This window comes from Microvirga arabica (assembly GCF_016811235.1).
Taxonomy (GTDB): Bacteria; Pseudomonadota; Alphaproteobacteria; order Rhizobiales; family Beijerinckiaceae; genus Microvirga; species Microvirga arabica.
In genome coordinates this window covers 106,941-163,408 of the sequence record NZ_JAFBID010000002.1, presented here as the reverse complement: position 1 = coordinate 163,408, position 56,468 = coordinate 106,941, and the positions used below count along the sequence as shown (strand labels likewise).

Sequence of the window (56,468 nt, the reverse complement as noted above, 5' to 3'; positions counted from 1 at the left end):
GATGAGCATCACCCCCCGAGTGCGCCACGCGTCGAGATACTGTCTTGTGACCAGCGCGTTTCTGTTCGGGCTGTCACCGGCTGCGCTCAAAGCCGGAGACGGTGACGAAGGGCTCGTACCGCCCGCTCAATATGTCAGCCTCCCCTCCAACGACGAGATGAACGATCCCAAGACGACAGGAAGCCTGCCGAGTGCGCGAACTCTCTCCGGTTTCGCGTCGCTGGTCTCACAGGGGGCGATCACGCTGCGAGCGAGTGCTCCGACCAATTGCGTTCCGGGCAATCTGCGCGAGGTCGTCGCTTCTGTGGCGGCGAAATTCGGTCCGGTCAGCGTTGAATCCACCCATCGCAACCGCTCCCGCAACTGGCGCGCAGGCGGCGCGCGCCAATCTCTCCACCTCTCGTGCCGGGCCATCGACTTCAGGGTCCGCACCCGCGTGCGCGGCGTGATGGCCTATCTGCGGTCTCACCCGCAGGTTGGGGGCCTGAAGATGTACCGGAACGGCATCATCCACATCGACAATGGGGAGCGCCGCTCCTGGTGAGACTGCGTCATCTCGCATTCGCCGTGAACCACAGGGCTGCGATCTGCCATTCGCAGCCCTGCGACGTTTCGTTGACGCTGGTTTCAAAGCGAAAACTGTAAGACACTCACGGGATGTTCGAGACTTTCACCCACCGTCGAATCGAAACATCCGAGGCCGTCATCAACCTGCGTGTCGGCGGCAGCGGTCCGCCCGTGCTCCTGCTGCATGGACATCCGCAGACGCATGTCATGTGGCACAAGGTGGCGCCGAAGCTTGCCGAGAGCTACACGATCGTGTGCGCCGACCTGCGCGGCTATGGCGACAGCTCCAAGCCTCCGACAGACGAGCAGCATGAGCCCTATTCCAAACGAGCCATGGCGCGCGACCAGGTGGAGGTCATGCGGGCCCTGGGCTTCGAGCGCTTTGCCGTCGTCGGTCACGACCGCGGCGGACGCTGTGCATACCGCATGGCGCTCGACCATCCGGACCGGATCGTGGCGCTGTCGGTTCTCGACATCATCCCGACCGCGGAGCATTTCCAGCGCACGGACATGGCGTTCGCCATGGGCTACTGGCACTGGTTCTTTCTTGCGCAGCCTCATCCGTTGCCGGAGCGACTGATCGCGTCGGATCCCGATGCCATCTATCTTCGCCGCGGGCGCTCGATGTTCGATGAAGAAGCACTTGTCGAATACCGCCGCTGCTTTACCGATCCGGACACGATCCACGCCATGTGCGAGGATTATCGCGCCGGCGCGACCATCGATATGCACCTCGACGAAGAAGACCGGAAGGCGGGCCGGCGGATCCTATGCCCGGTCCAGGCGCTCTGGGGCCGCAGGAACGGCCTCGATCAATGGTACGATGTGCCGGCCGTCTGGCGTGACTGGGCCGATCACGTGGAGGGCCACGCCATCGATTGCGGCCACTATCTCGCCGAGGAAGCGCCGGAAGAAACCCTCGCGGCGCTGCAGCCCTTCCTAGCCAAAGCTTTCGGGCGCTAAAAGAGGCGGCGCCTCACCAGTTTCAGGAAGCTGCGAACGGCGCGATCCTGACGCCATTCGCCTCCAGCTTCGCACGCACGGTCCGTGCCATGGCCACGGCGCTCGGCTCGTCACCGTGCACGCAGATCGTATCGATCTCGACCGGGATCCGCTTGCCGGATACCGTCGTGATCGCCCTGTCCTGCACGGCGCGCAGAATGCGCTCAGCCGCAAATTGCGCATCGTGCAGCACGGAGCCGGGCTTCTTGCGGCTGGTGAGCGTGCCGTTGTCCTCATATGTGCGGTCGGCGAAAATTTCACGGACGACCGGAATGCCGACGCTGTGAGACGCCTTCTCCATCAGAAGGCCCGGCATGCACATGTTGATGAGGCTCGCATCGACGCCCTTGATGGCGCGGGCGATCGCGAGAGCGAGATCCTCGTCCTCGTTGGCCATGTTGTTGAGTGCGCCGTGCACCTTCACATAGGTGACCTTGTGGCCGGCGAGCGACGCCACGGCCTGCATGGCGCCGATCTGATAGGCGATCATGCGCTCGATCTCGGGGGGGGAGTCCCCGCGGATCATGCGGCGGCCGAAGCCGTGCAAGTCGTTGAAGCCGGGATGCGCTCCGATGGCCACGCCCTTGCGCTTCGCGATCTCCGCCGTGCGGAACATGATGGACGGATCGCCCGCGTGGAATCCGCAGGCGATGTTGGCAGAAGACACGATGTCGAGCATCGCCTCGTCGTCTCCCATCGGCCAGGGACCGAAGCCTTCGCCCATGTCGCAGTTGAGATCGATGATCATGTTCGTCACACCAAAACAGGTTTCGCCGCTTGCTCGCCCACGTGGAAGATGCGCTTGTAACGCTCGACTTCTGCTTTCGGCCCCATGGCCTTCGTGGGATTGTCGGAGAGTTTCACCGTCGGGCGGCCATCGGCCGAGATGACCTTGCAGACGATGGAGATCGGATCGAGCTTTCCATCGGGTGCCAGCCCGCGGAAATCATTCGTGAGCAGCGTACCCCAGCCGTAGCCGATGCGCATGCGGCCGCGGAAATGCCGGTGGATGCGCTCGATCACGTCCACGTCCAGGCCGTCGGAGAAGATCGCGAGCTTCTCGCGCGGGTTCTGCCCGCGCTGGCGCCACCATTCGATGGCCTCCTCGCCACCCTCGATGGGATCCTTGGAATCGACGCGGATGCCGGTCCAGGCCGGCACCCACTCAGGCGCGTTCTGCAGGAAGTTCGTGGTGCCGTAGGTATCGGGCAGAATGACGAGCAGGTTGCCCTCGTAATCCTCCTGCCAGTCGGACAGCACGTTATAGGGAGCCTGGGCCAGTTCTTCATCGGATTCGGCCAGGGCCGCATAGACCATGGGAAGCTCATGGGCGTTGGTGCCCACGGCCTCCACTTCCTGGCGCAGGGCGATCAGGCAATTGGACGTTCCGAGGAAGGACGATCCAAGCCCTTCCATCATGGCCTGCACGCACCAATCCTGCCAGAGAAACCCATGGCGGCGACGGGTGCCGAAATCGGCGATGGAAAGATCCGGCAGGCTTTTGAGCCGCTCGATCTTCTCCCAGACCCGGGTCATGGCGCGGGCGTAGAGCACCTGAAGCTCGAACTTGCCCATTCCCCTGAGGACCCCTCGGGAGCGCAGCTCGTTGAGGATCGCCAGCGCCGGGATCTCCCACATGGTGGTCTCGATCCAGGGGCCGTGGAAGGTCAGGACGTATTGACCGTCCTCCTTCTCCAGCAGGTATTCCGGAAAGCGGAAGGTCTCGAGCCAGTCCATGAACTCCGGCGAGAACATCTGCCGCTTGCCATAGAAGGTGTTGCCCCGCAGCCAGGTGGACTCGCCCCGGGTCAGGCGCAGGCTGCGCACATGATCAAGCTGCTCGCGCAGCTCGCCGGCATCAATGATGTCGGCCAGGCGGATGCGGGTGGTCCGGTTGTGGATGCCGAACGTCACCTGCACGTCCCGATGGCGTCGAAAGATCGTCTGCGCCATCAGCAACTTGTAGAAATCCGTATCCAGAACCGACCGGACGATCGGGTCGATCTTCCAGGTATGGTTGTAGACGCGGGTCGCGATGTCCACCATCGCCGGCTCCTTGCTACTCACGGGGAGCAGGACAATAGCGAAGGGCCGCCCTTGATGAAAGAGCGGCCCGGAGAAACAAGCTTGATGGGCGATCAGGTCAGGTTGACTTTCGCCTGATCGCCGGGCTTCGGCGACTCGCCCGTCACCACGGCCTTCGCGTAGCCGTAGAGATGCACCAGGGTCGAGGATGGGCTGTCCCAGTACTCGCCCTTTGCCGGATGCACGCGGATCAGGGCGATCTGCGGATCATCCGTCCCTTTCGGGAACCAGGCGCGCAGGGGCTCAGACCATTTCTCCTCGATCTTCGCCTTGTCACGCACGATCTCGGCCTTGCCGGACACCGACACATAGGTCTGGCTGCTCGGATCGCTGTAGGCGAGGTTGACCTCGTTGTCGCGCGAGATCTCCGTCATCTTGGGAGACTGGATCTGAGTGAAGAACCAGAGGTCACCATGCTCGTCCGCTTCCTGGCTGTGCATAGGCCGGCTGTGCAGGGTGCCGTCGGTATCGACGGTGGTCATCATGGCGATCTTCACGTCCTTGATCAGTTCATAAAGCTTCGCAGCATTCGGATCGTTATGGCCGTGCTGGTGCATTCTCGTCTCCTCGATTGATGTCGTACGCCCGGGATGTGATCAGCGAAGGCAGCCACTCGGCCGGCCGGGCCGGCTCCCGAGGGATCGGGTGAACAACGGACAAGGTGGGCTTTGGTTCGGAATACCGCATCTTCCCGGCGGGAATGGCTTAACGAACCGCCCGGCAGCCTATAGATGTCACCGAAGACTACGCCTTGAATGGCCCAGGAGATTACAAAGTGGCGATCACCCGTGAGCATGTGCTGCAGGCCCTGTCGACCGTGCCGGTCGACGCGAGCGGAACCGACCTCGTGGCATCGGGACGCCTGTCCGATGTGGTCGTGGACGATGCGGGCCGGGTCATGTTCTCGATCACCATCGAGCCGTCCGAGGCCGCCGGCATGGAACGCGTGCGCCAGGCTGCAGTAACGGCCGTGCAGGGCCTGCCGGCGGTCAAAGGGGTTTTTGCCAGCCTGACCGCCGACCGTCCGGCAGGCTCGGGAGCTGCGTCGTCAGGCCCGGGGGCACCCGGGCGCCCCCGCTCGGCAGCCCAGCCGAAGAACCAGCGCATCCCGGGCGTGCAGCACGTGATCGCCGTGGCGTCGGGCAAAGGCGGCGTGGGCAAGTCCACCACCGCCTGCAACCTCGCCCTCGGACTGAAAGCCCTTGGCTTGAAGGTCGGCCTGCTCGATGCCGACATCTATGGCCCGTCCATGCCGAAGCTGCTCGACATCCACGGCAAGCCGCGCCTGCTGGAGAACCGGATTCTAGAGCCCATGGAGGCGTATGGGATCAAGGTCATGTCTATCGGATTCCTGGTGGAGGAAGAAGCCGCCATGATCTGGCGCGGCCCGATGGTGATGTCGGCCATCACCCAGATGCTGCGGGAGGTCGCCTGGGGCGATCTCGACGTGCTCGTGGTCGACATGCCACCCGGCACAGGCGATGCCCAGCTCACCATGGCTCAGGCGACGCCTTTGGCCGGCGCGGTGATCGTCTCGACCCCGCAGGACCTCGCTCTCATCGACGCGCGGCGCGGGGTGTCCATGTTCAAGCGGGTGGAGATCCCGATCCTCGGCATCGTCGAGAACATGGCGACCTTCGTCTGCCCCCATTGCGGGCAGAGCTCGCACATCTTCGGCCACGGCGGAGCCAGGGATGAAGCATCGCGCCTTGGCGTGCCCTTCCTCGGCGAAGTTCCGCTCAACATGACGATCCGCGAGTTGTCGGATGCAGGCCGGCCCGTCGTCGTCGCAGAGCCGGAGGGACCCCATGCCCGCATCTACAAGGACATGGCGCAGCAGGTTTGGATTGTGCTCTCGGGCGGGGCTGCCGCTCGCCCTGCGCCGCGCATCGTCATCGAGTGAGCGCACCCGGCATGAGCCAGCCTCCTCCAACCCTCGGTGTCGTTCTGGCGGGCGGGCTTTCGCGGCGCATGGGCGGCAATGACAAGGCTCTTCTGCCGCTTGCGGGGCGGTCTTTGGTGGAGCACGCGACGGAGCGCCTTGCGCCTCAATGCGAGAGCGTCATCCTCAATGCCAATGGCGATCCTTGCCGGTTCAGCAGGATGACGCTTCCGATCGTTCCCGATTCCATTCCAGATTATCTAGGCCCGCTTGCCGGAATCCTGGCCGCCCTCGAGTGGAGCGCCACTCATCGGCCGGACATCGACTGGGTTGTGAGCGCACCGGCCGACACGCCGTTCATCCCGCACGATCTGGTGCTGCGGTTGCACGAGGCATTCAATGAGACCCGTAAGCTCATCGCCTGCGCCACATCGGGCTCACAGGCACATTTCGCCGTGGGGCTCTGGCCCGTCTCACTGCGGCACGATTTGCGTCAAGCCCTCGTGAATCAGGGTACACGCAGCATAAGGGACTGGATCAGCCGCCATGACCATGCCGAGGCCTCCTGGCCGATCGCGCCTGTCGATCCCTTCTTCAACATCAATACGTCCGAGGATCTGAGGCATGCAGAGATTCTCGCCCAGCAGGAGAGGGTTGAATGACGGAGCTTGATCTGTCCGGCCTGAAATGCCCCTTGCCGGTTTTGCGAACCCGCAAAGTTCTCCGTACCCTGCAGCCCGGCGACCTGCTGAGGGTTGTCTGCACTGATCCCCTGGCCGGAATCGATGTTCCAAACCTGATCCGCGAAACCGGTGACATCCTGGAGGATCAGCGGCAGGAGAACGCCACCATCAGCTTCCTGATCCGCAAAGCGGCCCTGCCGGCATGAAAAAGGCCCGGCTGTACCGGGCCTTCTTGTCGACTTCCTGAGGATCAGGTGTCCTTGCGGAGTGAATCCTTGATGCCGCCGACGGTGTTCTGGATCTTACCCTCAGCCTTATCCATCTTGCCCTCGGATTCCATCTTCGAATCGCCCAGGGCCTTGCCGAGGCCCTCCTTCATCCGACCCTTGATGTTCTTCATGCTGCCTTCGCTACGATCGCGATCCATGGTTTCTCTCCTATCGAGCTATCTGACAGGAAAACGCCTGAGAAAGACATCGGTTGCGATAAACAGCGAAAGCTGTTTGCAACCAAACTCTGTACTCGTTCAAATCTAATAAGTTGTTTTCAGCGTTCAAAGCCAAACAGATTCAGGAAACTAATTCTATTTCATCTTATGGACGTCACGCATTCGACCACAAGTGATTTCGAAATCCCTATATCGCGACTTCTAGTCTGCCCAATTGCCTTCACCGGGCTTATCTCGGCCTTTCCTCCAACAAGGGATAGACAACGGCTTTTGCTGCACTACTTCGGACCAAGCTGAGCAATATATGTTATATAGTTATAGTTTGGTTCGTGTCCGCCGCCTGTCCACCCAGGCCCTCATCCAAGGCTTCTCGCCACTCCACCTCTCGCACGGCGTCTCGCGGGGCGGCACTTCCGTTAGACCCTATGGCATTGCTGGCGCACCAGCTCAGGACGCCATTGTCGACGATCAATGCTCTCGCTCAAGGCCTGATCCACAGAGCCGACCGGCTGAGCACCCATGACATTCAGGTCAAGGCAGAGAAGATCTGGCGGGCAAGCCTGCGGCTCGATGAACTGATCGAAACGATTCTGTCCTACAGCCGTGCCAGTGCCGGCAGTATCATGCTCAACCCGAGCGAGTTCCATCCGTCGGAACTCATCAAGAGGGTTTGTCGTGAGCAGGGAGGCCAGGAGCCCGGCCGCCCCTTTCATATCGACATCAAGGACTTGCCGGAGATGATCGTCGGCGATCCGGTGCTGCTGGAGCAGGCACTCGTCATCGTCGTGTCGAATGCCATGAAGTATTCCCGCCCCGATCAACCGGTCGATGTGACGGCGCGCGGTGAAGACGGCATGATCAGGATCATCGTCAAGGATCGCGGCATCGGCATCCCGGAGCGCGATCTGCCTTTCATTCTGCAGCCTTTCTTCCGCGGTCGAAACGCCAAGAAGCTGCCCGGCACAGGCCTGGGCCTGAGCCTCGCCTGGTACATCCTCAAGCTCCACGGCGGCAACCTTGAGGTGGAAAGCCGTGAGCGGCGCGGCACCAAGGTGAGCCTCATCGTGCCGGAGACGAACACGACCGGATTCAGCTACTCCATCTTAATAAATTCTGGCCGATCACGAATGGATGAGAATACAGCGGAAATCATTCACGTTGGTCAGTGTTGGTCCTGTAACAACGAGTCTGTCGAGTTGCGCAAACGCCGTGTAGGCATCGTTCGCCTCTAGGTGAGCAGCAAGGTCAATGCCCTGCGCACGGGCGCTTTCAAGCAAGCTGCCATCACACCAGGCGCCGGCATTCTCCTCCGATCCATCAATGCCGTCCGTGTCGCACGCAATGGCGGAGATCCGGCTCTCCCCTTTCAGGGAAAGAGCCAGCGACAGCAGGAACTCGGCGTTGCGTCCGCCACGCCCCTGGCCGCGCACCGTCACGGTGGTCTCGCCGCCAGACAGCAGCACACAAGGGGCGCGGGCAGGCTCTCCATGCATGAGCGCCGAGTGAGCGATGCCGGCCATGACGCGCCCGACCTCGCGCGCCTCTCCTTCGAGAGCATCGCCGAGGACGAGAGCATTCAGCCCCAACTCGCGCGCCTTGGCGGCGGCCGCATCAAGAGCCATCTTGGGTGTTGCCAGCATGTGGACAGCACCACCCGCTCCAGGCTTCGTGACGGCGCTCGCCCGGATCGCCTGCACGACATGGCCCGGCACATCGATCCCGTATCGACGCAGGATCGCGAGGGCGATTTCCGGATCAATCCGCTCCGGGATCGTCGGGCCGGATCCGATGCTCGCAGGATCATCCCCTGGCACATCAGAGATCAGGTAGGTGACGAGCCGCGCCCGGCCTGCGGCCGCCGCGAGCCTGCCTCCCTTGATGGCCGAGAGCGACTTGCGCACGAGGTTCATCTCGCCGATGGGCGCACCGGATTTCAGCAGGGCGCGGTTCAGGGCCTGCTTGTCGGCGAGCGTCACGCCCTCTGCCGGCAGGGACAGGAGTGCCGAGGCTCCACCCGACATGAGGCAGACGACGAGATCGTTAGGGCCCGCCTCCCGTGCGAGAGCGAGGATACGTCCGGCAGCCTGCAAGCCGGCCTCGTCGGGAACAGGATGGGCCGCCTCCACGATCTCGACCGACCGCGTCGGCACCGCATGGCCGTACCGCGTGACCACGAGCCCATCGCAGGTTCCGCCAACGCGGGACCAAGCCTCCTCGAAGGCTGCCGCCATGCGGGCCGAGGCCTTGCCGGCACCAAGCACGATGGTGCGCCCCTTCGGCTTCTCGGGCAGGTGTCCATCGAACTTCCCATCGGGAAGCGCCGCCTGCAGGGCTGCCTCGAACAGGGCATGGAGGATGTCACGATCGTTTATCATGAAGTCACTTTACGTGAGAAATCGCACTCGTGAAGCCGTCGAGAACATCAATCAAAGGTCTTGGAGATCGCCCGGTGCTCGTGCTTAAAGACCCGCCGTTAGCCGTCTCATCATTCCGGATGGCAGCTGCTTGGAACAAGGATGCCCCTGCCGATGCCACTCCCCCGCCCCTCTGTCCTGGAGTTAGGGATATGAAGCCTCTTTCACAGCTTCCGCCGGCAGCGGCGCGATCCATTCGTGTGGTGCTGACCGACATCGACGACACGGTGACGACAGAGGGCCTGCTGACGGCAAGAGCCTATGGGGCCCTCGAAGCGCTGCATCGTGCCGGCTTCATCGTCATCCCGGTGACCGGTCGGCCCGCGGGCTGGTGCGATCACATCGCCCGCATGTGGCCGGTGGATGCGGTGGTCGGCGAGAACGGCGCCTTCTATTTCCGCTACGACCGTGAACGCAAAAAGATGGAGGAGCGGTTCTGGGCAAACCGCGAGGAGCTGAGGCAGAACCGGATCAGGCTCGATGCCATCGAGAAGGAGGTGCTGGCCACGGTGCCGGGCTGTGCGCTCGCCAGCGACCAGGCTTACCGCTTGGCGGATCTCGCCATCGATTTCTGCGAGGACGTGCCGGCCCTGCCCGAGGCAGAAGTGGATCGGATCGTGTCCATCTTCGAGCGGGCCGGTGCGCAGGCAAAGGTCAGCTCGATCCATGTGAACGGTTGGTTCGGCGATTACAACAAGCTCAGCATGGCCAAGACCCTGCTCGCCGACGTGTTCGGAATCGATTGGGAGCAGGCGAAGACCACAGTGGTGTATGCGGGCGACTCGCCCAACGACGAGCCTATGTTCGAGGCTTTCCCCTTGAGCGTGGGCGTCGCCAACATTCAGGCCTTCGCGCACCGGCTGAGGCATAAGCCTGCCTATATCACCGACGGACACTCGGGAGACGGCTTCGCGGAACTGGCGAGCCAGCTGCTCAAGGCGAAAAGCGCTTAAGCCCGCAAAAGAAAAAGCCCGGCCGAGCCGGGCTTTTGTGTTTGTTACAGGCCTGCGAGGTTGATGTACTTGATCTCGAGGAAGCCCTCGATGCCATATTTGGAGCCCTCGCGGCCGAGCCCCGACTGCTTGACCCCGCCGAACGGCGCCATCTCGTTCGCGAGCGCCGGCGTGTTCACCCCCACCATGCCGCTCTCCAGCGCCTCCGCCACCCGCCACACGCGCGCCATGTCCCGCGCATAGAAGTACGACGCCAGCCCGAACTCGGTGGCGTTCGCCATCCCGATCACCTCCGCCTCGTCCTTGAACGTGATGATCGGCGCCAGCGGCGCAAACGTCTCTTCCTTGGTCACCTTCATGGCCTGCGTGATGCCGGTCATCACGGTGGGCTCGAAGAACGTGCTGCCCAGATCCGAGCGCTTACCCCCCACCAGCACCTGACCGCCCTTGGCCAGGGCATCCTGAACGTGCTCCTCCATCTTGGCGACGGCGCGTTCGTCGATCAGCGGCCCCATGGCCACGCCCGCCTCCGTGCCGCGCCCGAGCTTGAGCGCCTTGGCCTTGTCGGCAAGCTTGGCGGAGAAAGCCTCGGCAACGCTCTCCTGCACGTAGATCCGGTTCGCGCACACGCAGGTCTGGCCCGCATTGCGGAACTTGGACGCCAGCGCCCCCTCCACGGCGGCATCGAGGTCCGCATCGTCGAACACGATGAAGGGCGCATTGCCCCCAAGCTCCAGCGACAGGCGCTTGATGCTGTCGCCCGCTTCGCGCATCAGCCAGCGGCCCACATTGGTCGAGCCCGTGAACGTGATCTTGGCCACCTTGGGGTTGTGGCAGAACTCCTCGCCGACAGGCTTGGCGTCCGTGGTGGTGATCACCGAGAAGGCGCCCTTCGGCACGCCCGCCCGCTCAGCCAGCACGGCCAAGGCGAGGGCCGAGAGCGGGGTCTGGGCTGCGGGCTTGAGCACCATGGTGCAGCCGGCGGCGAGTGCCGGGCCCACTTTGCGGGTGATCATGCCATTGGGAAAGTTCCACGGGGTGATGGCCGCGCACACGCCTACCGGCTGCTTGAGCACCAGGATGCGCTGGCTGGGGCTGGCTCCGGGAATGATGTCGCCGTCGATGCGCTTGGCTTCTTCCGCAAACCACTCGATATAGGCGGCATTCGAGATCACCTCGCCCTTGGCCTCAGGCAACGGCTTGCCCTGCTCGGTGGTGAGGATCAGCGCCAGGTCGTCGGCGTTGTCGACGATGAGGTCGTACCAGCGGCGGAGGATCTGGCTACGCTCCTTGGCGGTACGCTTCGCCCAGTCCTTCTGCACCGTGTGGGCCGTGTCGATGGCACGCCGGGTGGCTTCGACGTCGAGGTCAGGCAGTTCCAGGATGACGGCGCCGTCGAAGGGATCGGTGACGGCAAAGGTGCGGCCCTTCGAGGCGCCCACCCATTCCCCCGCCACATAAGCCCGGTCCACCAGCAGAGAAGCGTCCTTCAGATCCAGAACACGACGATCAACAGGTTTGGCATGAGCGGTCATGGAAGGACTCCATCGAGGGAAAACGGGGACGAAAAGCTGATGGTGATATAAGGGGTACCTCCAACCTTGTGAACCGCCGGAGATGCAGGACTGGATTGCCTCGTTAACAGTCACGTTTCCGAGACCGCGATGCCCGAAGCCTGAAAATTAAGATAAAAAATCAAAGACCTCTGCGACTTAAGGATGACCGCCCTTCTCATTGATCGGGGGCGAAGTGTCTGTACCTTTCTGACCATCGACCGCACACCTCACGCTGCGGCTCCGGCAAGGGGCAGGATCAATCTGCCTTGAGAATATAGGGAAGGAAATCGATGCGTATCCTCAACAAGCTTCTGTTCGCCCTCAGCTGCACCGCCCTGGCCTCATCCGCCTATGCACAGCAGGCATCGGATGGCGTGGTCAAGATCGGCATCCTGAACGACCAGTCCGGTGTCTATGCCGATTTCGGCGGCAAGTCCTCCGTCGAGGCCGCCCGCATGGCGGTCCAGGATTACGGTGGCAAGGTGCTCGGCGTTCCGGTCGAGATCGTGACCGCCGACCACCAGAACAAGCCTGACGTTGCCGCCAGCATCGCCCGCCAGTGGTATGATACCGAAAAGGTCGATGCCATCATGGAGCTGACGACCTCCTCGGTGGCGCTTGCCGTGCAGGGCCTGTCCAAGGACAAGAAGAAGATCACCATGACGACCGGTGCGGCCACGACCGACCTCACCGGCAAGCAGTGCTCTCCTTATGGCTTCCACTGGGCCTATGACACCCATGCGCTCGCGGTCGGCACCGGCGGCGCGCTGGTGGAGAACGGCGGCAACAAGTGGTTTTTCCTCACCGCCGACTATGCCTTCGGCTACTCCCTCGAGGACCAGACCTCGAAGTTCGTGAAGTCGAAGGGCGGTCAGGTGGTCGGCGCCGTCCGCCATCCGCTGGCAGCCACCGACTATTCGTCCTTCCTGCTTCAGGCGCAGAGCTCCGGCGCGAATGTCGTCGGCATGGCCAATGCGGGCCTCGATACTGCCAATGCCATCAAGCAGGCGGCTGAATTCGGCATCACCCAAGGCGGCACGCGTCTCGCGGCGCTTCTCTTCACGCTGGCCGAGGTGAAGGGCTTAGGGCTCAAGGCGGCGCAGGGCCTGACCCTCACGGAGGGCTGGTACTGGGATCAGAGCGACGAGAATCGTGCCTTCGCGAAGAAGTTCATGGACAAGACCGGCCGCATGCCGAACATGATCCATATGGGCACCTACTCGGCCGTGACGCAGTATCTCAAGGCGATCGAGAAGGCCGGGACCGACGCGACCGAGCCGGTGGCCAAGCTCCTGCACGAGATGCCCGTCCAGGACGTGTTCGCCAAGAACGGCAAGGTGCTGCCCAACGGCCGCATGGTCTACGACATGTACCTCTTCCAGGTGAAGAAGCCGGAAGAAAGCAAGAGCGAATGGGACATGTACAAGCAGCTCGCCAAGATCCCCGGCGACAGCGCCTATATGAAGGCTGCCGACAGCGGCTGCCAGCTCACGCAGTAAGCGTCTTGAACGAGGCAGGGCAGCATGCAACGCTGCCCTGCCTCCATTGCTGTCCGGCGATAGGGGGTTGCACCGCGCACGGTGCCTGAACCAATCATCGCCCCATCCAGAGAGTTTCGGCCGAACCCTATGGTCAGTACGCAACCCATCCTCAGTGCCACCGGGCTCACCATGGAGTTTCGTGGCTTCGTGGCCGTGAAGGACGTGACCCTGTCCGTCAATGAAGGCACGATCCATGCCCTGATCGGCCCCAACGGCGCCGGCAAGACAACGGTTTTCAACCTTCTCACCAAGTTTCTCACGCCCACCCGGGGGCAGATCACGTTCAAAGGCGCGGACATCACCCGGCTGAAGGCCCCCGAGGTCGCCCGTCTGGGACTGGTGCGCTCCTTCCAGATCTCGGCTGTATTTCCCCACCTGACCGTGCTCGACAATGTGCGCGTGGCCTTGCAGCGCCCATCGGGCTTGGCAACGCAATTCTGGCGCTCATCCAATGCCCTCTCTGCCCTTGATGAGCGCGCCATGGAACTCATCGATGCGGTCAATCTCTCGTCCTACAGGGACCTGACGGCCGCCGAGTTGTCCTACGGCCGCAAGCGGGCGCTCGAGATCGCAACCACGCTGGCCCTCGACCCGGCCATGCTGCTGCTCGACGAACCGATGGCCGGCATGGGCCATGAGGATATCGGGCGCATTTCCGACCTGATCCGGCGCATCGCCAAGAACCGCACCGTGCTCATGGTCGAGCACAACCTGAACGTCGTCGCCGACCTGTGCGACCGCGTCACCGTTCTGGCCCGCGGCGAGATCCTCTCCGACGGGTCCTACGACAAAGTCAGCCAGGATCCGCGGGTGCGCGAAGCCTATATGGGAACCGAGCATGAGTAGCGCTCCTCTCCTCGAAGTCCGCGGGCTCAATGCCTGGTACGGCGAAAGCCACGTCCTGCACGGGGTCGATCTCGATATCCGCGAGGGCGAGACCGTCACGCTGCTGGGCCGCAACGGTGCCGGCAAGACCACAACCCTGCGCGCGATCATGGGCATCCTACGCCGCCGCGAGGGTGTCATTCGGCTCCGCGGCAAGGACCTCCTAGGCCTGCCGCTGCACAAGGTCGCCCAGTCGGGAATCGGCTACGTGCCGGAGGAGCGCGGCATTTTCGCGAGCCTCAACGTTTCCGAGAACCTGACGCTCCCACCGACGGTGTCGGAGGGCGGCATGAGCGTGGAGGAAATCTACACGCTCTTCCCGAACCTCCATGAGCGGCGCTCGAGCCAGGGCACGAAGCTCTCGGGCGGCGAGCAGCAGATGCTGGCCATCGCCCGCGTCCTGCGCACAGGGGCGAGATTCATTCTCCTCGACGAGCCGACGGAGGGCCTGGCACCCGTGATCGTCCAGCGCATCGGCGACGTGCTGACGGCGCTCAAGAAGCGCGGCATGACCATCCTCTTGGTCGAGCAGAATTTCCGCTTCGCCAAGAAGGTGGCCGACCGCTTCTACCTCATGGAGGATGGGCGTATGGTGAACTCGTTCCCGGGGCACGAGCTCGATGCACGCATGGACGAGCTTCACGAAGTTCTTGGGGTGTAGAGCATCATGAGTACAATTTTCGGCATTCCCACCCCGGCGCTTTACGGCCAGATCCTCATCGGCCTCATCAACGGCTCCTTCTACGCCATGCTGAGCCTCGGCCTGGCGGTGATCTTCGGCTTGCTGCGGGTCATCAACTTCGCCCACGGCGCGCAATACATGCTGGGCGCCTTTGCGGCCTACCTGCTCCTGAACTGGCTCGGCATCAACTACTGGCTTGCCCTCGTCCTGGCGCCTCTGGCCGTCGGCGTGATTGCGGTCATTATCGAGCGCACCATGCTTAGCAGGCTCTACGGCGTCGATCACCTATACGGCCTTCTCCTGACCTTCGGCCTTGCGCTCATTCTCGAGGGCGCATTCCGTTACTGGTTCGGCGCGGCCGGCCAACCCTATGCCGCACCATCTCAGCTGACCGGCGCCGTCAATCTGGGCTTCATGTTCATGCCGGTCTATCGCGGCTGGGTGGTGGTCGCCTCCCTGGTGGTGTGCATCGGCACGTGGCTTCTCATCGAGAAGACCCGGCTCGGCGCCTATCTGCGTGCAGCGACCGAGAACGCCACGCTCGTTCAGGCCTTCGGCGTGAACGTGCCCCTGCTTCTGACGCTCACCTATGGCCTGGGAGCCGCGCTGGCGGCCTTTGCCGGCGTGCTGGCGGCGCCAATCTATCAGGTCAGCCCGCTCATGGGCTCCAACCTCATCATCATCGTGTTCGCCGTGGTGGTGGTCGGCGGCATGGGCTCGATCCTGGGCGCCATCGTGACGGGCTACGTGCTCGGCGTTCTCGAAGGCCTCACCAAGGTTTTCTACCCGGAAGCCTCAAGCATCGTTATCTTTGTGATCATGGCCATCGTTCTGCTCGTCAGGCCGGCAGGTCTCTTCGGGCGGGAGGAGTAACATCATGGCTGTTGGAACCGAATATCTTGCGGAGCAGCCGAAGCTGCGGACCTCCGCTATCGTGCTGAGCGCAGTCGCCATTGCGGCCCTGCTGGCCGCCCCGTTCTTTTTCTATCCCGTGCTTGTGATGAGCATTCTCTGCTTCGCGCTCTTTGCCTGCGCGTTCAACCTGCTCATCGGCTATGTGGGCCTGCTTTCCTTCGGGCACGCCGCCTTCTTCGGTGGCGCGGCCTATTTCACCGCCCATGCCGCCAAGGTGTGGGGCTGGGAGCCCCTGGCGGCCATCCTGCTCGGCGCCGCGGGCGCTGCCGCCATGGGCCTCGTGATGGGCTTCCTGGCCATCCGGCGCCAAGGCATCTACTTTGCCATGATCACGCTCGCCCTGTCGCAGATGTTCGCCTTCATCTGCCTGCAGGTGCCTTTCACCCACGGCGAGGACGGCATCCAGGGCGTGCCGCGGGGATACCTGCTCGGCATCGTCGACCTGAACCAGCCGCTGGCGATGTACTATTTCACGCTGGCGATCTTCCTGTTCGGCTTCTTCGCCATCTGGCGCATCGTCCATTCACCCTTCGGCAACATTCTTAAGGCCATCCGCGAGAACGAACGGCGGGCGGTCTCGCTCGGCTACCGGGTGGATCGGTACAAGCTCGGCGCCTTCGTCATGTCGGCGGCGTTGGCTGGCTTGGCGGGCGGCACGAAGGCTATCGTCTTCCAGTTCGCAACCCTGACCGACGTCGCCTGGCAGATGTCGGGCGAGGTGATCCTCATGACCTTGCTCGGCGGCATCGGCACGATGATCGGCCCGGTCGTCGGCGCAGGCCTGGTCATCACCCTGCAGAAATATCTTGCAGCCTCCGACTTTCCCGTGACGGTGCTCATCGGCATCATCTTCGTGATCTGCGTGCTGCTGTTCCGCCGGGGAATTGTGGGTGAGATTCTGGAGTTCATGAAGCGCAAGCCGAAAGGCACTGCGTAATTCGAGGGGCATCGGGAACCCTGCCGGTGCTCCTTGCCGTGAGCGCCGGCTCATTCATCGAGCTGGACCATGCCAGACAGCGAAACATTCGATTACCTGATCATCGGCGCCGGTTCGGCCGGCTGCGTTCTCGCCAATCGCCTGTCGAAGGATCCACGCAATAGCGTGTGCCTCCTTGAAGCGGGCGGCAAGGACAATTGGATCTGGTTTCACATTCCGGTCGGCTATCTCTTCGCCATCGGCAATCCGCGCGCCGACTGGATGTTCAAGACCGAGGCGGAAACGGGCCTGAATGGCCGCATCCTCAACTATCCCCGCGGCAAGGTCCTGGGCGGCTGCTCCGCCATCAACGCCATGATCTACATGCGCGGCCAGCGCGAGGACTACGACAACTGGCGCCAGATGGGTCTGGAGGGCTGGGGCTGGGACGACGTGCGGCCGATCTTCCGCCACCATCTCGATCATTATCTCGGTGCGGGCGAGCACCATGGCGCGGGAGGCGAATGGCGCGTCGAGGCGCCTCGCATGCGCTGGCAGATCCTCGACTCCTTCATCGAGGCTGCCGTCGAGGCCGGCATTCCCCGGGTGAGCGATTTCAACACGGGCAGCAACGAGGGCATATCGTATTTTCAGGTGAACCAAAAGAACGGGCGACGCTGGTCGGCCGCCCGCGGCTTCCTCAGGCCGGCCCTGTCACGCCCCAATCTGAAGGTGGAGACGCACGCTCATGCCACGCGCATTCTCTTCGAAGGGAAGCGCGCCATCGGCGTGGAGATCCTGCAGAACGGCAACCTGCGGCGGGTTATGGCCCGCAAAGAGGTTATTCTGTCGGCAGGCGCCATTGCGTCGCCGCAACTCCTGCAATTGTCCGGGATCGGCAACGGCGCCTTCCTGCAGGAGCATGGGATCGACGTGGTCCATCACCTGCCGGGGGTTGGCGAGAACCTGCAGGACCATCTTCAGCTACGTCCCATTTATAAGGTCAGCGGCGTGCGGACCCTCAACGAGGAGTACCGCTCCCTGGTCAAGAAGGGGCAGATGGCGCTTGAGTATGCGCTTTTCCGCAAGGGGCCGCTCACCATGGCGCCTTCCCAGCTGGGAGCCTTCACCCGCTCCTCGCCGGATTACGCCACCCCGAACCTCCAGTTCCACATCCAGCCTCTCTCGCTCGACAAGTTCGGGGAGGACCCGCACCCGTTCCCGGCTTTCACTGCAAGCGTCTGCAACCTGCGGCCCACCAGCCGCGGAACGGTCCGGATCCGCAGCAGCAAGGCTGGAGAGGCCCCGTCCATTCGCCCTAACTACCTTTCGACGGATGAGGACCAACGGGTCGCCGTGGATGCCCTGCGCCTCGTCAGGCAGATCATTGCGATGCCGGCGCTCCAGAAGTACCGCCCCGAGGAGTACAAGCCGGGCGCGCAACTCACGACGGACGATGAGCTGTTGAACGGTGCACGGGATATCGGCACGACGATTTTTCACCCTGTGGGCACCGCCAAAATGGGTACCGACGGCGACCCGATGGCCGTGACTGACGCACGCCTGAGGGTCCGCGGCATCGAAAACCTCCGCGTCATCGATGCCTCGATCATGCCGGCGATTACCAGCGGCAACACCAATTCGCCGACGCTGATGATTGCCGATAAGGGAGCCTCGATGATCCTCGAAGATCAGGCGCAAACCCGCGTTGAGGTTCTCCGCTCGGCGTGAGCCCTCCGAGAAGTGGCCTGTTCCGATGAGTACTCAAAAGAAAGGGAGCCAACGGCTCCCTTGAACGGCATTTCTGAGCAGTTTGACCCAATTAGCTGACGGTCGCCCCCCGGCTCGCAGCCAAGTGGTTCGCAGCCCAGATCGCCGCCTGAGTTCGGTTCTTGGCCTGGATCTTACGCAGGATGGCTTTGACGTGGACCTTCACGGTCGCTTCCGTAATGTCGAACTTGCGCGCAATGAGCTTATTCGAGTCGCCATCCATGAGGCATCGTAGGATAACTGTCTCACGAACGGATAAGCCTTTCGTCGGAGGGCTCATTTCTTGAGGTCCCTCTGAAGCCGACGTTTGCTTGCTCTGCTCGACGCGGGCCTCTTGATCGCGCAGGAGATCGATAATCGCACTGGGGAAGATGGCTTCTCCCAGGAGAACCAGATCCAGCGATTTGACGAGGACCTCATAGGAAATCGATTTCTTGAGGTAAGCATCCGCCCCTGAACGGAAAGCGGTGAGCACGTGGTTCAGGTCGTATTGCTCGACCAGCATGACCACTTTTGCGTTTGGGTTCTGCTCTTTCAGCAGCTTCGTTTGACGGCAGAACTCCTCGTGCTCGCGGCTTGCATCCGCGATCAGGACAACCGTACCGCCATCGGGACCACACTGGGAACTGACCTCATCGAGGCTTCCAGCCGCAAGTGAAGGGGCATAGACGGTTTCCGACAGAATTCGCCTCAAGCCTTCTCTCAACAGCGCATTTGGCTCAACGAGAAATGTCCTGATGGGTCTGACGGTCGTCGCATGATCTGCCGACGAAGGCTCAACCGAGCGCGCCAATTCCATATACCTGGAATATGCGACATCCTTGGCCGATGAGGCACCTGGATGAGGAAGGCTATCAAGATCGTAGGTGTTCCGCATTGCAGATGCCTTTCTCGTCTTGATTCGGTGAGATAAAAGTAAAAATTCCCTTAAGGTATCTAGCTTAAAATCTTATGAGAGGCAATCAATACCCATTCAAAACATTTTAATGATTGTTAATCAAAAGGTATACACGAGATACGAAGTAACGATATTCAATACACAAACGAGCTCGTGCTAGTTCTCTACTTGAGAAAACGCCTAAAGCGAATGCAATATTAGATCAGTAGACAGGGTCGTTGAAATTGCCAGTGCAATAACAACCAATCGCGCTTGGCGAGGACAGAACCCGACACCTCATGAAACTCATTATTCAGAGCGGAATGCTGTCTCTTGATGAACTTCCGGCTTGAGGGCGCGCGATCTGCTCTGCGATGATTTTTCTGTTCCTTAATCCCTTATTCAGCCGGCATCACTCACTCGGAGATGGCAACCACCTCCGCACACTAATATGTTTCTCCGAGAGACATCACGTTCAACTGCGCCCAGCGCCAGCCGTTTGTATTCCGTTACGCTCAGGAGACGGTTCAGCGCAGACTCTGTAAGGCCAGCCTTTCACCAGGTAGGAGAGACACATCCTCGTCTCGACCGGTAGCCAAGTGATTGACAGCCCACATGGCAGCCTGGGTTCGGTTGGCAACACGGATCTTGCGGAGAATAGCTTTGATGTGAACTTTGACTGTTGCCTCTGCAACATCGAGCTTCCGCGCAATTACCTTGTTTGGCGCGCCCTGCATGAGGCACTGAAGGATTTCGGACTCTCTGCTTGAAAGCGTCCGTATGGGCGAGTCATGGGTCTCAAGGCTCAAAGGTACGTGAGTGGGAAGAACCGTGATCGCCAATGGCTCCTGAGTATCTGCCTCGCACGGTGTTTCCGAGATCGCATTGAGGAAGGCAGCTGATGGAAAAACCACCTCACCCAGCATGACAAGATCGAGGTACTTGATCAGAGCCTCACACCCTGTCGTCGCAAGACAGTAACCATCCGCCCCTGACTGGAACGCTGACTTCATGTCATCGAGATTGAAATTGTCGGAGAGGATGACCACTCGTGCCTGTGAGTACTGGTCCTTGATTGATCGTATCCCATGAGACAGCTTCGAGGGGAAAAGGTTCGCATCAAGAATGACGAGAAAGGACGAGCCCGGCACATCCTTATCCAGGATGATCTCGTCGCGGGTCATTCCCTCCGACCGCAACTTGAAGCGAGTGCTTGAGAGAATTTGCTTCAAGCCTTCGCGGAGCATCGAATTCTTGCAGCTCAAGATGGTAGTGACCGGCAACAGGTTCGACATGCGAGGTACCTTTCCTCAGGAATTACCTCCGATTCTACAATTTAGCAGCCTATCCAACATCCCTAATAAAGAGGTAAAGAACTATGCTTAGGAGGTAGAGCAGTACGCCGTCGCGAATATTATTCGCAAATAGACATTATGTCAGAACCGTTACCAAAGACGATCCTCGGCCCGATAAAGGTGCACCACGTCTGAATATTTACTCATCTTGACAGGTGTCCAGACATTTACATGAATACAACAACATTCGCCTCGCGCGAAGCAGTCACCTTCATTAGAAGAAAATGAAAACATACGCGCCATAGGAGAATGAACACAGCCCCTCCGCATGCGCTGAACCACAGGCCTCAAAGAAATAGCATCAAGCAATTTCCCTCAGGATGGGGTCACTGCACCGCTGCTTCGCTTGCTTGAGCAGGCTCTCCGACAGAATTTGTCGTGACTGGCTCCATCATCGAACTCAACGCGACCGCAGCGAGCGGATAGCCGCTGTCCCGAGCGCTCGTCATGAGTTCAACCGCCTTGTTGAGATCAGCCGTGACGCCTACGCCCGATTTATACATGAGCCCTAGTTTATACTTTGCTTCTGGATGCCCTGCGCCTGAGGCCTCCTCCAACAGAATGGCAGCCTTCTCTGGCGATACATCAACTCCGATGCCTTCCGAATACGCATGGGCTAGACCGATGATCGCTTCAGGATTGCCTGCCGCCTTTGCCTTTTCCAGAGCTGCGACAATGTCCGAGACAAGCCCTCCTGACGGCCGTAGGGCAAGCAGGCGTGCGAGACTTTGTCCAGCCGCGATATTGGTCTTGTCCTGCGCAGCAAGGCCATACCACTGCACTGCCCGCCGCTGATCCTCGACGTTGCTGCTGCCTGAGAGCGCATTGGCCAGATGAGTAGCCGCGCCACTATCACCCCGCTCGGCGGCAACCCGGATCAGATGGCCCGCCGCATCGCGATCCTGGATGCCGCGTGTTCCCCGCTCAAGATCGAGAGCGACCTGATAGACCGTGCTGGGCTTGATCTGTGCCGCGCGCTCAAAGAACCGGAGAGCGGTCGGCATGTCCTTCGACCCTTCCGTTCCTAGCGCGAGAGCCCATCCGATGTCGAGAAGAGTGCTCCGCTGGCGTCCCTCGTTCACGCTTCCAAGCCATTTCAGCGCAGTGGCCTCGTTGCGCTCCAATCCGCGCCCGGTCCCATAGGCATAAGCCGCATGAGCCATGGCACGCTCATGCCCGACACGTGCAGCCCACAGGTACCACTCGGCTGCCTTCTTTGTATCGACCGGGACACCGTCGCCGCGATCGTACATATTGGCAATCGCGAGAACGGAACTCGATGCGCCACGGAGAGCCTCGAAGCGGAAACGCCGTTCAAGCTTTGCGCGGTCGTCCGCACCGAGGATGATCTGATGGCGTGCCATGATCTTGGCCATGAGACGGGTCGCCTCCCGGTCTCCACGTGCGGATGCAATCTTGACGGCGTCGAGCCCAGTCACGAAATCCTGCGTATCCATATCGACAGTCAGCGCTTTTTGCCCGAGCTTCAGAAGACGCATGGTGGACATCGCTCGGAGCTGCGCCTGAGTCGGCGGCGGGGCTGGAACAGCAGCCTGAGATGATCGCGGCTGTGCTCTGGTGCCCTGATGGGAGGCTGCCATTACGGCCGGTGCGATGCTCACCACAAGAGAGCTCAGGAGCACAATTCGGGTTGTTCTCTTCATTTGTCTCTCCCAACCGCCGAATAGAGACGGCCGCACGCGCTTTACGTTCCAAATGCTCATTTCCGGGTTGCCCCTTCGGCTGTCTTCAGCCACTCCTGTGCTGCGAGAGGATCAACATCCGTTCCGAAGCCAAGGGTCATGGCGAGGCTCAGGCCTTGCATGGCCTCTGCATCGCCGGCCTTTGCGGCACGTTGCAACCATTCAGTGCTGGCGCTGGCTGAAAGTTCAACGCCGTAGCCAGACGCATAGGCGCGTGAAAGCTCCTTCATCGCAGCGGTATCGCCAGCTTCTGCGGCTTTTCGCAACCAGGAGGCGCCGATATCCGGTTGTGGGGTCATCCCCAGTCCAAGTTGCAAGCTGCGGCCGTATTCCCGCATGGCGGGCGCCAGGCCGCTCTCTGCGCTCTCCTTCAAGACGGCAATCGCCGCAGATCCCTCGCTGCCAGGGACAGCGGCAAGACGGGACAGATCGGCCGCCACGCTGCCGTCGCCGTTGCGCAGAGCCTTCGACAGCCATTCAACAGCTGTCTGCATGTTCTGCTCACCAAACTGACCGGATAGATAACCACGTCCCAGATACCGCATTGCATCGGTCCGACCCGCATCGGCAGCAAGCGTTATCTGGGTGATGGCCGCCTCTTTATCGGCCATTCCGCCAACGCCGTCGATCATGGCTCGCCCCGCCAAAAACAAAGCGGCAGGATCCTTTGCTCCAGCCTGAAGATTGCCGAGAGCTTTTTCCATCCAGTACCGTGCACGCTCGACATGCTGAGAGCCGGGCAATTTATGATAGGCCTGTGCAAGTTCGACCATATCCCTTGTTACGCACACGGGGAGCGTCTCAGCGCGCGTAAGCCAGCCTGCTGCATCCCCCGGCTCCTTCGCACCTGATGCAAGCGCAATGGCAGCCCGAACATGACCGGCCTCTGCTGCCGCTTTCTTCCATTCCTGTGCAGTCTTCCCAGTCGAAGACAGCAGATCGCTCGGAGCCTCGGACAGCGCCAGCATGGCTGCAGCATTTCCGGAGGCCGCGGCCGCCTGAAGAAGCTGCAGGCCCTGCAGAACGTACGCCTTGTCTCCCCGTTGCCCGATCAGAAGGCGTCCAAGCTCGAATTGGGCGCCCGGCTCCCCTTCCCGGGCAGCCTGCTCGAGAAGGGTTCTTGCTGCAGCATCATCCCGATTCCCTTCCTCACCGCTCAGGATTCTGCGGGCCATGAGGAGTAGCGCACGGGATCGTCCCTCTCCCGGCGCGAGCGCGGCGCTCCGCCACCGATCGGCGGCCTGAACATCCTGCTTCACACCCAGACCCGACCGAAACGCATGGGCGAGCAGAACCATGCTTTCGCGGTCGTCTCGCTCTGCGGCACGAAGGAGAGCCGCTGCACTCTTCTGAGCGGATCCTTGATCGGATGTATTTCGCGATGCGACCGCCAGAATGCTGCGGACATGCCCCATCTCTGCTGCTCGGTCCAGCCAGGCTCTTGCCTGGGAGGCATCGGGCGCAACAATCGCACTGCAGGCATAAAGGTCCGCCAGAACGCCCATGGCTTCAGGATGGTTGCGGGCGGCGGCTTCCTTGAGCAGTCGCAAGGGAGTCTCCGGGGATCCTTCCTGCGGATGGTTCAACAGGAGTTTCGCCATGTCGGTCAGGGCTCCCACATCGCCCCTGTCTGCGGCCTGACGGTAATAGGCCAGGGCCTCCTTGACGTCGGGCTGGCCATTCAGCCCGATGGCATAAAGCCGTGCAAGACCGACAAGAATGCTCGTGCTGTGGCTTGGCAGCCGGCTCGCCTTGAGGAGGGCGTCCGCGGCCCTCAGTAAATCGGGAGCAGCCCCGAAATCCCCGCGGTAGTGGCGAGAAAGAAGCTTGTATGCTTCAGGATCGGCATTGAGGCCGGCTCGCTCCAGCCATGCTACGCCCTTCGGAACATCCTTGGGCGCTTTATCTCCGAGCATGAGGCGTTCGCCAAGCAACGTCATGGCGCGCGGCCTGCCGGCTTCCGCAGCTCGTTCGAGATGATGAATGAAGCGGTCCGGAGTGGCTTTGACACGCTCCTGCAGATAAATTTCGGCAAGAGCCAGATCGGCGTTTGCGTCGCCCTGGCGGGCGCCAGCCTCAAACCATTTGATGGCCTCCTGTACGCCGCCGGGAACGAGGCTTTCGTCGCTGAGGATAAGCCCGATGCGATAAAGCGCGGAGCATCGCCCTCTGCTCAGGTCTCCGTGGAGGGACTGCAGGGCAAGATTGATCAGGTCGCTGGATCCAGCCTGAGGCACCGCGCCAAGACGGCCGCTGCGCTGAAGCCGGGCGAAGGCGATCAAACCGTCAACATGACCTGCGGCAGACGCGGCACGAAGGAGGCGCTCCGCCTCCGCCAAGCTGGCACTGCTGATCCGGCCTTGCTCATGAAGCTCCGCCAGCAGAACCGATGCGTCCAGGTTCAGCATGGATGAAGCTGTCGCAAGGTGCATCGCGGCTCGCTCAGGGTCGACAGGTCCTGCAATCGGATCGAGGAGCAGCTTGCCGAGCCTGTAGTGGGCTCGGCCCCGCCCTGGCCATGCCCGATCCGACAGGTCTTCGAGGAGGCGCTTCGCCGCGACGGGATCACGCTTGAGAGTGGCACTTCCCTCGGCGTACGCAATCGCCGCATCATACATTTCTTCAGGGTCGACGACCGGCTGAGATTTGTCCCACTTGCTCCAATCGCGCGTCAGAAAAGGCTTCGGTGCCGGTGTGCAGATCGTGCTGAAATCCGACGTGGGTGCCAGCGACTGCGCCGACGGAACTTGAGCCCCGGCAGAGCCGGCGAGGACGATCAACGCGGTTAATGCCGTGCCGGCGAGAGTCGCTAACGATTGCGCCATGACGCTTCCTACTTTCATGCCGGCCGAGCGGGTGAGGATCGTCATTGTCACACTCCGTTCTGCCTCAACCTGTTCCGAGGCTCGCTGCCTCACACTTGTTGCCACGTGGTCAGCCTCTCATCCCGGCACTGCCCCAGACGTAGTGAGTTTCTGAAGTGCCTTGGCAGCCTGCGAATGGCCGGCCTGAGCAGCCTTTTCGAGCCATTCCCGGGCCACCATCCTGTCCTGCTCGGACGCGCCTTGCTGATGACGGAGTGCGAGGCGGTACATGGCGGCGGCATGGCCACTCTGCGCAGCCTGCCTAAGCCACCGCTCAGCCTCACGAGCATTGGGCTTCGTCCCCACATCATGCAGACGATGGAGTTCGAACATCGCATCTAGTGAGCCAAGAGCTGCCGCCCGCTCCAGCCACATCTTCGCCAGCGGCGGGTCAGCAAGGGTTCCAAAGCCCTTCATCAGAGCGCGTGCCACCTCGATCATTGCGGTTTGGGAGCCTGCTTCCGCAGCGCGAAGGTAGGAAGCGAAAGCCCCCTCCGCATCGACATTTCCTGCAAGTCCGGACAATTTCGCGCTGCCGAGCTGAACCTTCGCCTCGATCACACCGGCTTCGCCCGCGCGGGAAAACCAATGATCCGATTTCTGGCTGTCGCGATCCACTCCTGCGCCATAAAGATAAGCGGTTCCGAGACGAACCTGTCCATCCGGATCTCCCTGGCGAGCCGCCTGAGCGTAGAATTCAGCAGCCAGTCGCCGGTTCGGAGCAACGCCGTCACCACGAGCATAGGCATCGCCCAAGGCAATCTGGATCTTCGTATCGCCTGGCTCGTCTCTGTAGATCTCGCGATAAAGTGCGAATGCCCGAGCAGGATCGCGCTGCAGCCCATCCCCGTCCCGGTAGGCTTTAGCGAGTATGAAGCGCGCCCCATCATGCCCAAGCTGAATGGCACGGCGGAACAAAGCTTCGGCTCGCACCGGATCGCGCTGTATGCCGGTTCCATGGAGAAGTGCACTTGCCAACAGGGCCATTGCTTCCGAGTTGTTCTTCCTGACCAACAATTCCAATGCGGAGGAACCGTGCTCGGTTGATGCTGTGTCCGGGAGCCGCAGATACATTGAGGCGATCCTGCTCGCCTGATCGTCATCCCTCGCCATGGCCTTCTCGGCGACGACCAGCCACCGGCGCGCAGCGCTTTGCTGTTCTGCAGTTGCCTGACCGGACAGATAAAGTTCCGCCAGGCTCAGCGCGGCTTCCGCGTTGCCGCTGTCTGCAGATCTCCTGAGCGTCATCTCGGCAAGCGTTCGCTCCCCACGAACGAGATAAAGCTTTGCCAAGGCAATCGGCGCACGCGCATCGCCGGTACGAATAGCTTTCTCGAGCGAGTCACGAGCCAGATTGAAGTGCCCAGCCCCGCCGGCACGCGAGTAGAGAGAGCTCAACTCGACCATGGCGGCTCCACTGCCTGCAGCAGCCGCGCGGCTAAACCATGTTGCGGCGAGGGCCTGATCCTGAGGCACCCCCCGGCCCTCATTGAACATTTTGCCGAGGCGAACCATCCCGATCGCGCTGTTGGCTTCGGCTGCCTTGCGGTACCAGTCCAGGGCCTGTGGAGCCTCCAGCCCTGCGGAGCGGCCGGCATAAACATCTCCGAGGCGAATATAAGCAACAGGCGATCCGCTTGCGGCCGCCCGCTGATACCATTCCATGGCTGCGGTTTGTGATTCCGGAACACCCTGCCCGAGCAGCAGCGCATCTCCCATCACGACAGCTGCCTTGACGTGCCCACGCTCTGCCGCAGTTCTAAGACGGTCGATGGCTGTCGGGAGCATTTCATCCCCTACCGCATCCTGGTGGCTCAACGCGGTACGGGCGAACTCATAATAAGCCATGGTGTTGTCGCTGATTGCTGCTCTGTCGAAGAGCTTCAGGGCAAGCGGGACATCGCGTTCAATCAGCACGCCATCGCGAACATGGCGTCCGAGGGCCAGGAGTGCCGTTGCATCGTCATCCACCCGTTGCAGCGCCTCGTGCAGGAGGCTTCTGGCAGCTGTACGTCCTTCATCGCCAGACTGGCTGCGGATTTCGGCTGCAAGGACCAGCGCACGAGGCGCCTTCGTCTCAATGGCACGGTTGAGCCACAGTTCAGCAACACCGTTCTGAACGCCGAGAGCGGCACCATTGTAGGGATCCTCCGCAAGGATCATGGCAGCCTCGACCGAACCGCGCTCAGCAGCCTTCACAAAGGCACCCCGGGCCTCCTGCGGCTGTCGCAGAGGCGACTTCGGATCGAGACGCATACGGCCCAACCGCAAGGCAGCCTCCGCGTCGCCGAGCTCGATGGCCCGTTGATACCACTCGATCGCAGCACTCAGGCGCTCCGGCCCATCACCCGTTGTCCGGTAATGATCGGCCAATACTCTCGCCGCTTCCGCAGATCCCTGCCTTGCATCTTGGAAGAGAAGCTTTAGTCCCTGCGTTGCAAATACATTCGCCTTGGCGGGATCCGTCTCCAGTCGCGCAAGAGCTAGGCCCGAGGGACCATGCTCCGACCGCAGAGCGATCTGGTACAGATTCTTTGCCGCTTCCAGATCCCGTTTTCCTCCGACGCCCGCTTCCATCAGGCCTGCCAGCAGAAAGGCGGCTTCGTGATTCTGCAGCGCTGCTGCTCGGCGCAGGAGGTCCATCGCCTTCTGAATGGAAGGCTGGTCTTTGTCGCGCGACAGGATCAGCTTGGCCCGGCGTACAGCAGCAGAGGGCCAGTGAACTCCTGGCATTGCGAGCGCCTGGTCATAAAGGCGCTCTGCCTCATCGAGGCGACGGGCTTTGAGTGGGTTGGTTTCACTGACCGGGACTCCGTCCTGAAGCAGTTGCCCTTGCTCAAGAAGAGCGTTGGGATCGCTCCGCTGCTTCAGCTCCGCCATTTTCGCCGTTGCGGCACGGTAACGAGCCTGAAGTTCGGTACGCGCCATATCCTGTGCCTGGACTGCCGAACACAACAATATGGCGACGGTTGCAGCAGTGCTGGCGAGAAGCGGTTTGATTCTAGCCATCAGCGTCCCCAGAAGCATGTGGCATTGCCACCAACAAATTCATCGATGAGTGGCCGATCCGAGCGGATGTTGCGCACGAACAATGCTTTCAACCTTTTTGTGGCGAGGCCTGCCCGATCCCTTGCGACCAGAGGCTCGGTCCAGGCCATGTAGTGACGCCCATGGCTGCGCTTCGTCAAGAAACCGAGATCCTGGCGGCGGGCATCCGTCTCACCGCCCGGAATGTAGTTCTCGGACGCGTAGGCCATCGCGACGTTGGGCTCCGCTATGCCATTCAGAAGATAGGACAAGACCCGGTCAAAGTTCACCTCTCCAACCCGGAGATCGTAGAAGTTAGTGCCGCGTGTGGCAGCCACCTCCGCCATCACAGTGAGGCTCGCCAGAGACTGGCGCATGTACCAGAGAGCCCTGGCCCCTCGCCTGGTCTCCAGAGCGAGGCTCCCATCAGGACGCGCCTCTGCCAGGATTGCGCGATAGCGCTCGTCCCCTTTTGCGTAGAGAGCCTCGTCTCTCACGACAGCTCCCCACGTCATCAGCACGCTGTCTGCGAGATAGCGGTGGTTGTTGCGGTCAACGACGCCGTCGAATGTTCGATCAATCTTGCGGACCAGGGGATCGATCCACTCGGACAACATCCGGCTCTGCCCCTCATCCAGCCCACGCTGCAGGACCGAGAACGCCACGACGGTGGGCAGAAGGACGCGCTTCAAGGCATAATAAGCGTCGTGCTCAACCTCCGTATCGGCGAAAGCCTTGGCTTTGGCCCAGGCGAGCAGAAGATCACGCAAAGATGTTTCCGATGCAGTGTCACCTGCAAGCGCACGTCCGGTGAGCACCATGACGGCCCAGGCATAATCATTGGCAGCCCCGTCCGTCCCGTATCCCTCAGTGCTCTTCAAGCGGTCGACCGGTTTGAGGCTGCTCCACGCCGGATCGCGCGGAATAGCAAGGCAAGCCGCGCGCGCACTCGTGAAAGTTGGCTGCCCCAGTGCGGTCCTACGGAGATCCACATCAAAAAGTCCGTGCCCTTTGCTCTGTGCGAAAGACGAACCGATCGTCAGAAGATTCAGCAGGAGAACGATGAGAACCTGTTTCATGCTGCCTCTATGTGCCTTGAGGTGCGCTGAAGAAGGCACGATGCTGCACGCTTCCATCCACATCGGTGCAATCGGATCCTCCTTGGGACCTGAAGACCTGCAGCTCGCTCTCCCCCTGGAAGAAGCCCTGATCCCGCAAGCGGCACGCTGATACCGGCTTCGCCGGTCGGCAGGTGCTCGCAACGAGAACATCCGATCGGGACGTAAGGCGCAGGATCTGACCTTCCAGCCCGCGAATATCACCACCGAGGAGACGCCGGGACTGCTTCACGAAACTGTTGGACGACATCGCGAGGCTCGATACCCCTTGCGCGTTGATGCCGACTCCATTTGCAGAGAAGCGATTGTGCCTGAGAGAAAGGCTGGTCATTGGAAGATAGCTGGCGAGGTCAGGATTTGGACGCCCCCCACTCTTCTGCGCTATGATGTTGGCGATGTATGCGCTGACGCCGGAATTGGCATTAGCCTCGATACGGTTTGAATATGCCCCAACGTCGATGCTGTTACGCACCTTCAACCCGTCTCTCCTGTTGCTCGCAAGGTAGTTGTTGGCCAGAACATTGCAGGAGCTCTCAAATATCGTTACGCCGTCTTGCTCGTTTCTGAACGAACTGTTGGCATGAATGACATTGTTCGTGCTGTTACGATCGATAACGATACCCGAGCCTGCATTGTCGAACGTGACATTGCCGACAACCAAGCCATCATTGGACTCGCGCGAGATGGTGATCCCGTGCCGTTCCTTCGTGCCATAAGCCGTATTCAGGGCAACGACGGTCTCTTTCGTGCGGTCATGGACGTCCAGAGCATAGACGACGCTGTCCCGGAACTCGTTGCCGACAACCTGAATGCGCTCTGCCTCGTAGGAGTGGAAGCCGAAGTGGAGGTTATGGAATACGCTGTCGACAACAATGCCCGTGGGGCGCGACTGATCCCGCAGTTCCGCCACTCGCTCCGGTCCTGAAGAGTAGCTCAACCCGAAAGACTTGGCGTTACCATAGCCGAGAGCCACGAGAGTGGACGAAGCCACGTTCATGCGCCCGTCTCCCCAGGTGAGGAGGAAGGGCCGGAATTTAGTGATCTTATCAGGGTCAGCCCAAAGGGGGCGTCCGGATGTCTCGTCGTATCCGACAACTTCGGCGTCGACGATGTGCACATTGCCTGCATTGACGATAAAGGCGCCGGCACTTGCACTGAGCCGATAGGTCGGGCTGTCAAGGCGGGATAGAATGAGTGTGGCTCCAGGCGCGACGAAAATAGGGGCGCGCACCGTCACAGCGCCAGCACTATGTTCAATGAGTTCCCGCGCGTCGGTGCCCTGCAGCTGGCGAGCAACCATTCCAAGTGTCGCAACACCACCTTGAACCACGATAACTCGGGGCGAGGACAGACCCTGATGTCGGACCGCCTGCTCCAGGCGGGTGCTTCCTTGCTCATCATCCTCGAAGAATTTTGCGATATATGGGTTGTGGTTTGCAAAGGTGGCTCCGACCGTTGCATCGTGTGGCCATGGCGTGCCTGCCCTGACATCTGCCGCTGTCACGAAACTCCGGGGGAGTTGCTCCATCGCACCCGTGGCCTTTCCAGCATCCCCCAGGATCAGCGCGAGGCCCCTTCTCGTCTGGATTTCCTGTGCCGTTTCCTCAGGTTCTTCGGAAACAGATGCGACTGTCTGCACATCCTGTGGCACGCCCGTGCTGGGCTCTTCTGCCGAAGGCTTCCTGAGAAGGTCAGCCCGCCTCTCGGCAAAGCGCCGGAAGGTCGCTCCACGGAACCTCTGATCCTGAATCGTGCGGATCAAATCGACAGCATGGGTGCCGCTTTCCGGAAGAGCGGCGAGTTGGAGCGCAAGCTCGGCCTTATCCTCATCGGCTTCGATTCTTTCGATGCCGCGCGCCAGCAACACATCAGGAATCTCGCCACGCCCCCTCTTCCCGGCGAGGTCCCTTACATCAGCTGCAACGATCAGCTGTTCGGCACGTGTACGAATGGCAGGGTCGGCGATGCGCCCGACGAGATCTCTTGCCTCCGCCTTGTTTGTCGCGAAAGCAAAATGTCTGATGATCTCCAGGAGCACCTTGTCTCGTGCGCCGGCTTCGACCCCCTCGGCAGTCCGGACAGCGCCGTTCAACGCGCGTTCGCTGATCTGTCCTTTGTCTTTCTGCCTAGCCTGACGTGCAACGTCGAAGAGAGCCGCAAGGCGAGAGTCTGTATCTTCTATTTGCTCAGCCGCCGAGATCGCCTGATCGAAATCGCCAGAGCGGGAGTGAACGTTGACGACAGCCGCGAGAACTCGTCCCACATCCTTCGCTCCGACAAGTTCGGGGACGAGCTGCATGGCGCCGGCGACATCTCCGGCCCTAGCCTTTGCCCGTGCAATGCCGCTCAGCGCATGAGAACGGTGATCTTTGTCCACAAGCCGAGACAGCAGAGCCTCGGCGTCGGGCACCCGACCGTGATCCGCTAGTTTCTTCGCCAACTCGCCAAGGACAGACGATCCCTCAGCATCAGGCCCGATCCGCTCAGCATAGCGCAACGCTTCATCCAGGCGCTCGGAACCTGTGAGCGCCCGGACGACGCCAGGAAGAACCGCGCGTTGCATGGCTTCGCCATACATATCAATGTGTCGGGTGCCTGCGGATAGGAGCTGAGCGGCCATGGTGTCATAACCAGACTGCTTCAGATGAGAGGCAAGCTTCAGCTGAATCAAAGCCTTGCCGGGGCTGTCCTGCATGGCGTTGAGCATTTCGGCCGCTCGGAAGGCAGCACCTTGATCAACATAATGTTCGACAAGCGCAGCGATGGCTTTATCCTGGTTGCTCGCGCCTGCGAGCCCTTGTGCCGCGAGAAGGGCGACCCTGTCCTCCCGCCTGGAAATCCCAGCGTCAATGAGATTGGAGAGCAGGCCATCTCGTGCTTTGCTGTCCATTAGTGAAAGGGCCAGCAAGGCGCTTCCGGGAAGATCCCCAGATTCGAGCCGCCGCTTCGCCTCTTCAATAAGCTTGGTGTCCGTAGCCTTCTCCCAGGCACTCCCCTTGAGCTGGATGCGCGCCAGCTCATGGCGCGCATGGGCGCGGTCACGGGGTTGCGGAATCCGTGCGACGGCACGATCAGCCAGTTCCATGCCCGATGGACCCAGACCTGCTGCAACGCGGGCTGCTGCTTTGTAGGCTCCCCCTCGCGTGCCTATCTCAGGCACCTGATCTGCCGCCTCGATGGCGAGAGAAGCATACCTTAGTGCGCGGTCCTGAGCGCCGGCCTTGGCATAGGCATGAGCAAGATCCACGAAAGCGGCAGACCGGTAGGCGGGCGATCTCTGCTCGGCGGCAATCTGATGCAGCGATACGCCCACCTCCACACGATCCGCAACGGATGCCGCGCCCGTGATATCGCCAAGCGAAGACTGCAGAAGGAAGGAGCCGAGAATGTCATGGCTCAAACCATCATCCGCAAGCCGCATCAATTCGGCCCGGGCTCCGTCGCGCAGCTCCGCCGAGCCTGCATTTTCCTGGCCGGCGAATTTCTCAAGCAGCCTCAACCTAGCCCGTGCAACCTGATAAAACCCGGCCTTCTGCTTCAGGTTGACGCCATTCTGCTCGGCGGAAAGAAACGTTTGGCGGGCCTCATCCGCGAGGCGGGACACCTCGTTGCCACCCTGCGCCATGGCGCTGGAAGTCAGCGCCATGGACATGAACAGGACAGCGACACGCAATCGGCGTCGACCTTCAGATCGTGACGATGCGGTCATACTGATCCTCCAGACGCACGATGTCGTCTTCGCCGAGATACGTGCCGCACTGAACCTCGATCAGGTGAAGTTCGTCATCGCCGATGTTTTCCAGCCTGTGGACATCGCCCTTTGGAATGTAGACCGACTCGTTGGCCTTCATGACGAACACCCGCTCGCCGACAGTGACACGGGCGGTCCCGGAAACAACAGTCCAGTGCTCGGAGCGATGATGATGGTACTGAAGCGACAGCTGTCCTGCCACATCGACGATGATGTGCTTCACCTGGAAAGTCTCGCCTGACCGCAGGGATTCATAGGAGCCCCACGGACGCCGCACCCTCTTGTGCAGGTTGGCTTCCGGACGCTTTGCCGCGGCGAGTTCGGCCGCAAGACGACCGACATTTTGGGCTTGGTCAAGCGAACTCACGAGCACGGCGTCAGCCGTGTCGATCACGACAACCTTTTCGACACCCATAACGGCAACAAGCCTGGAGTTGCCAAGAACATAGCTGTTACGCACATCTTGCAGGAGCGTGTCTCCGCGGGAGACATTCCCGTCACCATCCTTACTGCCCACATCCCACAGAGCCGACCAGGAACCAAGGTCCCGCCATTCCGGCGCCACAGGAATACAGACCAGCCGTTCGCTCCGCTCCATCACGGCATAGTCGATCGAGATGACCGGGGCCGTATCGAAATCGGCCGCCAGACGGATCGTATCGTTGCCCCTCTGGGCCGTGGAAAGCGCACGACGGGCGCAGGCCAGCACGTCCGGTGCATACTTTTCAAGCTCTTCCAGAATGGTTCGAGCGGTAAACATGAAGATACCGCTGTTCCAGAGGTGGCGGCCGCCCGCCACCAATGTCTCCGCCGCGGCCTGCTTCGGCTTCTCGACGAAGCCTGCGACTTTGAAGCTGGCGTCATTGAAGGCCTCGCCAACCTCGATATAGCCGAAGCCAGTCTCAGGATGGGTCGGACGGATGCCGAAGAGGACGATCTGCCCCTGACGTGCCGCCACCGCGGCTTGCGACACAGCCTGCGTGAATACTTCAGTTTCCTCAATAACATGATCGCTTGGCGCAACGAGCATCAACCGTTCCGGATCCTCTTCGGCAATCAGAGCCGCGGCCGCCGCGATGGCAGGACCCGTGCTTCGCACGCACGGCTCGACGAGAAGCCGGGCCGATCCTGCGCTCAATTGCCCGATCTCCCGCAGTGCGAGGTCGCGGTGGTTGGTGTTCACGACGATAAGGGGCTCGGCGTACTGATCCGTGCGGAAGCGCTGGACCGTCTGCTGGAACAGGCTTTCGCTGCCGGAAAGAGCATGAAACTGCTTCGGCTCACTTGAACGCGACACCGGCCATAGGCGTGTGCCCGAGCCACCGCACATGAGAACCGGAATAATATTGTCCATTGCTGATCTCCAAAAAATTCAAGTGATGTCCTCCGGTCGATGGTCCGGACCCATTCATTCCCCAGAACTGAGTCCGGCTAGCCGCCTTCCATTCTCACTTTGAGGCTCTTTGGCCTTCTTTGATGCATTGGCCGTCGCGCTGTCCTTGGACAGGATAGCTGCAATCTTGTTGCCTGCCCAGCTCACAGCCGTTTGGAGCTTGCTAACGGCAGATCCGATAGAGGAACCGGAAAATGTATTGAATACCACGGATACAGGCTGACCGATCGTCGATGCCCCGAGTTCGCGACCGGGTGCCAGTTTGACGATCATCCTTCCCGCCAGCGAAGGGTCTTCGAAGGATGGCAGGCGCTCAATATTAGCTTCCCTTACGCGAGTTCCATCGGCATATTCGATGACCGCACTTGCCCCTTTGTAGAACCGCAATGCCTGATCCTGCGGAATGCTGGCAGTAACGTAAGGATTGCTGGTTTTCTCCCGCAAGGTGATGATCGGTGCGCCCTCGCGAACAAAGTTGGCGGTTCGGCTATACCGGGCCTGAACCACGCAGTTGCAAGGACTGTCGAGAACGATGCTGTTGCCTTGGGTTCCTTGGATCGTGAGGAGCGGCTCGCCCGCCTTGACCTCGTTCCCCGCAGCCACAAAGGTGATCTGGCCGTTCGATGGAGCAGGCACAGTGACCAGATCGGCTGTGATCTGGGCCGATTGAGCCGGGATCAGGTAGAAGCGGTCGAACAGGCTCGTCCCGATGAAGCCCAGCAGGAGCAATGTCGCCGCGCCGATGCCGATGTAGCCGGCGGCGGCCTGGCCACGGCGGGCGAGGTTGGGCAGAATACCTTGAGGTTGGGGCCGCGGAGGAACCTCCCGGGTCTTCCCCTCGTTGCGCCGGGCAACGACATCCAGCACGTCACCTGCCTCCACCACCTCACCGGCAAGGTATGCATCGAGGATGAACCGCAGGAGGCTATGCTGACGTGGCGAGACATCGACAAAGCGAAGGCCAATTCTGCTATGCTCGTTGGCGACGTAGCGAACCTCCGCATTGATGGGCAGGGTCAGCTCATAACCGCTGAATGGGAAGGCGAGCGTGAGATCGAGCACCTGGCCCGGTTTCGCATCCAGCGATCCGGTCCGAAGCCCCAGGCCGCCAACCGAAATATCAACAACAGCGAGCTGGGCTCCATTGTGAATGCATTTCACGGGCAAGCGGTATCGAGGATGCTGCCTTTGAACCTCGGCCTCATGCGTGATTTTCGTCATTGATACGGTCTCCAAGCGGCAACGCTGTCATCAAGGAAGGAAGAACATGGGACTTGGTGTCGGAAGGACGTTCATGCCCCATGCCAACACCGATATGAATGCGATAAGCGCAACACTGTGCATGTAGGCTGACATGAAGTTGCTTGCGATCAGAGGGCGCTTTGCCACGTTCGCAGATGTCGTCTTCTGTCGCGTCCACTTCTGACGGTCGAGACGGAACGTCACGTGAACCTTGATCAACGATCCGAAGATCTGGTTGAAGTAGAGAAGGAATGGATAGAAAACGGACACTCTCTGGCGAGAAGCCAGGAGAGAGAGTGTCAGGATATAGCGGGTCGTCAGGATCCAGAGCGCATAGAGAAGGAGTGCGTATCCGCTGATGAATATTCCGGCGAGGAGCGCAACGAAGAAGCCGACGAGTGAGGTCCACATCGACAAGCGCTGATCGAGGATCGACCACCACGTGAACAGGCCGATTTTCCGAGGTCCAAGAGCAAGAGCTCTTGAATTCGTGCGCAGCATGTTGCCGAACCACCGTACCATCAGCATGGCCGCAGCCGAGACGAAGTTCTCCGATGGCGGATCTTCCACCGTCAGAACGACGACGTCCGGAACATAGAGCATCTTGTAGCGATTCCGCAGAAGCCAGAACCAGCTCGATTTGTCGTCGCCGGTAAGGAACTTGAAGCGGCCGAGACGCCAATGATCGACATAGTCCAGCTCCACTTGACGGATGAATTCCGGGTTGCAGACGATGCTCGCGCGGAACATCGACATGCGTCCCGTCAGTGTCAGAACACGCTCGGACAATCCTAACGAGGACATGAGTGTATGCCGCTGTGCAAAGCGCAGAGCATACCATTCCTGAAAGATACGGCGTCCCCTGACTTCACTCATCTCGTCAGTCGTCAGTGCGCCCACCTGCGGGTCGAGCTGGAAGAAGCCGACGCATTTCCCCACGAGATCCTGCGGAACGATGCTGTCACCGTCGATGACGGCAACGACGTCGTCAGGCGCCGGAGCACGCCTGGCGACAGCTCTGAATCCGTAAGCGAGAGCATCCCGCTTGCCGGTTCCGGCAATCCTGACGATGACCAGGTCTACCTTATCCTGGTGGCCGCATATCGCCTGAAACAGGCTCTTGATGAGCCGCTGATCACCAGCCTCGACGATCGATGCAATCACGGTGGCTTTTCCGGGCGCGGCCAATGCTGCTTCAAAAGCGGCTTTATAAACACGGGTAGTGACTGCACTGTCGATTCGGAACGTCGTCACGAGGAGAAAGGCATTGGGAGGATCGAGCCTGACCGCCTCGTCGGAAGCCTTCCGCTGGCGCGGAAAGACCAGCTTCCGGAAGATGAGCGCACGGATGAAGTGCAGCAGGCCCCATCCGTAGCGCCACATGGCCAGTATTCCGATGGCTCCGATCACGCCGGCCCCGACAGAGACATATGCTCCCGGTGGAAGCGCGGCGGCGAAAGCCGCCACGGCAACCACGTAGAGGATGTGCGCCCCAATCGACTCCGAGAGACGGATACTGCCGTTACCAGCAGATTCCCTGATAGAAGTCACCTGAGCACCTTGCTTGGTCGATACGAACGAGATCGATGAGAGGCCGGTCATCCTGCACGACATCCAGGAGACGCTTGGCTTCGTCACGGTTCCCGAGGACGAAGGCTTCGGCGTGATCCACGACCTCATTGATATCGGCCGTCAGGAGTGACGTCAGATGAGGAAGGTGGGCTTTTACGAACTGGAGGTTCGCGCCGGTCAGCTTGGAGACCTGAATGTTCGGATCATAGATGCGGATGTCGTATCCACGACCATAAAGGCGCTCCGCAAGCTCCACCAACGGGCTTTCGCGCAGGTCGTCGGTTTCCGGCTTGAAGCTCAATCCGATGATGCCGATCCGGCGCTTGCCTGTTGCAGCAACCATCGAGTACGCGCGCCGCAACTGCTCCTCGTTGGCGTCCATCGTTGCGTCGAGGATAGGCGTTGGAACGTCCAGCTTTCGGGCAGCGGAGCGCAGCGCCCGAAGGTCCTTTGGCAGGCAAGACCCACCGAACGCGAAGCCGGGCTTGAGATAAGCCTTGGAAATGTTGAGTCGATTGTCCGCGCAGAGCACGTCCATCACGGCATGACCATCAATTCCGGCCTCTTTGCAGATATTGCCGATTTCATTGGCAAAGCTGATCTTGAGAGCATGCCAAGCGTTGTTGGTGTATTTCACCGCCTCAGCGGTCCGGATGGAAACGACCCTCGGCTCGACCTTGAAGATCTTGTGGATCTCAAGCAGACGATCAACGGTCGCCTGATCATGGCGCCCGAAGATGATCGCGCCTGGATCGTAGTAGTCGCTGATGGCAGTGCTTTCCCGCAGGAATTCCGGGTAATATGCAACGCCGAAGCCCACGCCGGCCTGACGGCCGGAAGCGCGCTCAAGAGCAGGCAGAACGATGCTTTCCATCGTGCCCGGCAGGATCGTGGAGCGCATGACGACGGAATGAAAGGAGTTCTTCTCTCGGATTGCTGCGCCGATCTGCTCGGCGGCGGCGCTGACATAGGCGGTATCGAGAGAGCCGTTCGGACGGGAAGGCGTTCCGACGCAAACGAAGGATAGGTCCGTGCCATTGACAGCCTCGCGCACATCGCTGGTTGCCATAAGGCGCCGGCTGCGGATCCCACTTTGTATCAGGTCTCCCAATCCCGGCTCGACGATTGGGCTGATGCCCTCATTGAGCGGGCCAACTTTCTGGGGGTTCGGATCGACTGCGATGACGTGATGACCATCATTGGCCAAGCACGCCGATGAGACCGCTCCGACATAGCCAATCCCAAAGACACTAATTTGCATTAGGCTGTTCCTGCCGAATAACAGTGAAATCGAGGCGCCAAAGTAGAACTGCGCCGGGTGCAGACCAATAAATACTCCTGCTTTACTCAAAAGCGCTTCACTATTTCGGCTGGAGAGATACCCCCTACGGGTCAGTAGAGAATTACTCCCATCAATAGATCCCGCCTAACTCATAAGAGTACACATACCCACTTGATTATCATGCTGCACCGCACACTGCAGAATATACGCAATTATACTTTGCATTTTCGACGGATGCTCGGCCTCGGCGACCCGAATAACTCTATATTGAGCTTGGGAATTGGGGGAACTTCTCGCCCGATAAACCCGCTCGTGAAAAAGGCTTCACTAGACTCTTCTTTTGAGCATCTCAGAAGGCGAGACCCAGCAGGCATTGGAATGCATGTCCGGGCACCGTTAGAACACCGTAAATCTATGATGCATGTCCAATGCTAATGTGAAGACTTGCAGCTTCAACAGCCAGCTGTCGGTGAGATGGATTGTATCGTTCTAACCCGTCCGGGTGATGATAAAAACCGGATTGTCGTCGGAGCGGCTCGACTTGCTCGGCATCCTGCGACCCTGCAGATGCCTCCAAAGTCATAGTGGATAAATTTACCGTTTTAACGCTGTTTTTAAAGAAATTTGGCACTTCCAGTTTTACCGATATAGCACCCTCACTTTCGGATCTATAAGCGAACGCCCTGAAAAGCATCATCGCACCAGCACCAGGTCTTACATTATTACATCAACGTTCAGCTTCTAGCAGAAGCGAGCCGATCAAAGGCTCAGAAGAATTTTGAGGCATCAGCAAATTGACTTCCTATTCGTCGCACGCGCCAAGCCTCACCTTCAGTTTGAAGCATTGGAAGATCACTCTTCCGACCGACCGGAACGGCACGTTCTCAGGCACTGCCCGTGAGGTGAAGAACCTCTCTGGCTACGTGAATCCAGAATACTTCTACACGGGATCTGACGGAGCCATGGTTTTCAAGGCTCCCGTAGAAGGGGCAACGACGAGCGGTTCGCGATATGCCCGCTCCGAGCTTCGGGAAATGAACGGTTCGGAGCGAGCAGCATGGACCGTCGAGCAGGGTGGATCCATGAAGGCGACCCTCAAGGTCGACCAAGCTCCTACTCTCTTCAACGGGACGAAGGGACGCGTCGTCATCGGTCAGGTTCATGGGCAGAACGACGAACTCGTCCGTCTCTATTGGGAGAAAGGCACACTCTACTTCGTGAACGATATTGCAGCTGCCACAGGCCGAGAGACGAAATTTGCGTTGATCAACAAGGCGGGCTCGAAACCCAATGTCTCTCTCAATGAGAAATTTACTTACTCAATCGACGTCAAAGCTGATCGTGTGAAAGTCACTGTCTCGGCCGACGGCCAGACCTACACGGCATTGGACAAGATCAACCAAGCCTGGAGAAGCGATGCGTTCTACTTCAAAGCGGGCGCTTACCTCGGCGTGAATGAAACGCAGGGAACCGGCTACGGCCAGGTGTCCTTCTATGATCTCAAATTCAGCCACCCCGCCAATGCGTCTCAGGCTTTTTCCAGGACCGGAGGCCTTCCATCCACCTCGAAGACATACGCCGGCACGAGCAAAGCCGATAAGATCACAGGATCGAGCGGGAATGACAGGATCGAAGGCAAGGGTGGCAATGATTTGATCTGGGGAAAGAGCGGAAACGACATTCTGGTCGGATCATCCGGCAAGGATTCCTTCACGTTTGATACGAAGCTCGGAGCCAACAATGTCGATGTCATCCTGAAGTTCAGCGTCAGGGACGATACGATCCGCCTCAACGACACCGTGTTCACGAAGCTCAAATCTGGGAGCCTGTCGCCGGAAAGCTTCATCATCGGGTCGAAGGCGTTGGATGCACAGAACAGGATCATCTACAACAACAAAACAGGTGGCTTGTTCTATGACCCTGATGGATCCGGACCAGCGGGTTCCATCCAGTTTGCCAAAGTCGATAAACATCTCAAGATGACGGCAGCCGACTTCCTGGTCATCTAGGATGAAGGCGCTCTGATCGGTCGTCTCCCATCGACTTCTTCTCCCTGATCAGCTGACACATGTCGCCAGTGCGCGTGTGACACCTCACCCGAAAGAGGTAGGCGGCTGATATTCTGGCTCGTCATCCCCTTGTTTGCGTCCACATCGGCCATTTATCGGCTCCTTACAGCCAAGCTGACCTCCTATTGCCACGATTGATGATGAGAAATTTCCCCAAACCAAGGGGATATGCATGATTTCTCGTCTTCTTCTTGCCTGCGCGGCTGTCGTCTGCTCCCTGCCTGCCGCTGCATCGGATCGCACGACGATCAACTCGCTTGTTGCGCAGCACGCCAGGACCTACGGCGTTCCGGAAGCCTTGGTTCACAGAGTGATTAGAAGAGAAAGCAACTACAATCCGCGAGCACTGAGCAAAGGCAATTTCGGCCTGATGCAGATCCGCTACGCAACGGCTCGTGGCATGGGATATCGGGGAAGCCCATCGGGGCTGCTCGACACCAACACCAATCTCACTTACGCAGTCGCATACCTTGCTAATGCATATAAAGTTGCGGGCGGCAACTTTGACCGGGCGGTGGCCCTCTACGCAGGCGGCTACTATTATGTGGCCAAACGCAAGGGCATGCTTCATGCGCTCGGCACGGCGGTTGCCGATCCAGTCTCGACTGGCTCCATCTCGGCGAATGGAAGTACCTTGCGCTCTTCGGCATACACATCTGCCAATGCGCAGTAGTATGGCCGATCGGGTCAGCTCAGACCCTATCGCTCCACGCTCGGCCTCGTAGAAGGCCGAGCGTCTTCATCGTCGAGACATGATCTTATGCAATCAGACTGGCTCGGTATCGATGCCCGCGTCTGCTAGATCCTTGAATCCGCCGATGTTGAAGACCGCCGTATAGCCCATGTCTTGCAGGGTCTTTCCCGCCAAGGCGGAGCGCCCTCCGGAGGCGCAGTGCAGGAGAATGGTCTTATCCTTCTGGAAGGCAGGGTTATGATATTGGCTCTCCGGGTCGGCCCGGAATTCGAGCATGCCGCGGGAGACATTGACCGCCCCCTTGAGCTTTCCGCTTTGCTGAACTTCTGCTGAATCGCGCACATCCACCACGAGAACATCGCCTGAGCGGATCTTCTCGGCAGCCTCATTTGGCGAAAGCCTGGGCACTGAGGAGTTCGCTTCGGCCAGCAGATCCTTCACGTTTTTCGCCATGGTCCTCTCCATGCAGAGCTCTGCCGTCTGGCAGCCGGGCGAGGCTCTGCCTGAGCGCGTCTTGTGTCAAGGAAGATAAAGACTCAGGCGTGGAGGTGGCCTCATTGGAGCATCGATGGACCTCAAGCGTTGATGGAATTGGTGCACTTCCGCATGCCTGAAGGGACGATGACATGCCACGCGAGGTAATTGATGCGGAAGGCATCACGTGGACCTGTATCCAAGCTTTTGCAGGTCTCGGCAATGATCCCGAGAAAATGGATGCCGCCCGTGTCGATGGCGCGCGAAACAAGGTCCATATCGTCTGCACCCCATCGGGAGGTGCGAAGTCCGTGCGCATCGAACTCGCGGCAGATTGGGAGACGAGTCTACCCGATGATGACTTGCTGCAGGCCATCCGTTCGCAACTGGCTCAAGAGTCGCCAGCCTCACAGGTCCAGTCATGACTGCAGCAGGCTGTCGTGAGGAGCATAGCGAATCGGCAATGCCCGATTTGCCAAAGCTCGCATTCCTTGACTTCGAAGCGTCCTCCTTAGGCAAGCATGGATATCCCATTGAGGTGGCTTGGGTTCTCTCAAACGACGAAGAGGAGAGCCACCTCATTCGACCTGATCCGACATGGACCGATTGGGACCTCAAAGCAGAGACCATTCATGGGATCTCGCGGGATCGGCTGCACGCCGAAGGAGCGCCCGTTGCGGATGTCGCGGCGCGAATGCTGTCGGCTCTCGCAGGGTATACCCTTTATGCGACAGCACCGTCATGGGATGGCAAATGGCTCAGCCGCCTGCTGCGGACAGCCGGGCTCCCACGGCATGCCCTGCGTCTGCAGGATACGGAGGCTGTTCATCGGCACACCGTGCACGAAGTCTTGCGTGGAATGGGCGTACCAGCCGACCTTCATGACGGCCTCATGACGAAGGTCCTGTCCCAGGCTCAGCGAAAGGACGATGAACTCGGCCCCGCCGAGCACCGCGCCCTTGCAGATGCCAGGCGCGAGCAGCGCCTCTGGCTCGACATCCGTCGCCGGTCACAGGAAGTAGCAGCGCAGGAACTCAGCCAATCCTCTTCGCAGGGCTGATGCCTTCGAAGAGGCATCACGACAACCTCTTGAACGGGGCTTGGTTCAGTAACCGTCCGGGAGCTGGCTTGCGATATCCTGATTGGGGCGCGTCAGAACCTCGATGCGACGACCGTCGGGGAGCTGGATCGTCCGAAGCCTCATGACCTCAAGTCCTGCATCGACTCCCTCTTGAACCGACTCATAGCGTGTGACCCGAGCTCGCCGTTCGATCCCATTGCGTGGGGGACGCACTTGAGCCGCTTTCAATCCTGGCTCACGGCGCCGCGCTTCCTGCTCTTCCCGCTTCTGAGACCGTGTAGCGCTGCGCGCCTGCTGTGGGGCCCGGCGCACCTTGCGTTCGGTTACGGTTTTCTGCTCGACCTGCTCATCTGCTCCCTCCTTGCGAGGCGAGACCGCGCGAGGCGAGACCGCGGCAGGGGAGCGGGATGCAACCGCCTCTTTCTCCTTCGGAGCCTCTGACGGCCCAGAAGCCGGAGCCGGCTGAGGCGCTGGCGCCGAAGCAGCGGCTTGTGAGGGTTGAGCCGCAGGTGCGGAGACTGCAGGAGCTGGAGCCGGCGGCGCGGATGGTGTGGCGCCGCTCTCCGGCGGAGGATCGACCCAAGGGCGCCCTGCCTGGGCCAGCACAGGCGCTGTCGCCGACAGAACGCTGATAAGCGACGCCGTCAACAGCCAACGTCCTGATGACCCTGCCATGACACAACTCCATTCCTGTCACAGAGGAACGCTTATGCCGTCATTGCCGGTTCCACAGGTTCGGCCCTATTCGCGAGCAGCGTAAGCAAATCTTTGTCAAACATCGGCTTTTTGGCAGCACCGGCTCAGCTTTCGCTGTAGCCGGCACCCTGTTGACCATTGAAACCGTAGCTATGCCGTTCCCCAGGATACCGCGCCTACCGGAGAAATATGACCGGGATCTGCGATGCAAAACAGGTGGGAAAGACGGCTTAGCCCTTGTGCAAGCTGCGCCGTATACGAAATAAGGAAGCGCAACCACGGAAGGCCTCATGGACCAGCTATTTGCACTTGCAGCGGACCCGACCGCATGGGCAGCCCTGGCAACCCTCATTGTCATGGAAGTTGTGCTTGGAATCGACAATCTGATTTTCATCTCGATCCTGACCAACAAGCTGCCCGCCCATCAGCAGGCAAGAGCCCGCCGTATCGGCATCGGGCTGGCTCTGATTCTTCGTCTCGGCCTGCTCGGGACCATCGCCATCATCGTTCAACTAACCGAACCGCTCTTTACCGCATTCGGCCATGGGTTCTCCTGGCGTGACCTGATCCTGATCGCAGGTGGCCTGTTCCTGGTCTGGAAAGCCACCAAGGAGATCCACCACCATGTGGATCCCGATCCAGGTCCGGACATGTTCGAAGGAGAGAGGGTGCAGATGAGTTTTGCCTCTGCCATCGTGCAGATCCTGCTGCTGGACCTTGTCTTCTCCATCGACAGCATCATCACGGCGGTGGGCATGACGGATCACGTGCCGATCATGGTGATCGCGGTGCTGGTGGCGGTGACGGTGATGCTGCTGGCGGCAAACCCACTGGCGCGCTTCATCCAAGCGAACCCAACCGTTGTCATGCTCGCCCTCGGCTTCCTGCTCATGATCGGCATGGTGCTGATCGCGGAGGGCTTCGGTGCGCACGTGCCTAAAGGCTATATTTACGCAGCGATGGCCTTCTCGGCCCTCATCGAGGCTCTCAACATGCTCTCGCGGCGAGCCAAGAAAGCCCAGTAACGGAGACGGTCGGGCGCGGCAGCTTTCATAGCCGCGCTCGATCCCATACCGGCTACTCAATCTTGAGCCTGTGCCGCCTCGGCTGCGGTCCAGAGTCCAAGGATGATATCAGGCTCGGTCATCCGGAGCAGCTCCTCCACGCTGAGCCCGATGGAAGTCCCATACCGAAGGATTTTCTCACGATCTGCCTCGAAGACATCTTTGTCGGCCCATTCCGGCCGAGCATCGATCAGAGCGCTCATCATTCGCCAGATTCTGTGGGACTGCGAAGGACCAAACATTACCGCCCTCCTCTCATGGCGGATCGATTAAGCTGCGCGGTGGCACAGAGACAGGATACATCAGCATTGGAGAATTGAAATCTTTATAACATATCTCAAGATGAGCCCTGCCTTAAAGGCGCTCAGCTTCTTCCCGAATAGAACACCCCCATTCACAAGTGACTAATGGCTACTATTCTGTCGCCAACAATTCGGTTGGCTCGGTTCACTTCCTTCTCTATAGAATAAATTCAGACAAGATCGTTGTGATGCCGAATGAAACGTCTGCTATCAGAAGTCTACTTGCACCTGATTGCAGGCGTGATTGCCCTCGGCATTCTCGGGATTTCCGCCCACACGCTCTGGATGGATCGGCTCGGCACCTGGCAGGAGGCCGAGAAATCCTCCCGGAATGTGTTGACCACCATCGCCCGCGACCTCGACAACAATCTTGAGTTGCTCGATCTGTCCTTGAAGGGAGCCATAGAGGGGCTTCGCCACCTCAGCTCCCACCGGCTGTCTCCCGATCTCCAGTACCGGATGCTGTTCGACCGTGCGGCTTCGGCCAACTTCATGGCAGCCCTCCTGCTGGTGGACAGAGACGGCCGCCTGATTGCCGATGCAGGGCCGGTGATCGCCTTACGGTCGCTCAACGTCTCAGACCGCGAGTACTTCACGGCTCACAAGAACACGCATCACCTCGGCCTGTATGTGAGCCGCCCCTACCGGAGCAAAGCCCCTCATGGCGATCTCACCATCGGGATCAGCCGCAGGCTTTCGGACTCCAACGGCGGCTTCGCTGGAGTGGTCATCGGGTCGATTGCCCTGAACACCATCAACCAGCGCTTTGAGCACTTGAGCCTGGGCCGACATGGAGCCATCAACCTCTTTCGAGGCGACGGCGTCCTGCTGACCCGCTATCCCTTCGACGAGAGCCAAATCAATCAGGACCTGGGCGGCTCCCCCCATGTCCAGCGGCTCCTGAGGGAAAAGTCCGGCACATTCGATTCGGTATCGCCCATCGACGGAGTGCACCGCATCATCTCCTTCGACCGGCTGGAAAAATACCCTCTCGTGCTCACCGTGGCGCTGTCGATGGATGAGGTTTTCGCCGCATGGGAGAGGAAGGCCCTTGTCCTCAGTCTCGTGACGCTGGTGCTCTGCTGTGCCGTGGTCGGATTGACGTTCCTTTTCCAGCGTGAGCTGAAGCGCCGCACGAGAGCCGAGACCAAGCTCAGGCGGATCGCCAGAACCGATGACCTCACAGGGCTGCCGAACCGCCGCGCCTTCCGCGAGACCTTCGAGCGCGAATGGCGTCAGGCCGTACGGTCAGGCTCCCCCCTGTCGCTGCTTTTCATCGACGCCGATTATTTCAAAAGCTTCAACGACCGTTATGGACATGGACGCGGCGACGAGGTGCTGCGCGCGATTGCCGGCACCCTCGACGCCAGCATCCGGCGCCCCCGGGACATTGCAACCCGTTATGGCGGCGAGGAGTTCGCCATCATCCTGCCCGAGACGGATCTGACCGGCGCCATGAGAATCGCCAACGCGGTTCGCGAGACCATCAACGCGATGGCGATGGCCCATGAGGGCAGCCCTTATCACATCGTCACAGTCAGCATCGGTGTCGCTTCGGCGCGGCCTTCCCGCGGCAATGACAGGAACACGCTTCTTGAGGCCGCCGACCAGGCCCTCTATCGGGCGAAGGCTGCAGGCCGCAATGCGGTCCGCAGCCTGGGAGAGGATCACGCCCCGTCCCGGGGATCCCTGCCGAACGCAGCAGCCTGAGCTGAATTGAGCCGAACCTCCGACCGAGCGGGTCAGGCCACCGCGATGCACTCGATCTCGATGTCGAACTCCATGGGCCAGGATGCCACCGGCACGAAGGTCCGTGAGGGCGGGTTCTCCGGGAAGAATCGGGCATAGACGCGATTGATGGCGCCGTAGAACCCGGCATTGGCCGCATAGATGCGCACCATCACCACCTTGTCGAGGGAGGTGCCGGCGCTTTCCAGGCAATGCTGAAGCGCCCGGAGACACGCCTCGGTCTGCACCTCGATGTCACCCTTCACGAAACCGCCGCTCTCCATGTTGAAAGGCGGCGTTCCCGACACGAAAACGAACCCGTTCGCCCTCGTCACCATGGACAGCGGTACGCCCACCTTCCGCACGCCCTCAGACAGAATGGGAACTTCGACGACTTCCTTGGACATGAACGGACCTCCCGAATAAAGCCCGCACTGTAGCGAATGGCGACAAGCGCGCCAGCCTAGGGTGGCATGACTGCTGTGGAAGCGACTTTAGAGCTTGGCCCGGGTGCTGCGCGGCGTTGCCAGAAGGAGATTCGTCTCTGACGCAATGACTCCCGGGATCAGGCGCACCCGCCGCAGGATGGCGTCGAAATCCGAGAGGCTGCTGGCGCCGAGCTCGACGATGAGGCCCCATTTGCCGTTCGTGGTGTGAATGGCGCTCACCTCCGGAAAGCCGCCGAGCGCATCCACCACCCGGTCGCCGGCCCTCCCCTCCACCTCGATCAGCATGATGCCCCGCACCGGCAAGGCCACCGCGTCGGCCCGGAGGATCACCGTATAGCCGACGATGGCGCCGGAGCGCTCCAGACGCTCCATCCGGGACCGAACGGTGGCGCGAGAGGCGCCGAGAGCGATGGCAAGATCCGAGACGCTCCGCCGTCCGTTGTGCCGCAGGAGTGTGATCAGGCGCTGGTCGAGATCGTCCATGGATGCCGTTTTGATGAGCCGAACTTACCAGAACGATCAGCAACTCTGCGCTATTTGTCAAATTTCGGTGTTCATTGTGCCAAGGCCGTTCGGTAGCTTGACGGCAGGATAGGGAGAGACGAATGGCTTCGACCACGTGCATCGTTCTGGGCGCGCCCGTGCAGGAGGGCGCCGGCCGACTCGGCTGCGACATGGGCCCAAGCGCCTTCCGGACGGCCGGGCTAGTGACGGAGCTGCGCAATCTCGGCTACGCGGTCGAGGATCGCGGCAACATCGTGCCTGCGCCCCGGCGCGAAGTGCGCCACCCGAACGGCGCCATCAAGGCGTTGCCGGAAACAGTCGCCTGGACCGAGGCCATCACGGAGGCCGCCTATCAGGCGAGCGGCGACGGCATGCCTATCTTCATCGGCGGCGATCACAGCTTGTCTGCCGGATCCATGACAGGACTGGCCCGACGGGCCGCCACGGAGGGCCGCGAGTTCTTCGTGCTCTGGCTCGATTCACACCCGGATTTCCACACCCTCGAGACGACCACGAGCGGCAACCTCCATGGGGTCCCGATGGCCTATGCGACGGGCCTGAGCGGCTTCGATGGCTACTTCCCGACCGTTGCCAATCCGCTCAAGCCCGAGAACGTCTGCATGATCGGCATCCGCAGCGTTGACCCGGCGGAGCGGGCTGCCCTCGCCACGGCGGGCGTGACGGTTCACGACATGCGCGCCATCGACGAGAACGGCGTCGCGCCCCTTCTCGATGCATTCCTCAAGCGCGTGGCCGCCGCCGACGGCATTCTCCACGTGAGCCTGGATGTGGATTTCCTCGATCCCGGCATTGCCCCGGGGGTCGGCACCACCGTTCCCGGCGGCGCCACCTTCCGCGAGGCCCATCTCATCATGGAGATGCTTCACGACAGCGGCTTGGTGCGAAGCATCGACCTCGTCGAGCTCAACCCCTTCCTCGACGAGCGCGGCCGCACGGCCCTCCTGATGGTCGACCTCGTCTCAAGCCTCATGGGCCGGCGCGTGCTCGACCGCCCGACCCAGAGCTACCGTCATACCCCAAAGAACCCTTAAGCCATGAACCTGAAACTGAACGTCGTCCCCTTCGTCAGCGTCGATAACATGATGAAGCTCGTTCTCACGATTGGCGTGGAGCGCTTCCTGCTGGAGCTGGCGGAATGCATCGAGGCCGATTTCCGGCGCTGGGAATCCTTCGACAAGACCCCTCGGGTGGCATCGCACAGCCGCGAGGGCGTGATCGAGCTCATGCCCACCAGCGACGGCGAGGTCTATGGCTTCAAATATGTGAACGGGCACCCCAAAAACACCCGCGAGGGACGCCAGACCGTGACGGCCTTCGGCGTGCTGGCCGATGTGGCGACCGGCTATCCCGTGCTCCTGACCGAAATGACCATTCTGACGGCCCTGCGCACCGCCGCCACATCGGCAGTCGCGGCGAAGCACCTTGCGCCTAAGGGCGCGCGCACCATGGCCATCATCGGCAATGGGGCACAGGCCGAGTTCCAGGCGCTGGCGTTCAAGGCGCTTCTTGGCGTCGACACCTTGCGGCTCTACGACATCGACCGCTCGGCCAGCACGAAATGCGTGCGCAATCTCGCAGGTCTCGGCTTCGGCATTACCGTCTGCAATTCCATCGAGGAAGCGATGGAGGGCGTCCAGATCGTCACGACGGTCACGGCCGACAAGCAGAACGCCACGATCCTCACCGACAACATGGTCGGCTCAGGGCTCCACATCAACGCGGTCGGCGGCGACTGCCCCGGCAAAACCGAGCTGCACGCCGACATCCTGAAGCGCTCCGACATCTTCGTGGAATACCCGCCGCAGACCCGCATCGAGGGCGAGATCCAGCAGCTCCCGGCGGACTATCCGGTCAAGGAGCTGTGGCGCGTGATCGCCGGCCTCGAGCCCGGCCGCACGGGCGACCGGCAGATTACCCTCTTCGACTCCGTGGGCTTCGCGATCGAGGATTTCTCGGCCCTGCGCTACGTGAAGCGCCAGATCGAGCAGACGGGCCTCTCCGACGAACTCGACCTCCTAGCCGACCCCGACGAACCCCGCGACCTCTTCGGCATGTTGCTGCGCGCTGCGGCGACGCCGAATGCGGCGTGATTCTTTACGAGGGCTCCAGGGTTGTCGGTTTGAAGAGGCAGCTGAGGGCATATACAGCCAACCCTCTAACCTCTCCCTATGAGTTCCAGCTATGTTCGGTCGGCACTAGCCCGAGATTTCAGGCGATGTCAGCTTAGTGCCAGAGCCGCTTCTTGTGGACCAAGAAGCGGCTTCAGCACTGGGCTTGTCACGTCGCCGTGTTCATGCCTTTGGGGCCTCTGTTGATGACCGAGTAGCAGCGTCGGGATCATTTGATCGGAGATCCCTATAGCGTGCCTCCACACCCCTGTCCCTGCTGCTCTCAACAAACTCTATCATATGCCGCTCACACGGTGGGAACGGTGCCGCCGTCGATGACATACTCAGCCCCCGTTATCGTCGCTGCGCGATCAGAGGCGAGGAAGGCGATCAGGTTAGCCACCTCCTCTGGGGTCGAGGGCCGACCGATCGGGATTCCGCCCAGTGAGTTCATGATGATGCGCTTGCCGCCCTCGTAATCGGTGCCGGCGTCCTTTGCGAGCCGCTCGGCCAACCGCACCGACGCTTCAGTCTCAATCCAGCCGGGCGAGACCCGCACCACGCGCACCCCTTTGGGCGAGACCTCCTTTGAAAGACTCTTGCTGTAGGTCGAGAGCGCAGCCTTCGCGGCCGCGTAGGCGGTCGTCGCCTCCGGCAACGGCAGCTCCCGTTGGATGGACGTGACGTGGATGACGACCCCGCGACCCTGCTCGACCATCGCGGGCACGAGCTCCCGATCGAGCCTGACGGCTGCCATCAGGTTGAGATCGAGCTCCTTGGCCCAATCCGCGTCTCCCAGGGCTGCGAAGCCGCCTGCCGGGGCGGAGGAGCCGCCGAGCATGTGGACGACCACATCAACCCCGCCCAACCGCTCATGCACCGCAGCCGTGAGGGTGGCGCAGCCCTCAGCGGTCGTGAGGTCGGCGGCGACGAACATCGCTTCGGAGAGCGTGTCCGACCGGGACCGCGCTGCCGTCAGGACGTGCGCGCCGAGTTCGCGGAACAGCGCAACGGTGGCTGCGCCCGCACCACGCGTACCGGAGGTGATGAGTGCGCGCTTGCCTTCGAGTGTGAGGAACCCGGTCATGCGCCGATCTCCAGGCCCGTGATCCGATTACCTTCGAGCCGGAACGCGAAGGTGAGCATGGCAGGACTGCCCGGGAATTGGCCGGTCACTCTGGCACGGACTTTCGCAAAATCGCCGCTCCCGGCCACATCGAGCGGCTCGATCTCATGCCGATACTTAGTCTTCACGTCACGCCACCACACACCGATAGCGTGGTGACCGGCATGGGACCGGCCCTCATCCCTCACGATGGCATCGGGTGCGAAGGCGTGGATCAGCGCGTTGCCGTCGCTTCTCCTGTCAGCGTCGAGATAGATCTTGATCGGGGAAGGTAGGTTCATCCGGCAGCTCCTTCGATTTGAGGATAATGTCCTCCAGGATTTAGACCTAGACAGCTGTTTCGATAAGCAGGATAAAGGCGGATGAGGAATTTCGAAAATCGGGACAATGTACAGACCCGGATTGACCGATCTCGACGCGGTTGTCGCTATAGCGCGCAAAGCTTCATTCCGTGCTGCGGCGCTCGAACTCGGCATGTCGACGACCGCGCTCAGCAATGCCGTCGGCAAGCTCGAGGCGGGCCTTGGCGTCCGCCTGTTCAATCGGACAACGCGCAGCGTCTCGCTCACTGATGCCGGACGCCTGTTCATCGAACAGGTGAGTCCGGCCCTGCAGGACATTCACGGTGCCATGGAAGCTGTGCGGTCGCAGCAGGCCACCCCCTCAGGCACGCTGCGCATCAACGCCTTTGCCATGGCGGCACGCGAGATCCTCTCGCCGCTGGTGCTGGAGTTCCTGCGCCGCTACCCACAAGTGCATGTCGATCTCGTCACCGAAGGACGGCTGGTCGATATTGTCGCCGAAGGCTTCGACCTCGGCGTGCGGGTGGCCGACCTCGTGCCCAGCGATATGATCGCGGTTTCGCTCGGACGCTCCCAGCACTATGCGGTGGTCGGCTCGCCAGCATACTTCGAGCAGCATCCCAAGCCGCACGCCCCCCCGGACCTCCTTGATCACGCATGCATCCGTATCCGCCTTCCCAATGGCGCCCTGTATCGGTGGCGGTTCGAGAGGGACGGACAGACAGTTCAGATCGACGTGAGTGGCCCAATTACCTTGGATGAGGCCAGCCTCGCGCGGAAAGCTGTTCTGGAAGGTGTCGGGCTCGGCTTTTTCATGGAGCAGGATGTACGAGACGACATCACGGCGGGACGCCTCGTTCGCGTGCTGGAGGATTGGACGCCACCCGCTGGAAAGCTCTGTCTCTACTATCCCGGACGGCGTAATCCGTCGGCCGCTCTCAAGGCGTTCATCAGTCTGGCCCGCGAACTCAGTGCAACACCAGGATTCTGATCGCTAGGCGGACAAGCTGTCGGCTGTAGCGCTCGAGCGGGTAATCAGGCGACACTTACCGGAGCAAGTGACGCTGCTGATCGTGATGGTCAGCTCCGGATCAGGAAGTGACGTCCTAGCAAGGCACGAGGGTACAGTGCGATGGCCAAGACCAATATTCTACTTAGTTTTGGTAGCGGAGGTCCGATTCGACCATTCCCCCCGACACGCGGCAGCCTTGTTTTCCTTCAAGTCGGACTGAGTTCGTGCCTCCTGCTGGGTGCTGGCAGCCCTCCTAGTCCGGTTAACCGGACCTTTGCCATCTAGCCCACAGACCACCCTAACCTACCCGCTGCCCTGGACTGAAGGAGCTTCCGTCAAACTGTTTGGAACTCCCATGCCACTGTTCTCATTTCGTTCGCATAGCGATATGGGGCAGCGATGGTCGTGAGGCTGAGCGATTTTGCCTGGGTAATCGTCCGGGTCGATTGTCCCCTCTGTCCTCACCGGAAGGGTCAATATCGGCTGGCTCGGCTGGCGGAAAAGTATGGGGCCGACATCCAGTTATGCGATCTGCTCGACAGGATCGCCTTCGATTGCCCTTGGAAGAGCCAGCCTGGGGAACGGCCTCCGAACCAGTATGACTCCAAGTGCAAAGCTCGTTTCACAGACTTGACGGCAACCAGTTCGCCTCCCCCAGACCTGCCGCCTATGATGCGCAAGCTGATGGTTATCCAGGGTGGTAGAGAGTGATTGAGATGGCGCGTTATGATAACACGCCCACCGTCGTGGTGGTAATGGTGCCCCTCAGAGGCGGCTTACTGATGGTCCGACGGGCTCTGCCGGGAGAGGGTCAAGGCAAGCTTGCCCTCCCTGGTGGCTATCAGATGCTCGGCCAGACATGGCAGGAAGCGGGTGCGCAGGAGGTTCTCGAAGAGACCGGCGTTGTCATCGTCCCTGAAACATTGCGGGTTGTCACGGTGGAGACCACGCCAGATCGGCGACAGAATCTTCTCTTCTGCCAGAGCCCACCGGTCGAGCACGATGAGCCGTTCGTCCATGACGCCGAGGTCTCAGAGGTTCTCGTTATTCATGAGCCGATTGAGACAGCGTTCCCGCTGCACACGCGCGTGGTTCGACAGTTCTTTGAATACTCCGGCGTCCTTTAACGGGTTGCCGTTGAAAGTGGTGCAGGCTGATCTCCAAGAGCGACCCATGACCTGCTGCTCGTGCCTTCACGTTTGATGAAGGTATAGCCCGTCCGCCGCCAGGGCAGAATGGCATTTCTCTTGTTGTCGAGAATGAAGTCACCCTGGTCGGTAAGAACCATGAGTACGGCATGCCCCTGCCCCTGGTCGTCGATGACGGCTGTCATTCGCATGGCGCGGTGCGGCAGCCCGGCTTGGACCAGCAGCTTGCGCTTCAGAAGCTGAATGTCCTCGCAGTCCCCGAGCCCATCATCTGGATAGTCCCACCGGTCGATAACACCCCAGTGATCCTGGTCTGTGACAGCCAGGATTGATGAGTTGACGCGTTCATTCACCTGCGTGAGGACAGCCCACACCTGCGGGTTCAGCGCAATCCGCGCGGGCTGAGAGAGATCGACACGACATTCGTGAGGGTGGCTCTCGCAGAACTTGATCCAAGCATGCGTCGGGCCTGCGGGGCCTACCACTTGTATAGGGCCATTTGCTCGCACTCGAAGCAAGCTCTCGGCAGAGGCAGCGCCTGTAAGTGCCGCAAGCACGGTGCCAATCATTGCTGCCTTTAGAGCACTTCGTCTGGTGCCGATGCTCCAATTAGGATGGGTGGAAAGGGCCTGATCAACGTGATCCATGGCAAGGCTCCAGTCACGGAGCCAGTACGATGAGCAATCATGGTAAACAGGGGCTTAATACAATCCGCACACAGTGAGCGACATAACCGCCGCAGCCATGGATAGCAGCGTAGAGGCAGAGCGGCAGAGAAAACCCGGTGCTTGGTAGCACCGGGTTTGGCAGGCAGCATCTGCGCGGCAATGGCCGATCCATACCAGAAGGAAGAACTATACAGCCTTCTTGCGGCGTCCCTTAGCCGGTGCAGTCACTTCCTCGGATGTCGCAGCGGTCTTAGCGGCAGCCCGCTTCGGCTTAGCGGGAGCGGCATCATTGGCAACAGCCTCCACCGGAGGCTTGGCCTTCTTGCGCTGCTGACCCAGCCCCATGCTCCTGGCAAGCTCGGAACGAGCTTTGGCATAGTTCGGCGCAACCATCGGGTAATCGGCTGGTAGGTTCCACTTGGCGCGGTACTGCTCGGGCGTCATGTCGTAGGTGGAGCGCAGGTGGCGCTTGAGTGACTTGAACTTCTTCCCATCCTCCAGGCAAATGATCGCATCGGGCGTGACGGACTTCTTCACTGCGACAGCAGGAACCAATTCAGCCTGAGGCTCGGTCTGCTGACCCTGTGCGGTCTTCGTTAGGGCGGCATAGACGGACGCGAGCAGCGACGGCAGATCGGCGGCAGGAACGGAGTTGTTGCTGACGTAAGCTGACACGATGTCAGCCGACAGTTCGATGTAGTTCGGAGAGGTTGCGCTCTCGTTCATGATGTCCTTGTCCTCGGCTACACGGAAGCTGGTAGGGGAAGGAAAGATGTTGCTCTAACAGAATCAGCAGGAATGGCCCGTGCAGCACAACAAATACCTGTGATCTTGGCCTCACCTATACCCCTTCGCCCAATTTAACAAGATATACTCCGACAAGTCCGATACAGAGGGATCAACTACATGTGCACCGTTCATGCGGTTTCCCGGAAGTAGCGTCTGGATACTTGCTGATTGACCATCCATATCTGGCCTATGGCCAAGAAAACAAAGCCCAATTCAAATAGGTCGAAAGACAAGCAGAAGACCGCGCCACAGTGGGGCTCTCGGTCGCCGATCCGCATCAGCGTGGATCGAGCGCTCTAGCGGCTTTGGACAAGCGCGTCCTGGCCACTCACGCTGGGATTGGCATTGCGGCAGGCTGGCTGGCAAGTTGGCTCGTCGGCGGCTCCAGTCTTCTCCACTACGTGATCACAGGGCTTGCCGGATCACTCGTGGGTGGCTTTCTTCTGGGGCGGTTTGGGATCGATCTCGGTATCCGCAATCAGACTGCCAACCGGATTGCCACCGCAAAGATAGGAGCGGTTGTAGTGGTTCTGATAGTCGGCTCGTAAGCTGAGGAACCTCTGGAGCTTTCAGTCGCCTGAGTTGGGTTGTAAGCCGTTACTCATCCGGTGCATGTCCGAAGCGAACTACCCAAAACCATTGCCTTATTCATCGGACACTACGCAAATAAGCCTATGACCGTGATACGTCGTGCTACCCTGCTTGATCTCAAGCACGTCGAGATTGTCGTTCACGCAGCCTACAGTGGCTACATCACTCGGATTGGACGTGAGCCGGGGCCGATGTTGGACGACTATGCCTCCTTGATCGGTCGAGGGTTGGTCCATGTGCTCGATGATGGCGGAGTAGTCGGCGCTGTCGTTCTCGTGCCCGAGCCCGGAACGATGCTCCTCGACAACGTGGCAGTCGATCCTGCTTCACAGGGAAAAGGATACGGTCGGCTTCTGCTGAAGTTTGCGGAGCAGGAGGCGCGACGCCAAGGCTTCGGAGTCATCCGTCTCTATACCAATGTGCTTATGACCGAGAACATCGCTCTCTACTCTCGTTTGGGCTACGTCGAGACGCATCGTGCTGAGGAGAAGGGATACTCGCGCATCTACATGGAGAAGCACCTGCTTGAGCGCTCACGCCTAATTTGAGCCAGGATTTGCCGTGAGAACCTTTGGAAGTACGGCAGAGCCTGTACACAACTGAACTGCTAGGTCAGCATTGATGCCGCTGTCACCTTCCTGTCGAATCCGTCACCATATGAAAGGAAGAACCAATGATCTTTATCGTCATGGGAGAAGGCGAGAACGGACCGGTTTCGACCACGAGCGAAACTGCGGTTGCGGCACTCCAACAGGCTCGCAGGTTAGCTGACGAGGGCGCACGGAATGTTCTGATTGACGCGAGCGGCCAAGAATACGCCCCGGCTGATTTTAAGCGCCTCTTCGTTGAGTCCCGTGAGACTGAGACCTAGTAGGATTTTTCCTCAAGGGATTACTCTGATCTGAAGCACACCCTCGATCCTGCTCACCATGAGAGGATTATCGGTTTCGATCACCAGAGTGTCGAACATCTCTTCGCGTGAGACGATCACCACGCCGCGCTGGACCATCAGCCTCTCCACCACATCGAGCATCCTCTCTTCCGTCGAGACTATGTAACGCATCATCGCAAACCTTCTATCCAGGTCCGTATTGATACCAGCATCGGCCCGACGATCACGTTGTCGCCCCTGGCGATGGTGATCACGACCCGAATGACA

General features: G+C 60.4%; 52 protein-coding genes and 1 pseudogene. 26 read left to right on the top strand and 27 right to left on the bottom strand.

What is annotated here, in order from left to right; genetic code table 11:
- The first annotated feature begins 1 nt into the window (after nt 1).
- Both JQC81_RS02020 and JQC81_RS02015 read left to right on the top strand, forming a co-directional pair.
- Nucleotides 2–544, top strand: a complete 543-nt coding sequence (locus JQC81_RS02020; RefSeq protein ID WP_203270036.1) for a D-Ala-D-Ala carboxypeptidase family metallohydrolase — start codon at nt 2–4, stop codon at nt 542–544.
- Between the two features lie 113 nt (nt 545–657).
- Nucleotides 658–1,530, top strand: a complete 873-nt coding sequence (locus tag JQC81_RS02015; protein ID WP_203270035.1) for an alpha/beta fold hydrolase — start codon at nt 658–660, stop codon at nt 1,528–1,530.
- A 22-nt stretch (nt 1,531–1,552) separates the two neighbouring features.
- Here JQC81_RS02015 and JQC81_RS02010 read toward each other — a convergent pair whose 3' ends face one another.
- The 3 genes from JQC81_RS02010 to JQC81_RS02000 form a co-directional block, all read right to left on the bottom strand.
- The gene (locus tag JQC81_RS02010) at nt 1,553–2,317 is read right to left on the bottom strand and encodes a LamB/YcsF family protein (protein ID WP_203270034.1); all 765 of its coding nucleotides are present in this window, start codon (nt 2,315–2,317) and stop codon (nt 1,553–1,555) included.
- 5 nt (nt 2,318–2,322) lie between these two features.
- Entirely contained in the window at nt 2,323–3,615 is a 1,293-nt protein-coding gene (gene pncB, locus JQC81_RS02005) for a nicotinate phosphoribosyltransferase (protein ID WP_203270033.1), read from the bottom strand.
- Nucleotides 3,616–3,707: 92 nt separating this feature from the next.
- Nucleotides 3,708–4,211: a pyridoxamine 5'-phosphate oxidase family protein gene (locus tag JQC81_RS02000; RefSeq protein WP_203270032.1), complete on the bottom strand. Its 504-nt coding sequence runs from the start codon at nt 4,209–4,211 to the stop codon at nt 3,708–3,710.
- A gap of 218 nt (nt 4,212–4,429) precedes the next feature.
- Between JQC81_RS02000 and JQC81_RS01995 the strand changes: the two genes are divergently transcribed.
- Genes JQC81_RS01995 through JQC81_RS01985 form a run of 3 tightly spaced genes read left to right on the top strand, consistent with a single transcriptional unit; the run spans nt 4,430 to nt 6,425 of the window.
- Entirely contained in the window at nt 4,430–5,557 is a 1,128-nt protein-coding gene (locus JQC81_RS01995) for an Mrp/NBP35 family ATP-binding protein (RefSeq protein ID WP_203270031.1), read from the top strand.
- Between the two features lie 11 nt (nt 5,558–5,568).
- Entirely contained in the window at nt 5,569–6,198 is a 630-nt protein-coding gene (gene mobA, locus JQC81_RS01990) for a molybdenum cofactor guanylyltransferase MobA (RefSeq protein WP_203270030.1), read from the top strand.
- The gene (locus tag JQC81_RS01985; RefSeq protein ID WP_203270029.1) at nt 6,195–6,425 is read left to right on the top strand and encodes a sulfurtransferase TusA family protein; all 231 of its coding nucleotides are present in this window, start codon (nt 6,195–6,197) and stop codon (nt 6,423–6,425) included. Before mobA ends, JQC81_RS01985 begins: the two co-directional genes overlap by 4 nt.
- Before the next feature lie 44 nt (nt 6,426–6,469).
- Here the strand turns inward: JQC81_RS01985 and JQC81_RS01980 are convergent, their stop codons facing one another.
- Nucleotides 6,470–6,646 (bottom strand): CsbD family protein, encoded by a 177-nt coding sequence (locus tag JQC81_RS01980; RefSeq protein WP_203270028.1) that lies wholly within the window; start codon nt 6,644–6,646, stop codon nt 6,470–6,472.
- Between the two features lie 446 nt (nt 6,647–7,092).
- Between JQC81_RS01980 and JQC81_RS01975 the strand changes: the two genes are divergently transcribed.
- Entirely contained in the window at nt 7,093–7,899 is an 807-nt protein-coding gene (locus JQC81_RS01975; RefSeq protein WP_281400213.1) for a sensor histidine kinase, read from the top strand.
- Here JQC81_RS01975 and JQC81_RS01970 read toward each other — a convergent pair.
- Nucleotides 7,789–9,042, bottom strand: coding sequence for a glycerate kinase type-2 family protein (locus JQC81_RS01970; RefSeq protein ID WP_203270026.1), 1,254 nt, complete (start codon nt 9,040–9,042; stop codon nt 7,789–7,791). The genes JQC81_RS01975 and JQC81_RS01970 overlap by 111 nt on opposite strands.
- 191 nt (nt 9,043–9,233) lie before the next feature.
- Here JQC81_RS01970 and JQC81_RS01965 point away from each other — a divergent pair, with 191 nt between their 5' ends.
- Nucleotides 9,234–10,034, top strand: a complete 801-nt coding sequence (locus JQC81_RS01965; RefSeq protein WP_203270025.1) for an HAD family hydrolase — start codon at nt 9,234–9,236, stop codon at nt 10,032–10,034.
- Nucleotides 10,035–10,078: 44 nt separating this feature from the next.
- Here JQC81_RS01965 and JQC81_RS01960 read toward each other — a convergent pair whose 3' ends face one another.
- Nucleotides 10,079–11,569, bottom strand: a complete 1,491-nt coding sequence (locus JQC81_RS01960; protein ID WP_203270024.1) for an NAD-dependent succinate-semialdehyde dehydrogenase — start codon at nt 11,567–11,569, stop codon at nt 10,079–10,081.
- Nucleotides 11,570–11,880: 311 nt separating this feature from the next.
- Here JQC81_RS01960 and JQC81_RS01955 point away from each other — a divergent pair, with 311 nt between their 5' ends.
- From JQC81_RS01955 to JQC81_RS01930, 6 genes are all read left to right on the top strand, one after another.
- Nucleotides 11,881–13,089, top strand: a complete 1,209-nt coding sequence (locus JQC81_RS01955) for an ABC transporter substrate-binding protein (RefSeq protein WP_246520146.1) — start codon at nt 11,881–11,883, stop codon at nt 13,087–13,089.
- A gap of 129 nt (nt 13,090–13,218) precedes the next feature.
- Complete coding sequence (locus tag JQC81_RS01950; RefSeq protein ID WP_203270023.1) at nt 13,219–13,977, top strand: ABC transporter ATP-binding protein; 759 nt, start codon at nt 13,219–13,221, stop codon at nt 13,975–13,977.
- Nucleotides 13,970–14,677 (top strand): ABC transporter ATP-binding protein, encoded by a 708-nt coding sequence (locus JQC81_RS01945; protein ID WP_203270022.1) that lies wholly within the window; start codon nt 13,970–13,972, stop codon nt 14,675–14,677. Before JQC81_RS01950 ends, JQC81_RS01945 begins: the two co-directional genes overlap by 8 nt.
- Nucleotides 14,678–14,683: 6 nt before the next feature.
- Nucleotides 14,684–15,571 (top strand): branched-chain amino acid ABC transporter permease, encoded by an 888-nt coding sequence (locus tag JQC81_RS01940; RefSeq protein ID WP_203270021.1) that lies wholly within the window; start codon nt 14,684–14,686, stop codon nt 15,569–15,571.
- Nucleotides 15,572–15,575: 4 nt separating this feature from the next.
- Nucleotides 15,576–16,550, top strand: a complete 975-nt coding sequence (locus tag JQC81_RS01935) for a branched-chain amino acid ABC transporter permease (RefSeq protein ID WP_203270020.1) — start codon at nt 15,576–15,578, stop codon at nt 16,548–16,550.
- Between the two features lie 69 nt (nt 16,551–16,619).
- Nucleotides 16,620–18,260: a GMC family oxidoreductase gene (locus tag JQC81_RS01930; RefSeq protein ID WP_203270019.1), complete on the top strand. Its 1,641-nt coding sequence runs from the start codon at nt 16,620–16,622 to the stop codon at nt 18,258–18,260.
- 91 nt (nt 18,261–18,351) lie between these two features.
- Here JQC81_RS01930 and JQC81_RS01925 read toward each other — a convergent pair whose 3' ends face one another.
- The 12 genes and pseudogenes from JQC81_RS01925 to JQC81_RS01875 form a co-directional block, all read right to left on the bottom strand.
- Complete coding sequence (locus JQC81_RS01925) at nt 18,352–18,993, bottom strand: LuxR C-terminal-related transcriptional regulator (RefSeq protein WP_203270018.1); 642 nt, start codon at nt 18,991–18,993, stop codon at nt 18,352–18,354.
- Between the two features lie 710 nt (nt 18,994–19,703).
- A complete protein-coding gene (locus JQC81_RS01920) occupies nt 19,704–20,471 on the bottom strand; it encodes a LuxR C-terminal-related transcriptional regulator (protein ID WP_203270017.1) in 768 nt (255 codons plus the stop codon).
- A 386-nt stretch (nt 20,472–20,857) separates the two neighbouring features.
- The gene (locus JQC81_RS01915; RefSeq protein ID WP_203270016.1) at nt 20,858–22,030 is read right to left on the bottom strand and encodes a tetratricopeptide repeat protein; all 1,173 of its coding nucleotides are present in this window, start codon (nt 22,028–22,030) and stop codon (nt 20,858–20,860) included.
- Nucleotides 22,031–22,251: 221 nt separating this feature from the next.
- Nucleotides 22,252–25,104 (bottom strand): tetratricopeptide repeat protein, encoded by a 2,853-nt coding sequence (locus JQC81_RS01910; RefSeq protein WP_203270015.1) that lies wholly within the window; start codon nt 25,102–25,104, stop codon nt 22,252–22,254.
- A 72-nt stretch (nt 25,105–25,176) separates the two neighbouring features.
- Nucleotides 25,177–28,107, bottom strand: a complete 2,931-nt coding sequence (locus tag JQC81_RS01905; RefSeq protein ID WP_203270014.1) for a tetratricopeptide repeat protein — start codon at nt 28,105–28,107, stop codon at nt 25,177–25,179.
- Entirely contained in the window at nt 28,107–29,204 is a 1,098-nt protein-coding gene (locus tag JQC81_RS01900; protein WP_203270013.1) for an alginate lyase family protein, read from the bottom strand. The genes JQC81_RS01905 and JQC81_RS01900 overlap by 1 nt, the downstream gene beginning before the upstream one ends.
- 7 nt (nt 29,205–29,211) lie before the next feature.
- Nucleotides 29,212–32,952, bottom strand: coding sequence for a right-handed parallel beta-helix repeat-containing protein (locus tag JQC81_RS01895; RefSeq protein WP_203270012.1), 3,741 nt, complete (start codon nt 32,950–32,952; stop codon nt 29,212–29,214).
- Complete coding sequence (locus JQC81_RS01890; protein WP_203270011.1) at nt 32,930–34,348, bottom strand: mannose-1-phosphate guanylyltransferase/mannose-6-phosphate isomerase; 1,419 nt, start codon at nt 34,346–34,348, stop codon at nt 32,930–32,932. The genes JQC81_RS01895 and JQC81_RS01890 overlap by 23 nt, the downstream gene beginning before the upstream one ends.
- Before the next feature lie 54 nt (nt 34,349–34,402).
- On the bottom strand, nt 34,403–35,254 hold the full coding sequence (locus tag JQC81_RS01885; RefSeq protein WP_246520145.1) for a hypothetical protein: 852 nt from the start codon (nt 35,252–35,254) through the stop codon (nt 34,403–34,405).
- Between the two features lie 105 nt (nt 35,255–35,359).
- A pseudogene (locus JQC81_RS34240) lies at nt 35,360–35,608 on the bottom strand (PilZ domain-containing protein); the annotation flags it as partial.
- 30 nt (nt 35,609–35,638) lie between these two features.
- Nucleotides 35,639–37,231 carry a glycosyltransferase gene (locus JQC81_RS01880; RefSeq protein ID WP_246520141.1) on the bottom strand — a complete coding sequence of 531 codons (1,593 nt, stop codon included), beginning with the start codon at nt 37,229–37,231 and terminating at the stop codon, nt 35,639–35,641.
- Complete coding sequence (locus tag JQC81_RS01875) at nt 37,152–38,462, bottom strand: nucleotide sugar dehydrogenase (protein WP_203270008.1); 1,311 nt, start codon at nt 38,460–38,462, stop codon at nt 37,152–37,154. Before JQC81_RS01875 ends, JQC81_RS01880 begins: the two co-directional genes overlap by 80 nt.
- Nucleotides 38,463–39,277: 815 nt before the next feature.
- Between JQC81_RS01875 and JQC81_RS01870 the strand changes: the two genes are divergently transcribed.
- The gene (locus tag JQC81_RS01870) at nt 39,278–40,492 is read left to right on the top strand and encodes a polysaccharide lyase family 7 protein (RefSeq protein ID WP_203270007.1); all 1,215 of its coding nucleotides are present in this window, start codon (nt 39,278–39,280) and stop codon (nt 40,490–40,492) included.
- A 232-nt stretch (nt 40,493–40,724) separates the two neighbouring features.
- Nucleotides 40,725–41,225, top strand: coding sequence for a lytic transglycosylase domain-containing protein (locus JQC81_RS01865; protein ID WP_203270006.1), 501 nt, complete (start codon nt 40,725–40,727; stop codon nt 41,223–41,225).
- 93 nt (nt 41,226–41,318) lie between these two features.
- On the opposite strand, the gene JQC81_RS01860 is transcribed toward JQC81_RS01865, so the two are convergent.
- The gene (locus JQC81_RS01860) at nt 41,319–41,699 is read right to left on the bottom strand and encodes a rhodanese-like domain-containing protein (RefSeq protein WP_203270005.1); all 381 of its coding nucleotides are present in this window, start codon (nt 41,697–41,699) and stop codon (nt 41,319–41,321) included.
- A gap of 173 nt (nt 41,700–41,872) precedes the next feature.
- Between JQC81_RS01860 and JQC81_RS01855 the strand changes: the two genes are divergently transcribed.
- The 4 genes from JQC81_RS01855 (at nt 41,873) to JQC81_RS01840 (ending at nt 44,522) form a co-directional block, all read left to right on the top strand.
- Nucleotides 41,873–42,145 (top strand): hypothetical protein, encoded by a 273-nt coding sequence (locus JQC81_RS01855; RefSeq protein ID WP_203270004.1) that lies wholly within the window; start codon nt 41,873–41,875, stop codon nt 42,143–42,145.
- A gap of 113 nt (nt 42,146–42,258) precedes the next feature.
- Nucleotides 42,259–42,780 carry a transcriptional regulator gene (locus JQC81_RS01850; protein WP_376772356.1) on the top strand — a complete coding sequence of 174 codons (522 nt, stop codon included), beginning with the start codon at nt 42,259–42,261 and terminating at the stop codon, nt 42,778–42,780.
- A 428-nt stretch (nt 42,781–43,208) separates the two neighbouring features.
- Nucleotides 43,209–43,433, top strand: a complete 225-nt coding sequence (locus tag JQC81_RS01845) for a hypothetical protein (RefSeq protein ID WP_203270002.1) — start codon at nt 43,209–43,211, stop codon at nt 43,431–43,433.
- A gap of 354 nt (nt 43,434–43,787) precedes the next feature.
- A complete protein-coding gene (locus JQC81_RS01840; RefSeq protein WP_203270001.1) occupies nt 43,788–44,522 on the top strand; it encodes a TerC family protein in 735 nt (244 codons plus the stop codon).
- A gap of 56 nt (nt 44,523–44,578) precedes the next feature.
- Here the strand turns inward: JQC81_RS01840 and JQC81_RS01835 are convergent, their stop codons facing one another.
- Nucleotides 44,579–44,767 carry a hypothetical protein gene (locus JQC81_RS01835; RefSeq protein ID WP_203270000.1) on the bottom strand — a complete coding sequence of 63 codons (189 nt, stop codon included), beginning with the start codon at nt 44,765–44,767 and terminating at the stop codon, nt 44,579–44,581.
- A 291-nt stretch (nt 44,768–45,058) separates the two neighbouring features.
- Between JQC81_RS01835 and JQC81_RS01830 the strand changes: the two genes are divergently transcribed.
- A complete protein-coding gene (locus JQC81_RS01830) occupies nt 45,059–46,573 on the top strand; it encodes a sensor domain-containing diguanylate cyclase (protein ID WP_203269999.1) in 1,515 nt (504 codons plus the stop codon).
- 32 nt (nt 46,574–46,605) lie between these two features.
- Here JQC81_RS01830 and JQC81_RS01825 read toward each other — a convergent pair whose 3' ends face one another.
- Both JQC81_RS01825 and JQC81_RS01820 read right to left on the bottom strand, forming a co-directional pair.
- On the bottom strand, nt 46,606–46,998 hold the full coding sequence (locus tag JQC81_RS01825) for a RidA family protein (protein ID WP_203269998.1): 393 nt from the start codon (nt 46,996–46,998) through the stop codon (nt 46,606–46,608).
- A gap of 87 nt (nt 46,999–47,085) precedes the next feature.
- A complete protein-coding gene (locus tag JQC81_RS01820) occupies nt 47,086–47,523 on the bottom strand; it encodes an Lrp/AsnC family transcriptional regulator (protein WP_203269997.1) in 438 nt (145 codons plus the stop codon).
- A 122-nt stretch (nt 47,524–47,645) separates the two neighbouring features.
- On the opposite strand from JQC81_RS01820, the gene rocF reads away from it, so the two are divergent.
- On the top strand, nt 47,646–48,596 hold the full coding sequence (gene rocF, locus JQC81_RS01815) for an arginase (protein ID WP_203269996.1): 951 nt from the start codon (nt 47,646–47,648) through the stop codon (nt 48,594–48,596).
- Between the two features lie 3 nt (nt 48,597–48,599).
- Nucleotides 48,600–49,655 carry an ornithine cyclodeaminase gene (ocd, locus tag JQC81_RS01810; RefSeq protein WP_203269995.1) on the top strand — a complete coding sequence of 352 codons (1,056 nt, stop codon included), beginning with the start codon at nt 48,600–48,602 and terminating at the stop codon, nt 49,653–49,655.
- A 325-nt stretch (nt 49,656–49,980) separates the two neighbouring features.
- Here ocd and JQC81_RS01805 read toward each other — a convergent pair whose 3' ends face one another.
- Nucleotides 49,981–50,760, bottom strand: a complete 780-nt coding sequence (locus tag JQC81_RS01805; RefSeq protein ID WP_203269994.1) for an SDR family oxidoreductase — start codon at nt 50,758–50,760, stop codon at nt 49,981–49,983.
- Entirely contained in the window at nt 50,757–51,080 is a 324-nt protein-coding gene (locus tag JQC81_RS01800; RefSeq protein ID WP_203269993.1) for a nuclear transport factor 2 family protein, read from the bottom strand. Before JQC81_RS01800 ends, JQC81_RS01805 begins: the two co-directional genes overlap by 4 nt.
- A gap of 106 nt (nt 51,081–51,186) precedes the next feature.
- Here JQC81_RS01800 and JQC81_RS01795 point away from each other — a divergent pair, with 106 nt between their 5' ends.
- Together JQC81_RS01795 and JQC81_RS01790 are read left to right on the top strand one after the other, a co-directional pair.
- Nucleotides 51,187–52,092, top strand: a complete 906-nt coding sequence (locus JQC81_RS01795) for a LysR family transcriptional regulator (protein ID WP_203269992.1) — start codon at nt 51,187–51,189, stop codon at nt 52,090–52,092.
- A 737-nt stretch (nt 52,093–52,829) separates the two neighbouring features.
- Nucleotides 52,830–53,240 carry an NUDIX domain-containing protein gene (locus tag JQC81_RS01790; RefSeq protein ID WP_203269991.1) on the top strand — a complete coding sequence of 137 codons (411 nt, stop codon included), beginning with the start codon at nt 52,830–52,832 and terminating at the stop codon, nt 53,238–53,240.
- On the opposite strand, the gene JQC81_RS01785 is transcribed toward JQC81_RS01790, so the two are convergent.
- Nucleotides 53,237–53,908 carry a transglutaminase-like cysteine peptidase gene (locus JQC81_RS01785; RefSeq protein ID WP_203269990.1) on the bottom strand — a complete coding sequence of 224 codons (672 nt, stop codon included), beginning with the start codon at nt 53,906–53,908 and terminating at the stop codon, nt 53,237–53,239. The two genes, JQC81_RS01790 and JQC81_RS01785, sit on opposite strands and share 4 nt — an antisense overlap.
- 207 nt (nt 53,909–54,115) lie before the next feature.
- Nucleotides 54,116–54,655, bottom strand: coding sequence for a Ros/MucR family transcriptional regulator (locus JQC81_RS01780; RefSeq protein ID WP_203269989.1), 540 nt, complete (start codon nt 54,653–54,655; stop codon nt 54,116–54,118).
- 314 nt (nt 54,656–54,969) lie between these two features.
- Between JQC81_RS01780 and JQC81_RS01775 the strand changes: the two genes are divergently transcribed.
- On the top strand, nt 54,970–55,266 hold the full coding sequence (locus JQC81_RS01775; RefSeq protein ID WP_312887461.1) for a GlsB/YeaQ/YmgE family stress response membrane protein: 297 nt from the start codon (nt 54,970–54,972) through the stop codon (nt 55,264–55,266).
- Nucleotides 55,267–55,392: 126 nt separating this feature from the next.
- A complete protein-coding gene (locus JQC81_RS01770) occupies nt 55,393–55,857 on the top strand; it encodes a GNAT family N-acetyltransferase (RefSeq protein ID WP_203269988.1) in 465 nt (154 codons plus the stop codon).
- 335 nt (nt 55,858–56,192) lie between these two features.
- On the opposite strand, the gene JQC81_RS01765 is transcribed toward JQC81_RS01770, so the two are convergent.
- Nucleotides 56,193–56,375 carry a hypothetical protein gene (locus JQC81_RS01765; protein WP_203269987.1) on the bottom strand — a complete coding sequence of 61 codons (183 nt, stop codon included), beginning with the start codon at nt 56,373–56,375 and terminating at the stop codon, nt 56,193–56,195.
- Nucleotides 56,376–56,468 lie beyond the last annotated feature (93 nt).

Coding starts and splice junctions, on each gene's coding strand:
- JQC81_RS01785 (WP_203269990.1), bottom strand. CDS start 53,908: ATGGATCACGTTGATCAGGCCCTTTCCACCCATCCTAATTGGAGCATC.
- JQC81_RS01970 (WP_203270026.1), bottom strand. CDS start 9,042: ATGATAAACGATCGTGACATCCTCCATGCCCTGTTCGAGGCAGCCCTG.
- mobA (WP_203270030.1), top strand. CDS start 5,569: ATGAGCCAGCCTCCTCCAACCCTCGGTGTCGTTCTGGCGGGCGGGCTT.
- JQC81_RS01875 (WP_203270008.1), bottom strand. CDS start 38,462: ATGCAAATTAGTGTCTTTGGGATTGGCTATGTCGGAGCGGTCTCATCG.
- JQC81_RS01835 (WP_203270000.1), bottom strand. CDS start 44,767: ATGATGAGCGCTCTGATCGATGCTCGGCCGGAATGGGCCGACAAAGAT.
- JQC81_RS01795 (WP_203269992.1), top strand. CDS start 51,187: ATGTACAGACCCGGATTGACCGATCTCGACGCGGTTGTCGCTATAGCG.
- JQC81_RS01965 (WP_203270025.1), top strand. CDS start 9,234: ATGAAGCCTCTTTCACAGCTTCCGCCGGCAGCGGCGCGATCCATTCGT.
- JQC81_RS01845 (WP_203270002.1), top strand. CDS start 43,209: ATGCAACCGCCTCTTTCTCCTTCGGAGCCTCTGACGGCCCAGAAGCCG.
- JQC81_RS01855 (WP_203270004.1), top strand. CDS start 41,873: ATGCCACGCGAGGTAATTGATGCGGAAGGCATCACGTGGACCTGTATC.
- JQC81_RS01950 (WP_203270023.1), top strand. CDS start 13,219: ATGGTCAGTACGCAACCCATCCTCAGTGCCACCGGGCTCACCATGGAG.
- JQC81_RS01805 (WP_203269994.1), bottom strand. CDS start 50,760: ATGACCGGGTTCCTCACACTCGAAGGCAAGCGCGCACTCATCACCTCC.
- JQC81_RS01830 (WP_203269999.1), top strand. CDS start 45,059: ATGAAACGTCTGCTATCAGAAGTCTACTTGCACCTGATTGCAGGCGTG.
- JQC81_RS01940 (WP_203270021.1), top strand. CDS start 14,684: ATGAGTACAATTTTCGGCATTCCCACCCCGGCGCTTTACGGCCAGATC.
- JQC81_RS01945 (WP_203270022.1), top strand. CDS start 13,970: ATGAGTAGCGCTCCTCTCCTCGAAGTCCGCGGGCTCAATGCCTGGTAC.
- JQC81_RS02015 (WP_203270035.1), top strand. CDS start 658: ATGTTCGAGACTTTCACCCACCGTCGAATCGAAACATCCGAGGCCGTC.
- pncB (WP_203270033.1), bottom strand. CDS start 3,615: ATGGTGGACATCGCGACCCGCGTCTACAACCATACCTGGAAGATCGAC.
- JQC81_RS01890 (WP_203270011.1), bottom strand. CDS start 34,348: ATGGACAATATTATTCCGGTTCTCATGTGCGGTGGCTCGGGCACACGC.
- JQC81_RS01905 (WP_203270014.1), bottom strand. CDS start 28,107: ATGGCTAGAATCAAACCGCTTCTCGCCAGCACTGCTGCAACCGTCGCC.
- JQC81_RS01920 (WP_203270017.1), bottom strand. CDS start 20,471: ATGTCGAACCTGTTGCCGGTCACTACCATCTTGAGCTGCAAGAATTCG.
- JQC81_RS01880 (WP_246520141.1), bottom strand. CDS start 37,231: ATGACCGGCCTCTCATCGATCTCGTTCGTATCGACCAAGCAAGGTGCT.
- JQC81_RS01860 (WP_203270005.1), bottom strand. CDS start 41,699: ATGGCGAAAAACGTGAAGGATCTGCTGGCCGAAGCGAACTCCTCAGTG.
- JQC81_RS01955 (WP_246520146.1), top strand. CDS start 11,881: ATGCGTATCCTCAACAAGCTTCTGTTCGCCCTCAGCTGCACCGCCCTG.
- JQC81_RS01765 (WP_203269987.1), bottom strand. CDS start 56,375: ATGATGCGTTACATAGTCTCGACGGAAGAGAGGATGCTCGATGTGGTG.
- JQC81_RS01900 (WP_203270013.1), bottom strand. CDS start 29,204: ATGAAACAGGTTCTCATCGTTCTCCTGCTGAATCTTCTGACGATCGGT.
- JQC81_RS01915 (WP_203270016.1), bottom strand. CDS start 22,030: ATGCGTCTTCTGAAGCTCGGGCAAAAAGCGCTGACTGTCGATATGGAT.
- JQC81_RS01895 (WP_203270012.1), bottom strand. CDS start 32,952: ATGACCGCATCGTCACGATCTGAAGGTCGACGCCGATTGCGTGTCGCT.
- JQC81_RS01820 (WP_203269997.1), bottom strand. CDS start 47,523: ATGGACGATCTCGACCAGCGCCTGATCACACTCCTGCGGCACAACGGA.
- JQC81_RS01800 (WP_203269993.1), bottom strand. CDS start 51,080: ATGAACCTACCTTCCCCGATCAAGATCTATCTCGACGCTGACAGGAGA.
- JQC81_RS01930 (WP_203270019.1), top strand. CDS start 16,620: ATGCCAGACAGCGAAACATTCGATTACCTGATCATCGGCGCCGGTTCG.
- rocF (WP_203269996.1), top strand. CDS start 47,646: ATGGCTTCGACCACGTGCATCGTTCTGGGCGCGCCCGTGCAGGAGGGC.
- JQC81_RS01935 (WP_203270020.1), top strand. CDS start 15,576: ATGGCTGTTGGAACCGAATATCTTGCGGAGCAGCCGAAGCTGCGGACC.
- JQC81_RS01780 (WP_203269989.1), bottom strand. CDS start 54,655: ATGAACGAGAGCGCAACCTCTCCGAACTACATCGAACTGTCGGCTGAC.
- JQC81_RS02000 (WP_203270032.1), bottom strand. CDS start 4,211: ATGCACCAGCACGGCCATAACGATCCGAATGCTGCGAAGCTTTATGAA.
- JQC81_RS01980 (WP_203270028.1), bottom strand. CDS start 6,646: ATGGATCGCGATCGTAGCGAAGGCAGCATGAAGAACATCAAGGGTCGG.
- JQC81_RS01865 (WP_203270006.1), top strand. CDS start 40,725: ATGATTTCTCGTCTTCTTCTTGCCTGCGCGGCTGTCGTCTGCTCCCTG.
- JQC81_RS01985 (WP_203270029.1), top strand. CDS start 6,195: ATGACGGAGCTTGATCTGTCCGGCCTGAAATGCCCCTTGCCGGTTTTG.
- JQC81_RS01910 (WP_203270015.1), bottom strand. CDS start 25,104: ATGACGATCCTCACCCGCTCGGCCGGCATGAAAGTAGGAAGCGTCATG.
- JQC81_RS01975 (WP_281400213.1), top strand. CDS start 7,093: ATGGCATTGCTGGCGCACCAGCTCAGGACGCCATTGTCGACGATCAAT.
- JQC81_RS02020 (WP_203270036.1), top strand. CDS start 2: ATGAGCATCACCCCCCGAGTGCGCCACGCGTCGAGATACTGTCTTGTG.
- JQC81_RS01840 (WP_203270001.1), top strand. CDS start 43,788: ATGGACCAGCTATTTGCACTTGCAGCGGACCCGACCGCATGGGCAGCC.
- JQC81_RS02010 (WP_203270034.1), bottom strand. CDS start 2,317: ATGATCATCGATCTCAACTGCGACATGGGCGAAGGCTTCGGTCCCTGG.
- JQC81_RS01770 (WP_203269988.1), top strand. CDS start 55,393: ATGACCGTGATACGTCGTGCTACCCTGCTTGATCTCAAGCACGTCGAG.
- ocd (WP_203269995.1), top strand. CDS start 48,600: ATGAACCTGAAACTGAACGTCGTCCCCTTCGTCAGCGTCGATAACATG.
- JQC81_RS01825 (WP_203269998.1), bottom strand. CDS start 46,998: ATGTCCAAGGAAGTCGTCGAAGTTCCCATTCTGTCTGAGGGCGTGCGG.
- JQC81_RS01960 (WP_203270024.1), bottom strand. CDS start 11,569: ATGACCGCTCATGCCAAACCTGTTGATCGTCGTGTTCTGGATCTGAAG.
- JQC81_RS01790 (WP_203269991.1), top strand. CDS start 52,830: ATGGCGCGTTATGATAACACGCCCACCGTCGTGGTGGTAATGGTGCCC.